Source organism: Rhodococcus oryzae (assembly GCF_005049235.1).
GTDB classification, from domain to species: domain Bacteria; phylum Actinomycetota; class Actinomycetes; order Mycobacteriales; family Mycobacteriaceae; genus Rhodococcus_G; species Rhodococcus_G oryzae.
This window is the reverse complement of sequence record NZ_SUMD01000012.1, coordinates 113,679-157,186: the sequence shown is the minus strand read 5'-3', so window position 1 is coordinate 157,186 and position 43,508 is coordinate 113,679. Positions and strand designations below refer to the sequence as shown.

The 43,508-nt window shown below is 70.0% G+C and carries 45 protein-coding genes (1 of these 45 only partly in view); 32 read left to right on the top strand and 13 right to left on the bottom strand.

From position 1 onward, the window contains the following. Positions 1-213: 213 nt before the first annotated feature. The 4 genes from FCG67_RS21755 to glgX all read right to left on the bottom strand — a co-directional run bounded on the left by FCG67_RS21755 (position 214) and on the right by glgX (position 6,054). Positions 214-645, bottom strand: coding sequence for a mycothiol transferase (locus tag FCG67_RS21755; protein WP_136911709.1), 432 nt, complete (start codon positions 643-645; stop codon positions 214-216). A gap of 78 nt (positions 646-723) precedes the next feature. Next, on the bottom strand, positions 724-1,533 hold the full coding sequence (locus FCG67_RS21750) for a mycofactocin-coupled SDR family oxidoreductase (RefSeq protein WP_097214346.1): 810 nt from the start codon (positions 1,531-1,533) through the stop codon (positions 724-726). Positions 1,534-1,636: 103 nt separating this feature from the next. After that, the gene (treY, locus tag FCG67_RS21745; RefSeq protein WP_136911722.1) at positions 1,637-3,946 is read right to left on the bottom strand and encodes a malto-oligosyltrehalose synthase; all 2,310 of its coding nucleotides are present in this window, start codon (positions 3,944-3,946) and stop codon (positions 1,637-1,639) included. Positions 3,947-3,948: 2 nt separating this feature from the next. Continuing rightward, positions 3,949-6,054: a glycogen debranching protein GlgX gene (gene glgX / locus FCG67_RS21740; RefSeq protein ID WP_136911708.1), complete on the bottom strand. Its 2,106-nt coding sequence runs from the start codon at positions 6,052-6,054 to the stop codon at positions 3,949-3,951. A gap of 218 nt (positions 6,055-6,272) precedes the next feature. On the opposite strand from glgX, the gene FCG67_RS21735 reads away from it, so the two are divergent. The 5 genes from FCG67_RS21735 to bioD all read left to right on the top strand — a co-directional run bounded on the left by FCG67_RS21735 (position 6,273) and on the right by bioD (position 12,076). Next, positions 6,273-7,460: a PucR family transcriptional regulator gene (locus FCG67_RS21735; protein ID WP_246045211.1), complete on the top strand. Its 1,188-nt coding sequence runs from the start codon at positions 6,273-6,275 to the stop codon at positions 7,458-7,460. A 123-nt stretch (positions 7,461-7,583) separates the two neighbouring features. Continuing rightward, entirely contained in the window at positions 7,584-8,834 is a 1,251-nt protein-coding gene (locus FCG67_RS21730; protein WP_136911706.1) for a cytochrome P450, read from the top strand. Positions 8,835-8,861: 27 nt separating this feature from the next. Next, entirely contained in the window at positions 8,862-10,148 is a 1,287-nt protein-coding gene (locus tag FCG67_RS21725; protein ID WP_136911705.1) for an adenosylmethionine--8-amino-7-oxononanoate transaminase, read from the top strand. Between the two features lie 42 nt (positions 10,149-10,190). Further along, on the top strand, positions 10,191-11,378 hold the full coding sequence (locus FCG67_RS21720; RefSeq protein WP_425467870.1) for an 8-amino-7-oxononanoate synthase: 1,188 nt from the start codon (positions 10,191-10,193) through the stop codon (positions 11,376-11,378). Continuing rightward, the gene (gene bioD, locus FCG67_RS21715; protein ID WP_136911703.1) at positions 11,375-12,076 is read left to right on the top strand and encodes a dethiobiotin synthase; all 702 of its coding nucleotides are present in this window, start codon (positions 11,375-11,377) and stop codon (positions 12,074-12,076) included. Before FCG67_RS21720 ends, bioD begins: the two co-directional genes overlap by 4 nt. Here bioD and FCG67_RS21710 read toward each other — a convergent pair. After that, positions 12,046-13,335 (bottom strand): cytochrome P450, encoded by a 1,290-nt coding sequence (locus FCG67_RS21710; protein ID WP_169310590.1) that lies wholly within the window; start codon positions 13,333-13,335, stop codon positions 12,046-12,048. The two genes, bioD and FCG67_RS21710, sit on opposite strands and share 31 nt — an antisense overlap. 138 nt (positions 13,336-13,473) lie before the next feature. On the opposite strand from FCG67_RS21710, the gene FCG67_RS21705 reads away from it, so the two are divergent. From FCG67_RS21705 to FCG67_RS21685, 5 genes are read left to right on the top strand one after another with little or no spacing between them, the layout of a single operon-like run. Beyond that, the gene (locus FCG67_RS21705; RefSeq protein ID WP_136911702.1) at positions 13,474-13,758 is read left to right on the top strand and encodes a hypothetical protein; all 285 of its coding nucleotides are present in this window, start codon (positions 13,474-13,476) and stop codon (positions 13,756-13,758) included. Then, a complete protein-coding gene (locus FCG67_RS21700; RefSeq protein ID WP_136911701.1) occupies positions 13,755-14,573 on the top strand; it encodes a hypothetical protein in 819 nt (272 codons plus the stop codon). Before FCG67_RS21705 ends, FCG67_RS21700 begins: the two co-directional genes overlap by 4 nt. A 52-nt stretch (positions 14,574-14,625) precedes the next feature. Continuing rightward, positions 14,626-16,578, top strand: a complete 1,953-nt coding sequence (locus FCG67_RS21695) for a fumarate reductase/succinate dehydrogenase flavoprotein subunit (RefSeq protein WP_136911700.1) — start codon at positions 14,626-14,628, stop codon at positions 16,576-16,578. Next, the gene (locus FCG67_RS21690) at positions 16,575-17,330 is read left to right on the top strand and encodes a succinate dehydrogenase/fumarate reductase iron-sulfur subunit (RefSeq protein WP_136911699.1); all 756 of its coding nucleotides are present in this window, start codon (positions 16,575-16,577) and stop codon (positions 17,328-17,330) included. Before FCG67_RS21695 ends, FCG67_RS21690 begins: the two co-directional genes overlap by 4 nt. A 44-nt stretch (positions 17,331-17,374) precedes the next feature. Continuing rightward, positions 17,375-18,331, top strand: coding sequence for an alpha/beta hydrolase (locus FCG67_RS21685; protein ID WP_136911698.1), 957 nt, complete (start codon positions 17,375-17,377; stop codon positions 18,329-18,331). Positions 18,332-18,351: 20 nt separating this feature from the next. Here FCG67_RS21685 and FCG67_RS21680 read toward each other — a convergent pair whose 3' ends face one another. Continuing rightward, on the bottom strand, positions 18,352-19,479 hold the full coding sequence (locus FCG67_RS21680) for a lipase family protein (RefSeq protein ID WP_136911697.1): 1,128 nt from the start codon (positions 19,477-19,479) through the stop codon (positions 18,352-18,354). 160 nt (positions 19,480-19,639) lie between these two features. On the opposite strand from FCG67_RS21680, the gene FCG67_RS21675 reads away from it, so the two are divergent. Beyond that, the gene (locus FCG67_RS21675; RefSeq protein ID WP_136911696.1) at positions 19,640-20,593 is read left to right on the top strand and encodes a DUF808 domain-containing protein; all 954 of its coding nucleotides are present in this window, start codon (positions 19,640-19,642) and stop codon (positions 20,591-20,593) included. 36 nt (positions 20,594-20,629) lie between these two features. On the opposite strand, the gene FCG67_RS21670 is transcribed toward FCG67_RS21675, so the two are convergent. Continuing rightward, positions 20,630-21,217, bottom strand: coding sequence for a TetR/AcrR family transcriptional regulator C-terminal domain-containing protein (locus tag FCG67_RS21670; RefSeq protein WP_136911695.1), 588 nt, complete (start codon positions 21,215-21,217; stop codon positions 20,630-20,632). A 125-nt stretch (positions 21,218-21,342) separates the two neighbouring features. Here FCG67_RS21670 and bioB point away from each other — a divergent pair, with 125 nt between their 5' ends. Genes bioB through FCG67_RS21655 form a run of 3 tightly spaced genes read left to right on the top strand, consistent with a single transcriptional unit; the run spans position 21,343 to position 23,202 of the window. Continuing rightward, on the top strand, positions 21,343-22,356 hold the full coding sequence (gene bioB / locus FCG67_RS21665; RefSeq protein ID WP_097214332.1) for a biotin synthase BioB: 1,014 nt from the start codon (positions 21,343-21,345) through the stop codon (positions 22,354-22,356). A gap of 10 nt (positions 22,357-22,366) precedes the next feature. After that, entirely contained in the window at positions 22,367-22,621 is a 255-nt protein-coding gene (gene bsaP / locus FCG67_RS21660; protein ID WP_077041885.1) for a biotin synthase auxiliary protein BsaP, read from the top strand. A 2-nt stretch (positions 22,622-22,623) separates the two neighbouring features. Beyond that, positions 22,624-23,202 carry a DUF2567 domain-containing protein gene (locus FCG67_RS21655; RefSeq protein WP_246045210.1) on the top strand — a complete coding sequence of 193 codons (579 nt, stop codon included), beginning with the start codon at positions 22,624-22,626 and terminating at the stop codon, positions 23,200-23,202. Here the strand turns inward: FCG67_RS21655 and FCG67_RS21650 are convergent. Continuing rightward, on the bottom strand, positions 23,199-23,888 hold the full coding sequence (locus tag FCG67_RS21650) for an NUDIX hydrolase (RefSeq protein ID WP_136911694.1): 690 nt from the start codon (positions 23,886-23,888) through the stop codon (positions 23,199-23,201). The two genes, FCG67_RS21655 and FCG67_RS21650, sit on opposite strands and share 4 nt — an antisense overlap. Positions 23,889-23,996: 108 nt before the next feature. Here FCG67_RS21650 and nadA point away from each other — a divergent pair, with 108 nt between their 5' ends. From nadA to FCG67_RS21630, 4 genes are all read left to right on the top strand, one after another. Next, positions 23,997-25,028, top strand: coding sequence for a quinolinate synthase NadA (nadA, locus tag FCG67_RS21645; protein ID WP_077041882.1), 1,032 nt, complete (start codon positions 23,997-23,999; stop codon positions 25,026-25,028). Further along, on the top strand, positions 25,028-26,593 hold the full coding sequence (locus tag FCG67_RS21640; protein WP_136911693.1) for an L-aspartate oxidase: 1,566 nt from the start codon (positions 25,028-25,030) through the stop codon (positions 26,591-26,593). The genes nadA and FCG67_RS21640 overlap by 1 nt, the downstream gene beginning before the upstream one ends. 38 nt (positions 26,594-26,631) lie before the next feature. Beyond that, a complete protein-coding gene (gene nadC, locus FCG67_RS21635; RefSeq protein ID WP_136911692.1) occupies positions 26,632-27,495 on the top strand; it encodes a carboxylating nicotinate-nucleotide diphosphorylase in 864 nt (287 codons plus the stop codon). Positions 27,496-27,563: 68 nt separating this feature from the next. Then, the gene (locus tag FCG67_RS21630) at positions 27,564-27,977 is read left to right on the top strand and encodes a VOC family protein (RefSeq protein WP_136911691.1); all 414 of its coding nucleotides are present in this window, start codon (positions 27,564-27,566) and stop codon (positions 27,975-27,977) included. 21 nt (positions 27,978-27,998) lie between these two features. On the opposite strand, the gene rhtB is transcribed toward FCG67_RS21630, so the two are convergent. After that, the gene (rhtB, locus tag FCG67_RS21625) at positions 27,999-28,631 is read right to left on the bottom strand and encodes a homoserine/homoserine lactone efflux protein (protein ID WP_136911690.1); all 633 of its coding nucleotides are present in this window, start codon (positions 28,629-28,631) and stop codon (positions 27,999-28,001) included. Between the two features lie 96 nt (positions 28,632-28,727). On the opposite strand from rhtB, the gene FCG67_RS21620 reads away from it, so the two are divergent. Beyond that, entirely contained in the window at positions 28,728-29,207 is a 480-nt protein-coding gene (locus FCG67_RS21620; RefSeq protein WP_136911689.1) for an SRPBCC family protein, read from the top strand. Positions 29,208-29,216: 9 nt separating this feature from the next. Here the strand turns inward: FCG67_RS21620 and FCG67_RS21615 are convergent, their stop codons facing one another. After that, positions 29,217-30,494, bottom strand: a complete 1,278-nt coding sequence (locus FCG67_RS21615; RefSeq protein ID WP_136911719.1) for a glycoside hydrolase family 1 protein — start codon at positions 30,492-30,494, stop codon at positions 29,217-29,219. Positions 30,495-30,654: 160 nt separating this feature from the next. Here FCG67_RS21615 and FCG67_RS21610 point away from each other — a divergent pair, with 160 nt between their 5' ends. After that, the gene (locus FCG67_RS21610) at positions 30,655-31,491 is read left to right on the top strand and encodes a thioesterase family protein (protein ID WP_246045209.1); all 837 of its coding nucleotides are present in this window, start codon (positions 30,655-30,657) and stop codon (positions 31,489-31,491) included. On the opposite strand, the gene FCG67_RS21605 is transcribed toward FCG67_RS21610, so the two are convergent. Both FCG67_RS21605 and FCG67_RS21600 read right to left on the bottom strand, forming a co-directional pair. Beyond that, positions 31,488-32,249, bottom strand: coding sequence for a slipin family protein (locus tag FCG67_RS21605; RefSeq protein WP_136911688.1), 762 nt, complete (start codon positions 32,247-32,249; stop codon positions 31,488-31,490). The genes FCG67_RS21610 and FCG67_RS21605 overlap by 4 nt on opposite strands. Further along, entirely contained in the window at positions 32,246-32,719 is a 474-nt protein-coding gene (locus FCG67_RS21600; protein ID WP_136911687.1) for an NfeD family protein, read from the bottom strand. Before FCG67_RS21600 ends, FCG67_RS21605 begins: the two co-directional genes overlap by 4 nt. Before the next feature lie 258 nt (positions 32,720-32,977). Here FCG67_RS21600 and FCG67_RS21595 point away from each other — a divergent pair, with 258 nt between their 5' ends. Beyond that, positions 32,978-34,012: an alpha/beta hydrolase gene (locus tag FCG67_RS21595; RefSeq protein ID WP_136911686.1), complete on the top strand. Its 1,035-nt coding sequence runs from the start codon at positions 32,978-32,980 to the stop codon at positions 34,010-34,012. A 3-nt stretch (positions 34,013-34,015) separates the two neighbouring features. After that, a complete protein-coding gene (gene lnt, locus FCG67_RS21590) occupies positions 34,016-35,488 on the top strand; it encodes an apolipoprotein N-acyltransferase (RefSeq protein ID WP_136911685.1) in 1,473 nt (490 codons plus the stop codon). On the opposite strand, the gene FCG67_RS21585 is transcribed toward lnt, so the two are convergent. Further along, entirely contained in the window at positions 35,473-36,156 is a 684-nt protein-coding gene (locus FCG67_RS21585) for a hypothetical protein (protein ID WP_136911684.1), read from the bottom strand. The two genes, lnt and FCG67_RS21585, sit on opposite strands and share 16 nt — an antisense overlap. A 157-nt stretch (positions 36,157-36,313) precedes the next feature. Between FCG67_RS21585 and hisD the strand changes: the two genes are divergently transcribed. The 10 genes from hisD to hisF all read left to right on the top strand — a co-directional run. After that, a complete protein-coding gene (hisD, locus tag FCG67_RS21580; RefSeq protein WP_136911683.1) occupies positions 36,314-37,675 on the top strand; it encodes a histidinol dehydrogenase in 1,362 nt (453 codons plus the stop codon). After that, positions 37,672-38,823: a histidinol-phosphate transaminase gene (locus FCG67_RS21575; RefSeq protein WP_136911682.1), complete on the top strand. Its 1,152-nt coding sequence runs from the start codon at positions 37,672-37,674 to the stop codon at positions 38,821-38,823. Before hisD ends, FCG67_RS21575 begins: the two co-directional genes overlap by 4 nt. Next, positions 38,820-39,434, top strand: a complete 615-nt coding sequence (gene hisB, locus FCG67_RS21570; protein WP_072751568.1) for an imidazoleglycerol-phosphate dehydratase HisB — start codon at positions 38,820-38,822, stop codon at positions 39,432-39,434. Before FCG67_RS21575 ends, hisB begins: the two co-directional genes overlap by 4 nt. After that, positions 39,435-39,587 carry a hypothetical protein gene (locus FCG67_RS25100; RefSeq protein WP_169310586.1) on the top strand — a complete coding sequence of 51 codons (153 nt, stop codon included), beginning with the start codon at positions 39,435-39,437 and terminating at the stop codon, positions 39,585-39,587. A gap of 71 nt (positions 39,588-39,658) precedes the next feature. Then, positions 39,659-40,759, top strand: coding sequence for an MFS transporter (locus tag FCG67_RS21565; RefSeq protein ID WP_246045208.1), 1,101 nt, complete (start codon positions 39,659-39,661; stop codon positions 40,757-40,759). Beyond that, a complete protein-coding gene (hisH, locus tag FCG67_RS21560) occupies positions 40,756-41,385 on the top strand; it encodes an imidazole glycerol phosphate synthase subunit HisH (RefSeq protein ID WP_136911680.1) in 630 nt (209 codons plus the stop codon). The genes FCG67_RS21565 and hisH overlap by 4 nt, the downstream gene beginning before the upstream one ends. 23 nt (positions 41,386-41,408) lie before the next feature. Further along, positions 41,409-41,660: a hypothetical protein gene (locus FCG67_RS21555; RefSeq protein WP_097214348.1), complete on the top strand. Its 252-nt coding sequence runs from the start codon at positions 41,409-41,411 to the stop codon at positions 41,658-41,660. A gap of 19 nt (positions 41,661-41,679) precedes the next feature. Further along, entirely contained in the window at positions 41,680-42,414 is a 735-nt protein-coding gene (priA, locus tag FCG67_RS21550) for a bifunctional 1-(5-phosphoribosyl)-5-((5-phosphoribosylamino)methylideneamino)imidazole-4-carboxamide isomerase/phosphoribosylanthranilate isomerase PriA (RefSeq protein WP_097214319.1), read from the top strand. Between the two features lie 8 nt (positions 42,415-42,422). Then, complete coding sequence (locus tag FCG67_RS21545) at positions 42,423-43,277, top strand: inositol monophosphatase family protein (RefSeq protein ID WP_136911679.1); 855 nt, start codon at positions 42,423-42,425, stop codon at positions 43,275-43,277. Then, on the top strand, positions 43,274-43,508 hold the start of the coding sequence (gene hisF, locus FCG67_RS21540; protein ID WP_136911678.1) for an imidazole glycerol phosphate synthase subunit HisF. Its footprint extends 539 nt past the window's final position; 235 of the gene's 774 nt are visible here — the first part of the coding sequence; its start codon is at positions 43,274-43,276; its stop codon lies off the right edge, out of view. The genes FCG67_RS21545 and hisF overlap by 4 nt, the downstream gene beginning before the upstream one ends.

Below are 43,508 nucleotides of genomic sequence, written 5' to 3'. Positions count from 1 at the left end.
CACGACTCCCAGAACCGGCCCGCCGCCAACACCTTCCGCGCCGCCAACCGATTCTCCGCCCGACACGACCAGGCAACCTCGTCGAGAGCAGCGACGTCGGCCAGCAACGAGGCGACCTCCGCCTCGATACCGGACCTCACCCCGCCGACGCCACCGTTCTCGAACATACATTCGATCGTATTCCGGGGGTCCGACACAAGACAGGCGTTCGGCTCAGCGGAATGTGTCGGCGGCGGCCTGGACTCGCTCGAAGTGGGCGCGACGGAGTTCGGCGGTTCCGTGGGGCAGGTTGTCGTTGTCCTCGGTCATGCCTGCGGCGCCGTCGATCGTCTCCCGGACGATGTCGGCATGCCCGGCGTGCCGGGCAGTTTCGATGTTCATGTGCACCAGGATCTGGTGCAGGGTGACGTGCGGTTCGGGCCATCCTGGCACGGAGCCCGGCGAGTCCAGGTCGAGCGCCTCGAAGGTCTGCCCGGCATGCTCCCAGGATCGTCGGTAGAGGCCGTCCACGATGAAGCCCGTCGATTCATCGGGCGTGGCCCATAGGTCGGCATTCTCTCGGGCACCGGGTAGGTCCCACGGCAGCTCGATCGGGGCCGGGCGGCCGAGAACGTAACCGAAATAGCCGAATTCGCAGGCAGGCAGCCTATCGCTGGATCACGTCGCAAATGACGAACCGCCGACCGGGATCACCCGGTCGGCGGTTCGTCGGAGTGGCTCGGGTCAGCGTGCGGCGTTGCCCAGGTCGATAGGCATGTTGATGCCGGTGATGTGGTGCGCCTCGTCGGAGCAGAGGAAGGCGACGACGTTCGCCACGTCCTCGGGCTGGCTGAATCCGTCGGGCAGCGACGGGATGAAGGCGGGGGCGAGCGTCTCGGCGAAGCGCTCCATGAGCGGGAGCACGTCGGACATGACCATGCCGGTGGCGACACCGTAGGGGTGCACGCTGTTGACGCGGATCCTGTGCATGCCCAGCTCGTTGGCCATGGTCCGGGTCAGTCCGGCGATGCCGGCCTTGCTGGCGACGTAGTGGCCGAAGAACGGCGCGCCCTTGAGGCTCGAGACCGAGCTGGTGACGACGATGGACCCGCCTTCGCCCTGCTCGATCAGCTTCGGGATGGCGGCCTTGCAGGTGAAGAAGACGCCGGTCAGGTTGACGTCGATGGTCTCCTGCCACTGCTCCGGGGTGATCTCCCAGGACAGTGCCGCCGAACAGATGCCGGCATTGGCGACCACGTAGTCCAGGCGGCCGAAGGCCTCGACCCCGGCATCGAGCGCGGCGGTGACGGCGGCGAAGTCACGCACGTCGGCCTTGGTGGCGACGATCTTGCGGCCCTGCTCCTCGACCAGGCGGACGGTCTCTGCGAGGTCCTCCTCGGTGGCGCCCGCGTAGGGCGTCGAGTCGAAGTCGATGCACGCGTCGAGCGCGATGATGTCGGCGCCGCCCTGCGCGAACTTGACCGCCTCCGCCCGGCCCTGACCGCGCGCTGCGCCGGTGATGAATGCGACCTTGCCCTCGAACCGATTCGCCATTGCTGTGAGCCTCCCGCGTGCGGTGTGAACGTGTTACAGATCACGTTAGGCGAAATTCTGTCATCGTGTGCCGAATCGTCCCGGTCAGTGGACGGAGCGCTGGTCAGCCGCGGGCGAGCAGTGTGACCGGCAGTTGGTCGAGCAGCTCTTCGAGGGGAACCGTGCCGGTGAACACGTGCCCGTTCAGCCGGTCGGTCCAGGTGCCGGGCGGCAGCGCAACTGAGGTTCCGCGCCACCCCCGCTGGGACAGCGCGAGGCTGTGCCGGGTGGCCATCGCGATCACGTCCTCGCCGCGAAGGAACCCGACCAGATGGGCGGACGCCGCACCGTCGGCGGTCACCGGTGCGTAGGCGCCACCGACGAAGCTCGACGGGCGTTCGCGCCGCAGGCGCAGCGCCGCCCGGGTCACCGTCAGTTTCGCGACAGCATCGACGGCCGACACCGGACGCAGGTCGGCCGCCAGCCGCCGCCGCACGCCGAAGTCCACCGGCCGCCTGTTGTCCGGGTCGACCAGCGAGTCCTCCCACAATTCGGTGCCCTGATACACGTCCGGGATGCCCGGCCCGGCCAACTGCAGCAGCTTCTGCCCGAGGGAGTCGACCCGACCGTGGGGCGCGAGGGTTCGGACCAGATCCGACATCGACGCCGCAACCGGGCCGTCGATCACCTCGTCGATCCACGCGTGCACCCGCGACTCGAAGGCCGCGTCCACGCGCTCCCATGACGTCCGGATGCCGGATTCCCGCACGGCCTTCGTCGCGTACGCGTGCAGTCGCTCACGCACCGTCTCGTCCGGGCCACCGACGACCGGCCACACCCCGAACATCGACTGCCACAGGAACAGCCCGGTGGCGGGGTCCGGGCTCGGCGCGAGTTCCTCCCAGGCGCGCACCGAACGGGACCACAGTCCCGCCGCCTGCGACAGCACGCCGATCCGGGCCCGCACGTCCTCGCCGCGCTTGGTGTCGTGGGTGGAGAGGGTCGTCATCGCGGCCGGCCAGTCCCGCGCCCGCCGGGCCTGCGCGAGGTGGAACTGCGCGACCGTCACCCCGAACTTGCCCGGGTCGCCGCCCACCTCCTGCAGCGAGATCAACCGCGCGGTCCGGTAGAACAGGCGATCCTCGACGGCCTTGGCCATCGCCGCGCCGCACACCTGCTGCAGCCGCGCCGCCGCCTCGCCCTCCGCCCGAACCGCTGCGGACAGCGCCGACAACGCCCCGGCGAGCTCCGGATGCTCCTCGGACACAACGCCGATCGCATCGCCGAGCGCGCCGGACGTCGGGCCGTAGTCGGTGCGGTAGAAGGGGACCAGCGCGAGGGTCTCCACCACAGTCGAGGTCAGGGCCTCCGGGCCGATGTCGGTGCCGGAGTCGCGCCGCACCGCGCCGACCACGCGGCGGACCTCCGGGGCCAGGGCGCCGCGCAGCACCGCGCGCTTGAGTTCGTGCTCGGACCGCCGCAGCGATTCGGCGTCGCCGCGGTCGCCGGTGCACTGCAGGTGCAGGTCCGTCAGCTCCCGTTCGCCCGACTGGTCGAGGAACACCTCGGTCAGCTCGCCGAGCGCGTCGTAGCCGGTGGTGCCGTCCACCGGGAGCGCGAGGTCGAGGGGTTCGCCTGGGGCCAGGATCTTCTCGATCACCAGCCACCGGTCCGCACCGAGCAGCTCCCGCAGCCGGCGCAGGTAGCCGGCCGGGTCCGTGAGCCCGTCGGGGTGATCGATCCGGACCCCGTCGACGAGTCCGTCCGACACCCAGGTCCGGAGCTCGCGGTGGCTCGCCTCGAACACCGCCGGGTCCTCCTGGCGTAACGCGGCCAGCTCGTTGACGGTGAAGAACCGCCGGTAGCCGACACGGCCGCTGCGCCAGTCGACCAGCTCGTACGCCTGCCGCGAGTGCACCGTCGCCGCGTCGGCGCCATCGGTTCCCGGCGCGATCGGGAAGCGGTGGTCGTAATAGGCGAGCATCGGCTCCGGGCCGGTGCGGTCGACCGTGAGTGGTTCGTCGTCGCCGAGCACCGGCACCGCGAATCGTCCCTGTGCCCAGTCGATGTCGAAGAACGACGCGTACGCGGAGCGGGCTCCGTGCGTCTGCACGTCCCTCCACCAGCGGTTCTGCCTCGGGTCGGCCACCCCGACGTGGTTGGGCACCAGGTCCACGACCAGCCCCATGCCCCGGCCGCGCAGCTCGGACGCCAACGCCACCAGGGATTTCCGGCCCCCGAGCGCGGGTGACACCGACGTCGGGTCGATCACGTCGTAGCCGTGGGTCGACCCCGCGGCCGCGGTCAGGACGGGGGACAGGTACAGGTGGGAGACGCCGAGATCGTCGAGGTAGTCCGCCAACCGCCTGGCGTCGTCGAGGGTGAACGCGTCCCCGCGCAGCTGCAGCCGGTAGGTCCCGGTGATCGCGGGCACGGTCACGGAACCGAGCGCAGCACGACCACCGATCGCGGCGCCACCTTCGTCGTCCCGCCGCCGCCGACCACCGCGTCCACGAGCCCGGTGCCGGTGGCGGTGTCGAGCGCGACCGCCCAGTGCGCGCCGCCGCCGTCGTCGGGGACGGTGAACTCGAGCGCCTCGTCATGGGCGTTGAAACACAACAGGAACGAGTCGTCGACCACGCGCCTGCCGCGTTGATCGGGCTCCTGGATGCCCTCGCCGTCGAGGTACACCGCGAGCGAGCGGCCGAAGCCGCTACCCCAGTCCTCCGCGGTCATCTCCTCGCCCGCCGGTGTCAGCCAGGCGATGTCGCGGATCTGCTCGCCGGACCGGATCGGGCCGCCCTCGAGGAACCGCCTGCGGCGGAATACCGGATGCGCGGCCCGCAGCGCGATCACGTTGCGGGTGAACTCGACCAGGTCCGCGTTCGTCTCGGCCAGTGACCAGTCCATCCAGGCGAGCGGTGAATCCTGGCAGTACACATTGTTGTTGCCGCGTTGGGTCCGGCCCATCTCGTCGCCGTGCGCGAGCATCGGGGTGCCCTGGCTGAGCATCAGGGTGGCCAGCAGGTTGCGCTGCTGGCGGGCCCGCAACGAGAGGATCTCGGGGTCGTCTGTCGGGCCCTCCACCCCGCAGTTCCAGGATCGGTTGTGGCTCTCGCCGTCCTTGTTGTCCTCGCCGTTCGCCTGGTTGTGCTTCTCGTTGTAGGACACCAGGTCCGCGAGGGTGAAGCCGTCGTGCGCGGTGACGAAGTTGATGCTGGCACTCGGCCTGCGCCCGGTGGCCTCGTACAGGTCCGACGAGCCGGTCAGCCGGGAGGCGAACTCGCCGAGGGTCGACGGTTCGCCCCGCCAGTAGTCGCGGACGGTGTCGCGGTACTTGCCGTTCCACTCGGTCCACAGTCCAGGGAAGTTGCCCACCTGGTAGCCGCCCTCTCCGACGTCCCATGGCTCGGCGATCAGCTTGACCTGACTGACGATCGGGTCCTGCTGCACCAGGTCGAAGAACGCGGACAGCCGGTCCACGTCGTGCAGTTCCCGGGCGAGGGTGGACGCCAGGTCGAAGCGGAATCCGTCCACGTGCATCTCGGTCACCCAGTACCGCAGCGAATCCATGATCAGCTGCAGGGTGTGCGGGTGCCGGGCGTTGAGGCTGTTCCCGGTGCCCGTGTAGTCCATGTAGTGCGCGAGGTCGCCCTCGACCAGCCGGTAGTACGCGGCGTTGTCGATGCCGCGGAAGTTGATCGTCGGGCCCAGGTGGTTGCCCTCGGCGGTGTGGTTGTAGACCACGTCCAGGATCACCTCGATGCCCGCCTCGTGGAACGCCCGCACCATCGCCTTGAACTCGGTGACCGCACCGCCCGCCTTGGTGGATGCGGCGTAGTCGGCGTGCGGGGCCAGGAATCCGAAGGTGTTGTAGCCCCAGTAGTTACGCAGTCCGAGGTCGATCAGGGTCTGGTCGTGCATGAACTGGTGCACGGGCATCAACTCGATCGCGGTGACCCCGAGGCCGCGCAGGTGGTCGATGATCGCGGGATGCGCGAGGCCTGCGTAGGTGCCCCGGAGCTCCTCCGGCACAGCGGGATGGGTGGCCGTCATCCCCTTGACGTGCGCCTCGTAGATCAGCGTGTCGTGATACGGCCGACGGGGCGCACGATCGGACGCCCAGTCGAAGAACGGGTTGATCACCACGGTGGTCATGGTGTGTCCCAGCGAGTCCGAGCCGAACGTGTGGACCGCGGGATCGGCATCGAATCCGCCGTCGAACGCCTTGCCGTACGGGTCCAGCAGCAACTTGCTCGGGTCGCAGCGCTGCCCGGCGTCGGGATCGTGCGGGCCGTGGACGCGAAAGCCGTAGCGCTGTCCGGGTGCGATCGCGGGCAGGTAGGCGTGCCAGACGAAGCCGTCGACCTCCTCGAGCGGAACCCGGGTCTCGGTGCCATCCTTGCCGATCAGGCAGAGTTCGACCGCGTCGGCAACCTCGGAGAACAGCGAGAAGTTGGTCCCCGCGCCGTCGTAGGTCGCGCCGAGCGGATAGGCGCTGCCCGGCCACACCGCGATGGCCGGGCTCTCCGTGTGTGCCATGACTCGACCCTAGCCCGCGTCGGGGGAGCCCTCCTGTCGACGTCGCGGTCCCGCGGCAACGGGCCGCCCTCGATCGATATGTGCGATTCGCACAATTCATCCGTGCCTGTTTGGACATTCATGCCATACGACGTCGGGGGATTGTGCGATCTGCACACAATGTGCTCATGGGGTCGACTATCAGTCCGGGGTCCGCAGCGCGATGGATGCGGGAGTACGTGAGCTCGACATTCAGTCGCGCCGATTTCGAGGGGTTCATCGACCGGCTCGATTCGTCGATCTGCGCGGACGTTCCCGAGCTCGCGGCGGATGCGGAGCTGCAGCGCGACCTCAAGGTCGCGATCCGGAGCCAGTTCCGGGTATTCCTCGGCGCGGAGATCCCGGTCGACGGAGCCCGCGCGACGCTGATCGTCTCCGGTGAGTGCCACGCGCTCGCTCGGACCATCGCCCGCCGTGGCCTCGAACTCCGGGTGCTGTCCCAGTTCGACCACGCTTGCCATCGCGCCGTGCTCGGGTTCGCCACCGAGTTCGTCGCCCAGCAGGATCTGCCGAGCGACTTCGCGGTGGCGCTGATGACGATGATGTGGGAGCAGACCAGTGAGTTGATGAACACGATGCTCGAGGAGCTCAACACGACGTACACCCGCGAGCGGGAGAGCCTGCTGCGAGGTGCGTTCTCGCAGCGCATCGGCACCGTCCGGGAGATCCTGGACGGCACCACCGTCGACATCGCTCAGGCGTCCGCTCGGATGGCGTACCCGCTGCACCGGTCGCATTCCGCCCTGATCGTGTGGGCGGAGGACGCCGCGCCTGGATTCGACCCCGTCGCCGACCTGGAGCCGACCGTCCTGCGGCTGGCAAGGGCGGTGTCCGTCACCGACCTGCTCTGCGTGCCGTCCGGCGCCAGGGGGCTGTGGGCCTGGATGGTCGGCGGGGATCTGCTCGGTACCGATCCGCAGCATTCTGCGCTGGTCCCGGCGGGAGTCCGGATCGCGATCGGTGGCCCTGGCTCCGGGATCGACGGGTTCCGGAGCAGTCACCGCGAGGCGCAGGCCGCCCGGTCGATCGCCGAGAACGGTAGGCAACGCCGCACGTTCACCCGCTACCGCGACGTCGAGGTCGTGTCCCTGGTGTCGCAGGATCCTGCTGCCCGGTCCGCCCTCGTCGAACGTGAGCTGCGGGGCATGTTGGGCGACGACGCCGCCTCCGAACGCCTGCGTGACACCGTCCGCGCCGTCCTGTCCTGCTGGGGGAACCACGAGGCCGCGGCGCGGCGGCTGGGCGTGCACAAGAACACCGTTCGATATCGGATCCAGCGGGTCGAAGAGGTCCTCGGCCGGGACCTGGCGACGAACCGTCTGCCGCTGGAGCTGGCGCTGGAGTGCTTCGACACCTTCGGCCGGTGATCGCGGCCCCGGTGTGTGGGTCACACAAATCACGGTGACGGGCTTGGCGAAATCTGCCAAGCACTAGCCCTTTTCGCCGTGTGACGCTCGTCATGACACTCACCCGAGGACGAGGAGATTGCAGTGCGCACACCGAATATCCCGGACGGTTTCGACCTCACCGATCCCGCCGTGTACGAAGCCCGGCTGCCCGCCGAGGAGTTCGCGGACCTCCGCAGGACCGCGCCGGTCTGGTGGAGCCCCCAGTCGCCGGACAAGGGCGGCTTCGGTGACGGCGGGTACTGGGCCGTCACCAAGCACGCCGATGTCAAGGAGGTCTCGCGCAACGGCGCCGTCTTCTCCACCTGGCAGAACTCGGCGATCCCCAGGTTCGCCGATGACACCCCGCGCGAGACGATCGACATGCTGCGGAACCTGCTTCTCAACAAGGATGCGCCCGAGCACACCAAGCTCAGGAAGCTGATCTCCCGGGCGTTCACCCCGCGGTCGATCGCGGACCTGCGCCCGGCGTTGCAGGCGCGCGCGGAATCGATAGTGAAGCAGGCGGCGGCGGGCGGCACGGGAGACTTCGTGACGCAGGTGGCCGCCGAACTCCCACTGCAGGCAATCGCCGAGCTGATCGGCGTGCCGCAGGATGATCGCGGGAAGATCTTCGACTGGTCGAATCAGATGATGGGATACGACGATCCGGAGTTCGCGGCGGCGTCGGTCACCGCCACGACGGAGCTGTTGGGGTACTCGTACCTGATGGCGGAGCAGCGCAAGCAGTGTCCGGCGGGCGACCTGCTGACGACCCTCGTCGAGGCGGATGTGGATGGCGAGGCGCTCACCTCGGAGGAGTTCGGGTTCTTCGTGCTGATCCTGGCCGTCGCGGGGAACGAGACCACCCGCAATGCGATCACGCACGGGATCATGGCGTTCCTCGATCATCCGGACCAGTGGGAGTTGTACAAGCGGGAGCGGCCGGCGACCGCCGTCGACGAGATCATCCGTTGGGCGACACCGGTGACTGCGTTCCAGCGGACCGCACTCAGTGACACCCAGCTCGGCTGCCAGGAGATCGCGGCGGGGGACCGGGTGGTGATGTTCTACGCGTCGGCGAACTTCGATGAGGACGTCTTCGAGAACCCGATGGAATTCGACATCACCAGGGCCGAGAATCCGCACCTGAGCTTCGGCGGCACCGGCGCCCACTATTGCGTCGGCGCGAATCTGGCCCGCATGGAGGTGGGGCTCATGTTCGACGCGATCGCAGACCACATGCCGGACCTGAGCAGGATCGGCGATCCGCGTCGGCTGCGGTCCGGGTGGATCAACGGGATCAAGGAGCTCCAGGTCGACTACCGGGGTGGCTGCCCGGTCCAGCACGGGTAGCTCGCGGCGGCTCGCTAGGGTCCTGGTGTGTCCCGACCCCCGCTGACCGCAGATCAGATCTCCCGCATCGACGCCGAGCACCTCTGGCATCCGTACGGCGCGTTTCCGGCGTCCACCAGCGCGTTGGTGGTCGACAGTGCGAGCGGGGTCCGGCTGACGCTGGCCGACGGCACGGAACTGATCGACGGGATGAGCTCGTGGTGGTCGGCCGTGCACGGATACCGCCACCCGGTGCTCGACGCCGCCGCGACCGCCCAGCTCGGGCGGATGAGCCATGTCATGTTCGGCGGGCTCACCCACGAGCCTGCGGCCCGGCTGGCGGAGCTGCTCGTCGAGATCACCCCGGCGGGGCTGGACAAGGTGTTCCTGGCCGACTCGGGGTCGGTGTCCGTCGAGGTCGCCGTGAAGATGTGCCTGCAGTATCAGCGGGCGATCGGTCGGCCCGCGAAGAATCGGCTGCTGACCTGGCGCGGCGGCTACCACGGCGACACCTTCGCGCCGATGAGCGTGTGCGACCCCGATGGCGGCATGCACTCGCTGTGGACGGACGTGCTGACCCGGCAGGTGTTCGCACCGATCCCGCCGAGCGAGTTCGACCCGGCCTATGTCGCCGAGTTCGAGCGGATCCTGAACGAGCACCGGGACGAGCTGGCCGCGATCATCGTCGAACCCGTCGTGCAGGGCGCGGGCGGCATGCGTTTCCACGATCCGCGGTACCTCAGCGAGTTGCGTCGCCTCGCGGACGAACACGAGTTGCTCCTGGTGTTCGACGAGATCGCCACCGGCTTCGGCCGCACCGGGGCTCTGTTCGCGGCCGATCACGCCGGTGTCGCCCCCGACATCATGTGCGTGGGCAAGGCGTTGACCGGGGGATACATGACCCTCGCCGCCACGCTGTGCAGCACCGCGGTCGCGGCGACGATCAGCGCGGGGGAGGCAGGTGGGCTGATGCACGGCCCGACGTTCATGGGGAACCCGCTCGCCTGCGCGGTCGCCGTGGCGGCGGTCGAGCTGCTGCTCTCACGGGACTGGTGCGGTGAGGTGGCAGCGTTGGGCGCCGGGCTGGCGGCCGGGCTGGCACCTGCCCGGGACTTGCCAGGGGTGGCAGACGTGCGGGTACTCGGCGGGATCGGCGTGATCGAGATGGAGCGGCCGGTGGACATGCGGCTCACCACCGACGCGGCGGTGGCAGCGGGCGTGTGGCTGCGGCCGTTCGGAAAGCTGATCTACGCGATGCCGCCGTACATCTGTACCCCCGAGGAGGTCGCGGCGATCGCGGCGGGGATGGTGGCGGCGGCGCGGGCGACTGCCTGATGACTTGAACGCCGTTCAAGTGAGCGCGTATGGTGCGTCATCGTGGGTAACGATGACGCACTGAGCTGGCTGGACGACGTGGCGCAGCGGCGCCGCGACGCCGGGCTGCGGCGTGAGCTGCGGCCGCGCACGCCTGCCCCGGCGACAATCGACCTGGCCTCCAACGACTACCTCGGTCTGGTCCGGCACCCGGAGGTGATCGACGGCGCGATGGCGGCGCTGCGCCGCTGGGGCGCGGGCGCGACCGGATCGCGCCTGGTCACCGGGACCACCACCGAACACGAACTGCTCGAGCGGGAGCTGGCCGAGTTCGTCGGCGCCGAGTCAGGGCTGGTGTTCTCCTCGGGGTACGCGGCGAACCTAGGCGTGGTCACCGCGCTGTCCGGCAAGGGCTCTCTGATCGTCTCCGACGCGGGCAGCCACGCCTCGCTCGTCGACGCCTGTCGGCTGTCGAGGGCGCGGGTGCAGGTCAGCCCGCGCGGTGACGTGGACGCTGTCCGCGACGCGCTCGCGACCAGGACCGAGGAGCGCGCCCTGGTACTCACCGACTCGGTGTTCAGCGCCGACGGCGACCTGGCGCCGGTGCGCGCACTGCACCGGGTCTGCCGCGAATACGGTGCGGTGCTGTTGGTGGACGAGGCCCACGCGATTGGGGTGCGGGGCGACGGCGGGCGCGGGCTCGTGCACGAGGTCGGGTTGGCGGGGGAGCCGGATCTGGTGATCACCGCGACGCTGTCGAAGTCCCTGGCCAGCCAGGGCGGCGTGGTGCTCGGCGACGCCCGGATCCGCGCGCACCTGATCGACGCCGCCCGCGCCTTCATCTTCGACACCGGGCTCGCGCCCGCCGCGGTCGGTGCCGCGCGGGCCGCGCTCGGGGTGCTGCGCCGGGAGCCCGAACGGGCGACCGCGGTGCTCGACAGGGCCCGCGACCTGGCCCGGATCGCGGCGGCGGTGCCGCCCGTCGGCACGGCGGCGGTGCCGCCCGTCGGCACGGCCGTGGGCGAACCCGAGTCCGCGGTGGTCTCCGTGGTGCTCGGTGACGCTCAGCGGGCCTTCGACGCCGCCCAGGCCTGCCGCGAACGCGGACTGCACGTCGGCTGCTTTCGCCCGCCGTCGGTGCCGGAGGGCACCTCCCGGCTGCGCCTGACCGCGCGAGCGACCATCACGCCCGACGAGCTCGCCACCATCGAGACCGTTCTCACCGAGATCCTCGCCGGGGCGCCCGCGTGAGCGTGCTGCTCATCAGCGGTACCTCGACGGACGTCGGCAAGACCGTGGTGACCGCCGCGCTCGCCTCGGTCGCGCTGTCCGCCGGTCGCACGGTGGCCGTGTGCAAGCCGGCGCAGACCGGCGTCGGCGTCGGCGAGCCGGGGGATCTGGCCGAGGTGCAGCGGCTTTCGGGCGTGGACGAGGTGCTGGAGCTGGCCCGGTACCCGGAGCCGCTCGCCCCCGACACCGCCGCTCGCCGGGCGGGGATGCCCCAGCTGGAGTGTGCCGAGGTGGTGGCCGCGGCCCGTGCGCTCGACGCCACCCACGACCTGACCCTCGTCGAGGGCGCGGGCGGGCTGCTGGTTCGTCTCGGGGCGGACGGGTTCACGCTCGTCGACGTGGCGCGGGAGCTCGGTGCCCCGGTCCTCGTGGTCGCCGCGGCGGGACTCGGCACCCTGAACCACAGCGCCCTGACGGTGCGCGCGCTCGAATCCGCCGGGGTGCCCTGCGTGGGTCTGGTCATCGGGTCCTGGCCGTCGGAGCCGGATCTCGCCGCGCGGTGCAACCTCGAGGAACTCGCCGACCTGACCGGAGTGCCGCTGCTCGGGTTGGTCCCGGCCGGCTCGGCCGTGCTCGCGCGTGAGGCGTTCGCGGCCGCGGCGCCCGGGTGGTTCGGTCCGGCGGTCGCTCAGTGCTTGACGGGGCAGCCGCTTCCGTAGTCGACGTCGAACCGCTTGATCCCGTTGAGCCAGCCGGAGCGCAGGTGTTGCGGGTCGCCGAGGCGGGAGATGTCCGGTATCCGGTCGGCCAGTGCGTTGAAGATCAGGTCGATCTCGAGCAGGGCGAGGTTCGAGCCGAGGCAGAAATGTGCACCCGAGCCGCCGAAGCCCAGGTGCGGGTTGGGATCCCGGGTGATGTCGAACCTCGTCGGATTGTCGAACACGTCCTCGTCGAAGTTCCCGGAGGCGTAGAACATCGCGACCCGGTCGCCCTTGCGGATCTGCTGCCCGCCGAGCACCGTGTCGGCGGTCGCGGTCCGCTGGAACGCGGTCACCGGCGTCGCCCAGCGGACGATCTCGTCGGCGGTCGTTGCCGGCCGCTCGCGCTTGAACAACTCCCACTGGTCCGGGTTCTCCAGGAACGCGATCATCCCGTGGGTGATGGCGTTGCGGGTGGTCTCGTTGCCCGCCACCGTCAGCAGGATCACGAAGAACCCGAACTCCTCGGGGGTGAGCTCGTCGCCGTCGATATCGGCCTGGATCAGGGTCGTCACGATGTCTTCGGCCGGGCACTGACGGCGGGCGTCGGCCAATTGGTAGGCGTACCCGAGGATCTCCGCGGAGGCGGTCAGCGGGTCCGTGTCGTAGTCGGGGTCGTCGCCGCCGGTCATCTCGTTGGACCAGTCGAAGAGTTTGCGGCGGTCCTCCTGCGGCACGCCGATCAGTTCGGCGATGGCCTGCAATGGAAGCTCGCAGGCGACCTGCGAGACGAAGTCGCCGCTGCCCGCCGTCGCGGCGGACGCGACGATCTTCTCGGCGCGTTCCGCGAGGGTCGCGCGCAGGTTCGAGATCGCCCGTGGCGTGAACCCGCGGGCGACGAGTTTGCGCAGCGTGGTGTGCTCCGGTGCGTCCTTGTTCAGCATGATGAGCCGCTGCATCTCGACGTTCTCCGGCGTGATGTCGTCCTCGACCCGGACCATTGCGGTCTTCTCCCAGCTCGAAAAGAGCTCGGAGTTCCGCGAGATCTCCCGGATGTCGGCGTGCTTGGTCACCACCCAATAGCCCTCGTCGCGGTAGCCGCCGACGTCGGGCGGCTGCGGGTTCCACCACACAGGGCAGTGCGCACGGAGCGCGGCCAGCTGCGCGTGCGGCACGCCCGTCACGTACAGATCGGGATCGGTGAAATCGAATCCCGCGGGCAGGTCGAGTCCGGGGATCTGAGCCTGCGGAGCGGCTCGACGACCACGCTGCGACACCATGCGAACACCCTTCTGTCGGTCCGGCACGGCGCCCGATTCCGGAGCGGTTCCGACGAATTGCGCAGTCGGATGCGGGGTCGTGGCCATGCGCTTACCGTAGTGTGATAGCAATCACATCATCGGGTCTCGGAGGTTCGAATGTCCAACACCGAAATGATGGAGCTGCAGCGCACGATCGGGCACTTGCGGCAGTGCGTCGGTTCGCTCCGCACGGTCTACGGCGACGCGGCGGCCGTCCGCAGGCTGGCCAACGACGTGGAGCGTCTGGAGCTCGACGCGGGTGACCTCGACGAGTCGCCTCCCCGGATGGCGCACGGCGGGCAGCACGAGCGGGTGCCCGTGCCGGACACCCCATATGACCAGACGCTCTGGCTGGGCGCTGACGACGAGGGCGTAGGCGGTCATCCCCACGAGCGCCGGTGAGCGCGCCGGCCAAGGTGTCCGGTGGCGTCACCGGACCCTCGCGTGCGCGGATCTCCGCGCGCACCCTACGGACCGACCGATGGTGGCTGACCCCACTTCTGACGACGCTGGGGCTGGCCACCTTTGTCGTGTACGCGAGCATCCGGTCCTGGGTCCGCACCGCCTACTGGGTCGACCAATACCACTACCTGACCCCGTTCTACTCGCCGTGCCTGAGCGACTCGTGCGTGCCGGGGTCCAGCCATTTCGGTACGCCCATCGGAGAGCTGCCGATGTGGATACCACTCGGCTTCCTGGTGCTGCCGTTCCTGCTCGGCTTCCGGATCACCTGCTACTACTACCGCAAGGCCTACTACCGCTCGGTCTGGTTGGCGCCCGCCGCGTGTGCGGTCGCCGAGCCGCACGCGCGGTACACCGGCGAGACGCGGCTGCCGCTGATCCTGCAGAACTCGCACCGCTACTTCTTCTATGCGGCGCTGATCGTCTCGCTGATCAACACCTACGACGCGATCGCGGCCTTCCACGGCGAGAGCGGTGGGTTCGGCTTCGGCCTCGGGAACGTCATCCTGCTGGTGAACGTGATCCTGCTGTGGGCGTACACGCTGTCCTGCCACTCGTGCAGGCACATCACCGGTGGCCGGCTCAAGCACTTCTCGGCGCACCCGGTCCGGTATCGGCTCTGGACCCTGGTCGGCAGGCTCAACACCCGGCACATGCAGCTCGCCTGGACGACGCTCGCGACGCTGATGATCACGGACTTCTACATCATGCTCGTCGCCAGCGGCACCATCTCGGACCTGCGTTTCATTGATTGAGCTCAAGCACTGATCGATCCCAGCTCCAACCGAGATCAAAGGGGGACCGCCCGTGGCCGAGGTCGAACGGCACACCTACGACGTCGTCGTGATCGGCGCGGGAGGCGCGGGACTGCGCGCGGTCATCGAGGCCCGCGAACGCGGTCATTCGGTCGCGGTGGTCTGCAAATCGTTGTTCGGCAAGGCGCACACGGTGATGGCGGAGGGCGGCTGCGCGGCGGCCATGGGCAATGCCAACTCGAAGGACTCCTGGCAGGCGCACTACCGGGACACCATGCGCGGCGGCAAGTTCCTCAACAACTGGCGGATGGCCGAGCTGCACGCGCGCGAGGCGCCCGACCGGGTGTGGGAGCTGGAAAGCTATGGCGCGCTGTTCGATCGGACCGAGGACGGCCGGATCAGCCAGCGCAATTTCGGCGGCCACACCTATCCGCGGCTGGCGCACGTGGGGGATCGCACCGGCCTGGAGATCATCCGCACCATGCAGCAGAAGATCGTCGCCCTGCAGCAGGAGGACTTCGCCGAGACCGGCGACTACGAGGCCCGGATCAAGGTGTTCGCCGAATGCACCATCACCGAGCTCCTGCGAGAGGACGGCCGGATCGCGGGCGCGTTCGGCTACTGGCGCGAATCCGGGCGGTTCATCCTGTTCGACGCGCCCGCGATCGTGATGGCGACCGGTGGGATCGGCAAGTCCTTCAAGGTCACCTCGAACTCGTGGGAGTACACCGGCGACGGACACGCCCTGGCCCTGCGGGCGGGAGCGAACCTGATCAACATGGAGTTCGTGCAGTTCCACCCGACGGGGATGGTGTGGCCGCCGAGCGTGAAGGGGATCCTCGTGACCGAGGGCGTCCGCGGCGACGGTGGGGTGCTCAAGAACTCCGAGGGCGAGCGGTTCATGTTCTCCTACATCCCGCCGGTGTTCAAAGGCCAGTACGCCGAGACCGAGCAGGAGGCGGACGGCTGGCTCACCGATCCGGACAACAACCGCCGCACGCCCGACCTGCTGCCGCGCGACGAGGTGGCCAGGGCGATCAACTCGGAGGTCAAGGCCGGGCGGTCGACGCCGCACGGGGGCGTCTACCTCGACATCGCCTCCCGGATGCCCGCCGACGAGATCGTGCGTCGGCTGCCGTCCATGCACCACCAGTTCAAGGAGCTCGCCGACGTCGACATCACCAAGGAGCCGATGGAGGTCGGGCCGACCTGTCACTACGTGATGGGCGGCATCGAGGTGGACCCCGACAGCGGATCGTCCAGCCTCCCCGGCCTGTTCGCGGCGGGGGAGTGCTCGGGCGGCATGCACGGGTCGAACCGGCTCGGCGGGAACTCGCTGTCGGACCTGTTGGTCTTCGGTCGTCGTGCCGGCCTCGGGGCGTCGGACTACCTGGAGTCGCTCGAGCGCAGACCGGTGATCGACGAGGCCGACGTGACCGCGGCAGCGGCGATGGCGCTGGCACCGTTCGATCCGCCGGCTGAGGGCGAGGCTGCGGAGAACCCGTACACACTGCACACCGAGCTCCAGCAGACGATGAACGATCTCGTCGGCATCATCCGGACGGACGGCGAGATTCGGGAGGCGCTGGCGAAGCTGGAGGAGATCAGGCGGCGGATCCCCGGCGTCACTGTGGAGGGGCACCGGCAGTTCAACCCCGGCTGGCACCTCGCGGTGGACCTACGGAACATGCTGCTGGTCAGCGAGTGCGTCGCGAAGGCGGCCTTGATGCGGACCGAGAGCCGGGGCGGGCACACCAGGGACGACCACCCGGCGATGGACCCGGGGTGGCGAGGCACGTTGCTGGTGTGCAGCGTGGTCGGCGGCGCCGACACCGCGGCGGACACCGTGGTGCCCGATGTCACGGTCGCGCCCGAACCCCAGCAGCCGATGCGCGCGGACCTGTTGGCGCTCTTCGATCTCGGTGAACTGGCCAAGTACTACACCGACGCCGAACTCGCCGATCACCCGGACTCGGCCGGAATAGGAAGCGAGGGCCCGTCATGACTTACGACGCGAGCTTCAAGGTGTGGCGCGGGGACGTGGACGGCGGTGACCTGCAGGACTATTCGATACCGGTCAACGAGGGTGAGGTGGTCCTCGACATCATCCACCGCTTGCAGGCCACCCAGGCGCCGGATCTGGCTGTTCGCTGGAACTGCAAGGCGGGCAAGTGTGGATCGTGCTCGGCCGAGGTCAACGGCAGGCCGCGGCTGTTGTGCATGACCCGGATGTCCACGTTCACCGAGGACGAGGTCATCACCGTCACCCCGATGCGGACCTTCCCGGTGATCCGGGACCTGGTGACCGACGTGTCTTTCAACTACCAGAAGGCCAGGGAGATCCCGTCTTTCACGCCACCTCCGGGGCTGAAGCCGGGGGAGTACCGGATGAAGCAGGTGGATGTGGAGCGATCGCAGGAGTTCCGCAAATGCATCGAGTGCTTCCTGTGTCAGAACACCTGTCACGTGGTGCGCGACCACGAGGAGAACAAGCAAGCCTTCGCGGGACCGCGTTTCCTGATGCGGGTCGCCGAGCTGGAGATGCACCCGCTCGACGTCGCCGACCGGCGCGACGCCGCGCAGGACGAACAGGGACTGGGCCTGTGCAACATCACCAAGTGCTGCACCGAGGTGTGCCCGGAGAACATCCGCATCACAGACAACGCGTTGATCCCGATGAAGGAACGCGTCGTCGACCGGCGCTATGACCCGATCGTCTGGCTGGGCAACAAACTGTTCCGGCGCGGCGACAGCTGAACCCGGTCGGCGGACACCATGTTCGACGAGGGAAGGAAGCTCCGATGTCCAACGAGCCGGTTCTCGAGCGCGACGCCAAGGAGTTTGCGGACGCGACGGCGGCGCCGCCGTTCATCTACGAGCTGCCCGTGGCAGACGGCCGCACGAAATTCGACGAGGTGCAGGCCGGTGACACGGTCGCCCCGCCGGTCGAGATCGAGGACCGGGTGATCCCTGGCGGACCGTCGGGGGAGGTGCCGGTCCGCATCGTTCGGCCGAAGGGTGCGAGCGGGACGCTGCCCGTCATCCAGTACAACCACGGTGCGGGATGGGTCTTCGGCAACACGCACATCTATGACCGGCTCATCCGTGAGCTGGCGGTGGGCGCGAATGCGGCCCTGGTGTTCCCGAGCTACAGCCTCTCGCCCGAGGCGAAGTATCCGACGGCCATCGAGGAGATCTACGGCACCGCGAGTTGGATCGCGGAGCATGGCGCCGAAGCGGGTCTCGACGCGACCCGCTTCGCGGTGGCGGGTGACAGCGTGGGCGGCAACATGACCATCGCTCTCACCCTGATGGCGAAGGAGCGCGGCGGGCCCGACTTCCGCCAGCAGGTGCTCTTCTATCCGGTGACCGACGCAGGCCAGGACACGGAGTCGTACCGCCAGTTCGCGGACGGCTATTTCCTCACCGCGGGCGCGATGGCCTGGTTCTGGGACCAGTACACGGCCGATCCGGGCCAGCGCGCGGAGGTGCTGGCCTCGCCGCTGCGCGCCACCGAGGAGATGGTCGCGGGCCTGCCGCCTGCGTTGGTCATCAACGGGGAGGCCGACGTCCTGCGCGACGAGGGCGAGGCCTACGCCAACAAGCTGCGCGCCGCGGGCGTGGCGGTGACCGCGGTCCGGTTCCAGGGCATGATCCACGACTTCGTCATGCTCAACGCGCTGGCCGACACGCACGCCGCCCGCGCCGCGATGCTGCTCGCGACGACCACGCTGCACCGGGCGCTGCACGGGGACTGAGGGTCCCGGCGCGCGTGGGCTCATGGCGCTCGGAAGGCTTCGCGGACGAAGTCCGTCGCGTCGGGTAGCGACAACCGCATCGTCCCGAGGTGTCCGGCCGGGTAGGCCCGGAAGGTGAACCGTTCTCCATTGCCGGTCAGGTCCGCGACCAGTTTCAGGGTCAGCGGCGCCGGCACCACCTCGTCCAGCATGCCCTGCCCGATGAAGAACGGGCGGTCGTATCCGCGGGTCGGGATCTCCAGCATCTCGCGCAGCGCGGACAGGATCACCGGGTCGTCGAGTTGCCGGGAGAGCAACTCGCCGATCGAGATCCCTGCGAACGCCTCCGCCGCCTCGGGGTAGCAGAGCGATTCGGCCCGGTCCAGCACCTCGCGGCCGAGCGGGCTGAGGTAGCCGTCGACGTCGATATCGGGGCGCGTGGCCCGCAGCCCGGCCAGCATGTACGAGATGAACACCGTGGTGCCGGTCAGCGGGAGCTCCGGAAAGGCCGGGCCGCCGAGCGGGGCGAGGTTCTCGATGTTCGACGGCACTCCGAGGCCGACGGCACCCCGGTAGTCGAGCTCAGGGGCGTACGAGGTGGCAAGCGAGGCGGCGACCATCGCGGCCTGGCCGCCCTGAGACTGACCGAGCGCCACCCACTTCCGGGAGAGGGACGGGGCGATCTCGCGGGCGGCGCGGACCATGTCGATGAGGCTGTACGCCTCCGACCTGCCGTCGAGATACGGGTGGATCCCGGGGGTGCCCAGGCCCACGTAGTCGGTCGCGACCACGGCGTACCCCTGCGTGAGCCAGCGCGTCAGGTAGCCGCCGCCGAGGATTCCGGTGGCCGTCGGCGCGCAGTGATCTGCGAGCCCGATCGCGCCGTGCCCCCAGGACACCACCGGCCAGCCGCCCGGCGGGGCCTGGCCCTGCGGGATGAAGACCGCGCCGGTGCTCAGCGCCAGACTGCCGCCAGGGCCGGTGGACCGGTAGGTCACCAGGTGGGCGTCCGCCGCATCGGGGATCCAATACTCACGCACGAGTGGTCCCGACGAGACGACGGTGCCGGGCGGGCCGCTCGCGGGTTCCGCAAGGGCCGGGACGGCGGGGAGGGTGGCGACGACAAGGGCCGTCGCCAGCACGGTGGTCGCTGCGAGTCGCGCGAACATACACACAATTGTGAACCGAAGGCGTGGGTCTGAACCGGGTTTCGGGGGCGCAGGCCTGCGAATGCGGAATCGACACCATGGATTCGGTACCGTTCGGTGTCGACCCGCGTGCGCATGGGGTTCGACCTGTTCTGCACATCCGAACTGTGGGAGGTTCCCCGTGGCTGGTGGTCTCGTCGCCCTGTTGGACGACGTCGCAGCGATCGCGAAAGTGGCCGCGGCGTCCCTCGACGACATCGGGGCGGCGGCCGGCAAGGCCAGCATCAAGGCAGCGGGCGTGGTCGTCGACGATGCCGCCGTCACACCACGCTATGTGCACGGGTTCTCGCCGCAGCGGGAGCTGCCGATCATCCGCAAGATCGCCATGGGGTCGATCCGCAACAAGCTTCTGATCATCCTGCCGGTTGCGATGATCCTGAGCCAGTTCCTGCCGCAGGCCCTGCCCTATCTGCTGATCGCCGGTGGTCTGTTCCTCTGCTACGAGGGCGCCGAGAAGGTCTACGAGGCATTCGGCGGCGGCCACCATGACGACGCGGCCGCACCCGCGGCTGCGATCGGTCCCGACCACGAGAAGACGATGGTCAGCGGCGCCATCCGCACCGACCTGATCCTGTCCGCCGAGATCATGGTGATCTCCCTGTCGTCGGTCGAGGACGAACCGTTCCTCACCAGGCTGCTGGTGCTCATCGTCGTCGCGTTCCTCATCACCGCCCTGGTGTACGGCGTGGTCGCGCTGATCGTGAAGATGGACGACGTGGGCCTCTCGCTCGCCCGACGCGAATCGTCCTTCAGTCGGCGGATCGGCCGGGGGCTCGTGGCCGCGATGCCGAAGGTGATGTCGGTGCTCACCGTCGTCGGGATCGCCGCGATGCTGTGGGTCGGCGGACACATCCTGCTCGTCAACGTCGGCGAGGCCGGATTCCACTGGCCGGCCGATCGCCTGCACGACGTCGAACACTGGTTCGCCGGTCTCGTGCAGGGCGGCGTCAGCGGATTTCTGTCCTGGAGCGCGGGGACAGTGGTGTCCGCATTGGTCGGGCTCGCCGTGGGCGCGATCGTCGTACTGATCGTGCACCTGATCCCGAAGCGGCAGAAGGCGGCCTCGGCGCACTGACGCGTCCGGGCCCGAGGCCGAGCGAATGGCCCCGTATCAGCGCCCGGCGTGCTCGCTCAGCCTGCTGCGCACTCCGTCCACGAACAGTTCCAGGCCGTACTCGAAGCGTGCCGTCCCGCTGGTGCTGTCGTAGAGGGGCGACGCGTCCTCGGCGAGAGCGCCGTGGCTGTCCATCTGCATGCGGGACTGCTCGTCCATCGTCTGGCCGAGGATGTAGTAGAGCAACGCGTCGGCTGCGAGTTCGGATTCGTGGTCGGGCAGGCCCGCGTCCCCGCAGGTGCTCGCCAGCGTCGCGTGCGCGCCGTTCGTGGCGAGTCGCGCGGCGTAGGAGGCGGCAGCGAGCTCGGCGCCGTCGCGGTGCGCGAGCAGCGCGTCGCGCATCCGGTGCGCAACCGTGCGCAGCCGGGCATCCCAGTCCTTGACCTCGATAGGCGCCGAGACGCCCGCGAGCATCTCGTCGGTGATCGCCGCGAGCAGGGTCTGCTTGTTGGGGAAGTGCCAGTACAGCGCTCCCGGCTGTACGCCGAGCGAGGTGGCCAGCCTGCGCATCGTGAGGTCCCCGAGGCCGTACTCGTCGAGGATGGCGATCGCGCCACCGAGGACGTCACCGCGTCGCAGCTGCACTGTTCGTCATCCCCTGAGTTGTCGTGTGGCGTTTGACACCATTCCACCACGACCCTAACCTGAACGCCGTTCAACTTGCACGGTGTTCAAGTTGCGGCACCGTGTCCAGCCCCCGAGGAGTTGCAGTGACCCAGGCCCCAGCCCGCACAGACATTCTCGCCGTCGCCAGGGAACAGGTCCTCGAGCGCGGTGAGGGACTGACCCAGGAGCAGACGCTCGCCGTGCTGCAGCTGCCGGACGAGAGCCTCGAGGATCTGCTCGGCCTCGCCCACGACGTGCGGATGAAGTGGTGCGGACCAGAGGTCGAGGTCGAGGGGATCATCAGCCTCAAGACCGGCGGCTGCCCCGAGGACTGCCATTTCTGCTCGCAGTCCGGACTGTTCGCCTCCCCGGTTCGCGCCGCGTGGCTCGACATCCCGAGCCTGGTCGAGGCCGCCAAGCAGACCGCCAAGTCCGGCGCCACCGAGTTCTGCATCGTGGCCGCCGTCCGCGGACCGGACGAGAAGCTGCTCGCGCAGGTCGCGGCCGGCATCGAGGCCATCCGCAACGAGGTCGACATCCAGATCGCGTGCTCGCTCGGCATGCTCACCCAGGAGCAGGTCGACCAGCTCGCCGCGATGGGTGTGCACCGCTACAACCACAACCTCGAGACCTCCAAGTCGCACTTCCCGAACGTGGTCACCACCCACACCTGGGAGGAGCGCTGGGGCACCCTGAAGATGGTCCGCGAGGCCGGCATGGAGGTCTGCTGCGGCGGCATCCTCGGCATGGGTGAGACGCTGGAGCAGCGCGCGGAGTTCGCGGCCAACCTGGCCGAGCTCGACCCCGACGAGGTGCCGCTGAACTTCCTGAATCCGCGCCCGGGCACCCCCTTCGGTGACCTCGAGGTGCTGCCCGCAAGCGACGCGCTGCGTGCCGTCGCCGCCTTCCGGCTGGCGTTGCCGCGCACCATCCTGCGGTTCGCGGGCGGCCGGGAGATCACCCTCGGCGACCTGGGCGCCAAGCAGGGCATCCTGGGCGGAATCAACGCCGTCATCGTCGGCAACTACCTGACCACGCTGGGCCGCCCCGCGGAACAGGACCTCGACCTGCTCGGCGAGCTGCAGATGCCGATCAAGGTTCTCAACGACACCATCTAGGGTTGGATACGTGACGTTCCCTCAAGAGCTGAGCAATGCCGCGCCCGTCGACGAGATCGTCGAGCGCTACAACCCGTTCACCGGTCGGCGGGTGGTGCCGGGCTTCGACGACACCATTCCGGCCGCCGCTCAGCTCGGCCTGGAGCCGCCGCGCTTCTGCGAGGACTGCGGCAGGCGGATGATCGTGCAGATCAGCCCCGACGGGTGGTGGGCCAAGTGCTCCCGGCACGGCGTCCTGGACTCCAGCTACCTGGGCCAGCGCTGACCGTGGCCGTCGACAGGTCGGAGATCCGTGCCGCCGCGCGCATCGTGGTGGCGGTGGTCGCGGCCAGTGCGCTCGCCGGGATCGGGTGGGGGCTGCTCGTGCCCGCACAGCATTTCCTGGTGGTCTCCGGCGGTCGCGCGGCGTCGCTGACATCCGAGAGCGGCCACCAGTTCGATGCGGTCGCGTTGTTCCTGTGCGCCGGCCTGACCGTGGGCGTGCTGAGCGCGTCGGCGGCCTGGCTGTGGCGTTCGGTGCGCGGTCCCGTCGTGCTGATCGGCCTGCTGATCGGATCGGCCGTCGGCGCCGCAACCACCGCGGTGGTCGGCCTCGGGGTCGCGGGGCTCCGGTTCCCTGATCTGCCCGACGCCGTCACCGGGCAGATCGTCCCGGTCTCGCCTGGGCTGGGCACCGCGATGGTGCTCATCCTGCAGCCGCTGGTGGCGGCCTTCGTGTACCTGGTGCTCGCCTCGATGAGCCCGCGCGACGACCTCGGTGTCGCCCCGGCTCCCGACGAGAGTGCACCTGCCGGCGACCTTCCAGGGCCGATGCCCCAGCAGGTGCACAGTCGGTTGGAGGCCTAGCTCGGCGGTCGCAGGGCGGCGAACTCGTCGGTGACGCGCAGCCGCGACTCGGCGAACCGATAGAGCGCGGGCGGACGACCGCCCGCCTTGCCCGACGGCGCGGTAGTGCCGGTGGGTGTGAGCACCCCGCGTCGGCCGAGCACCCGCTGCAGGTTGGTGGCGTCCACCTGATACCCGAGTGCGGCGCAATAGATCTCGCGCAGCGTCGACATCGCGAACTCGGCGGGGGCCAGGGCGAAGGCGATATTGGTGTACGACAGCTTCGCCGCCAACCGCGCCCTGGCGTGTTCGACCACCACGCCGTGGTCGAACGACATCTCGGGCAGTGCGGAGACCGGGTGCCAGGCGGTGTCCGGGGGCAGGTGCGGATCGGAGGGCAGGGGGATCAGCCCGAGGAAGGTCGACGCGATCCGCCGGTCGCCGGGGACCCGGGCGGGATCACTGAACACCGAGAGCTGCTCCAGATGCGCCACCTCGCGCACGTCGACCTTCTCGGCGAGCAGACGCCGTGCCGAGGTGATCAGGTCCTCGTGATCGCAGAGCTGTCCGCCGGGCAGCGACCAGGTGCTCTTCTGTGGGTCCAGCGCTCGCTGCCACAGCAGGACCGCCAGTTCGGGGCGGCCGTCGAAGTCACGAACCTGGAAGACCGCGGTGAGCACTTCGTGGACGGTGCTACGATGGGGCATGTTTTCGATCCTAAGTCGAAAACCCCGAAAATCGAAACCCGCACGTGTGGGGAATCGGATGGCAGATCCGGCGCAGACCGACCGGATCCACGGTGAAGGAGCAAGGCCATGACATCGACGTTGTGGGCAGGTGCGGGTTCGATCACGGACGCACCCGGCGGTTACACAGGTGTGGAGGCCACTCCGGAGTGGGCGGCCGAGGTCCGGCGGCTCGCCAAGGAGCGCGGCGCGACGCTGCTGGCGCACAACTACCAGCTGCCCGCCATCCAGGACGTGGCCGACCATGTCGGCGACTCGCTGGCGCTGTCCCGGATCGCCGCCGAGGCGCCGGAGGACACCATCGTGTTCTGCGGCGTGCACTTCATGGCCGAGACCGCGAAGATCCTCAGCCCGAGCAAGACCGTGCTGATCCCCGACGAGCGCGCAGGCTGCTCGCTGGCCGACTCGATCACCGCGGACGACCTGCGGGCGTGGAAGGCCGACTACCCCGACGCGGTGGTGGTGTCGTACGTGAACACCACGGCCGAGGTGAAGGGCCTGACCGACATCTGCTGCACCTCGTCCAACGCGGTCGACGTGGTGAACTCGATCGACCCCGACCGCGAGGTGCTGTTCCTGCCGGACCAGTTCCTCGGCGCGCACGTCAAGCGGGTCACCGGCCGGACGAACATGCAGATCTGGGCGGGCGAGTGCCACGTGCACGCCGGCATCAACGGTGACGAGCTCACCGCACAGGCCAAGTCGCACCCCGACGCCGAGCTGTACGTGCACCCGGAGTGCGGCTGCGCCACCTCCGCGCTGTACCTCGCGGGCGAGGGCTTCGTGCCCGAGGACAAGGTCAAGATCCTGTCGACGGGCGGCATGCTGGACGCGGCCCGCGCGAGCAAGGCGAAGCAGGTGCTGGTCGCGACCGAGGTCGGCATGCTGCACCAGCTGCGCAAGGCCGCGCCCGAGATCGACTTCCAGGCCGTCAACGACCGTGCCTCGTGCCCGTACATGAAGATGATCACCCCGGCCGCGCTGCTGCGCTGCCTGATCGAAGGCAAGGACGAGGTGCACGTCGACCTGGCCACCGCCGAGCGGGCCCGCAAGTCCGTGCAGCGGATGATCGAGATCGGCAACCCGGGCGGCGGCGAGTAATGACGCCTGCCGGCCGGGCGAGCTGGGAGGCGAACGCCGACCTCGTGGTCGTCGGCGGCGGGGTCGCGGGCCTGACAGCGGCCCGCGCCGCCTCGCTGCGGGGCCTGAAGGTGCTCACGGTGAGCAAGGGCGGACCGACCGACACCGCCACGCAGTACGCGCAGGGCGGCATCGCTGTCGTCGGTGATCTGCGGACCGACTCCGTCGACTCCCACGTGGCGGACACCTGTGCGGCGGGCGCCGGGCTGTGCGACGAGGATGCCGTGCGCTCGATCGTCGCGGGCGGCGCCGACGCCGTCGCCGCGCTCACCGACCTCGGGGCGGTCTTCGACCGGGGCCGCGACGGCGCGGTCTCCCGCACCCGCGAGGGCGGGCACAGCACCCGGCGGATCATCCACGCGGGCGGCGATGCCACCGGCGCCGAGGTGCAGCGGGCGCTGAACGCCGCGGGCCTGCCCGTGCTGTTCGGGGCCGCGGCCGCGCGGGTCGTCACCGACGAGCGCGGTGTGGTGGGTCTGCTGGTGCTCTCCGACCAGGGACTCGGTGTGATCCACACGCCGTCGGTGCTGCTGGCCACCGGCGGGCTCGGGCAGCTGTACTCGTGCAGTACCAACCCTCCCAGCGCGACCGCCGACGGCATCGCGCTGGCGCTGGAGGCCGGTGCGGCCGTCGCGGACGTCGAGTTCGTGCAGTTCCACCCGACCGTGCTGTTCACTCCCGGTGGCATCGGCCGACGGCCCCTGATCAGCGAGGCCGTGCGCGGCGAGGGCGCGATCCTGGTGGACGGCAACGGCGACTCGGTGACGGACGGGGTGCACCCGATGGGTGACCTGGCGCCGCGTGATGTGGTCTCGCGCGCCATCGCGGACCGGATCCGCCGCCTCGGCACCGACCACGTGTACCTCGACGCGCGCGGGCTCGCCGGGTTCGCGGAGCGGTTCCCGACGGTGACCGCGTCCTGCCTGGCCGCGGGGATCGACCCAGCGCACCAACTCATCCCGGTGGCCCCGGCGGCGCACTACGCGTGCGGCGGCGTGGTGACAGACGTGCACGGGCGCACCGAGGTGCCCGGGCTCTACGCGGCGGGCGAGGTCGCCCGCACCGGCCTGCACGGCGCCAATCGGCTGGCCTCCAACAGCCTGCTCGAGGGCCTCGTGGTCGGGGAGCGGGCCGGCATCGCGGCCGCCGATCGGGCCGGACTGCCGGTCGAGGTCGGCTCCGCGGAACTGCGGTCGCGGCCGCGCGTCGCCAGGGATCGGGTGCAGGCGCTGATGACCGCGCACGCCTCCGTGGTCCGGGACGGGGCCGGATTGTCTACGGCGGCACACGAACTCGCAGGGTCGGCGGAGCTCGTCCCGGCCGACGCGACGGGTCTCGAGGACGCGGCGCTCACCGTGACGGCCGCCGCCCTGGTGCTGGCGGCCCGCGCGCGGACCGAGAGCAGGGGCTGCCACACCCGCAGCGACTTCCCCGAGGCGTCGGAGTCGTTGCGCCACGGCATCGAGATGCGGCTGGGGTCGGACGGCGAACTCGAGCTGCCCGAACTCGTGACGGCCCCGAACTAGAGACAGACGACCCTTGTGACGACTTCGACAGGAGCACGATGACCACGCTGGCCGACGGCCTGGACCGCGACGAGATCTTCACCCTGGTGCGGGTGGCACTGGGCGAGGACCTGCGGTACGGCCCCGACATCACCTCGGTGGCGACGGTGCCCGAGGGCGCGGTGGCCAAGGCCTCCGTGGTCTCCAGGGCGGCGGGCACGGTGGCCGGGATCGACGTGGGCCTGCTGGTGCTCGACGAGGTGGTCGGCGCGGGCAACTACGAGGTGCTCGGGCGCGTCGAGGACGGCGCCGTCGTGCGGCCGGGGGAGTCGGTGCTGAGCGTGCTGGCCCCGACGAGGGACCTGCTCACTGCGGAGCGCACCATGCTCAACCTGATGTGCCACCTGTCCGGGATCGCGACCGCCACCGCGGCCTGGGTGGAGGAGGTGCGGGGCACCGACTGCCGGATCCGCGACAGCCGCAAGACCCTGCCCGGGCTGCGGGCGTTGCAGAAGTACGCGGTCCGGATGGGCGGCGGGGTCAACCACCGGATGGGCCTCGGGGACGCGGCGCTGATCAAGGACAACCACGTCGCGGCGGCAGGCTCGGTGGTCGCCGCGCTCAACGCGGTGCGGTCGGTGGCCCCGGACATCGAGTGCGAGGTCGAGGTCGACAGCCTGGCCCAGCTCGACCAGGTGCTCGCGGAGGGTGTCGAGCTGGTGCTGCTCGACAACTTCGCGCTCTGGGAGACGCAGACCGCGGTCCAGCGGCGTAATGCGGTGGCGCCACAGACCAAGCTCGAGTCCTCCGGAGGGCTCACCCTCGACGTCGCGGCCGACTACGCCCGGACCGGGGTGGACTATCTCGCGGTCGGTGCGCTGACGCACTCGGTGACCGTGCTGGATCTCGGCCTGGACATGTAGCCGTTTCCTGTCGTCCCGTCGCGCTAGTCTGCAAGAGACCGAACGTGCGACGGATGAAGGAGAACCAGATGAGCTCTCGTCTCAACCCGTACATCAGCTTCGCCGACAACGCGAGGCAGGCCCTGGAGTTCTACCAGGGTGTGTTCGGCGGCACCCTGAACCTGAGCACCTTCGGTGAGTTCGGCGCACCGGATGCCCCCGAGGCCAACCTGATCATGCACGGCATGCTGGAGACCCCCGGCGGATACACGCTGATGGGAGCCGATACGCCGCCCGGGATGGAGCACAAGCCCGGGGAGAACATCGCGGTGAGCCTGAGCGGCGACGACGGCGACGAGCTGCGCGGCTACTGGGCGAAACTGTCCGACGGAGGCACCGTGTCGGTCCCGCTGGAGAAGCAGATGTGGGGCGATGAGTTCGGCATGTGTACCGACAAGTTCGGCATCGGCTGGATGGTCAACATCGGAGCTCCGCAGGCCTGACGGCCTGGCACCGTATCGCGGCTAGGCCGTCGCGCCGCGCCGCACCAGCGACAGGAACGCCGCTGCCGCGAAGAACAGGCCGGAGAACACCCGGCCGGTGACCCGCTGCTGTTTCGGTGACCGCATCATCCGCAGCACTCGCGCGGCCAGCCCGGTGTAGCCGGTCATCACCATGACGTCGACGGCGATCATCGTCGCGGCGATGATCGCGTATTGCGGGACCAGGGGTGCCGCCGGGTCCAGGAACTGCGGCAGGACGGCCAGCATGAAGACGACCGCCTTCGGGTTGCTGGCGTTGACCAGGAACCCGCGCGCCACCAGGGCGGTCGCGGAGTGGCGGCGGGTATCGGTCTCCGCGGACACCTCGGTCGGTGCGGCCCGCCACTGCCGGACCCCGAGGTAGACCAGATAGGCGACGCCGAACCACTTGATGACGGTGAACGCCAGCGCCGAGCTGGCGAGGAGCGCGCCGACCCCGGCCGCGACGATGACCACCTGCAGCAACAGGCCGATCTGCAGGCCCAGGATGTTCCAGTAGCCGCGCCGCAGGCCGTGGCTGAGGCCGGTGGACATCGACGCGATCGCGCCTGCGCCGGGGGACAGGCTGATCACCCACGCGGCACCGAAGAACGCGAACCACACCTGCCAGGCCATGAGAACCCCACCTTCACCTACGAGGAGCGGGCGACACGCGACGCGCGTGCCCGCGGTTGGAGCATAGGTCGGGGCCGCCACGCGTATCTTGTGGCCATGCCCGCACTCTCAGTCGAGCCCGTAGACCTGGGACCCCGCAAGGTGGCCCGCCGCGTCCTGGTCAATGCCCCCGTGAGCGAACTGTTCGGCCTGCTCGCCGACCCGAGACGCCATCACGAGTTGGACGGATCGGGGACCGTGCAGGCCTCCGTCTCGGGGCCGGCCCGACTCGACCGGGGTGACAAGTTCTCGATGTCGATGCGAATGTACGGCTTGCCCTACCGCATCACCAGCACCGTCACCGCGTACGAGGACGGCAGGCTGATCGAGTGGCGGCACCCGTTCGGGCACCGGTGGCGCTGGGAGTTCGCCGAGGTCTTCTCGGCCGACGCGCCGGTGCCGCAGACACAGGTCACCGAGGTCTTCGACTACACCGGCTCGAAGCTGGCAAAGTCCTTCGAGCTCATCGGGTTTCCCCAGAAGAACGCGAAGGGGATCTCGGCGACGCTCGAGGGCCTCCAGCGGCGATACGCCTGACGGCCGCGGCTAGGAGCCGGTCGGGCTCAGGCAGCTCTGCGGTGGGCTGACCAGCGAACAGAACGCGGGCGCCATCACCGGCCGATAGTCCACAGGCACGCCGCCGGCGGCGATCAGGTCCCGGTACGCGGCCACGCCGTCGGTCGGCCTGCGGGTCAGTGTCGGGTCGGTCAACGTATCGACGGTGTAGAGGCCGAACCGCGGTCGGTAGGTGCCCCACTCGTAGTTGTCGGTGATCGACCAGTAGTTGTAGCCGATCACGTCGGCGCCGTCGGCCCGCGCCCGGCCGAGCCAGTAGATGTGATCGCGCAGGTGATCCGAGCGGGTGTACCCGTCGGGCCTCGGCGCGCCGTTGTCGGTCGGCATCCCGTTCTCCACCACGTAGATCGGCAGCTCCGGGTACTTGCGCGCGTAGTACATCGCGGCGTGATAGATCCCGTCCGGCTGCGGCCGGATGTCGTAGAAGGCGTCGGTCACGGCGGCCGCCGCGGTCAGGTTGTCGAGCGAGACGCCGTAGTAGTAATCGAGGCCGAGGAAGTCCAGCTTGTCGCGGACCCGGTCGGCGAAGACCGAGTCCACCGCGCCCATCGCGGCAGGGATGTAGGAGACGTTGCTGGAGACGCGGGCGTCGGGATCGAGACGGTGGATGGTGTCGTAGATGCTGCGGTGCGCGCCGACCATCCGGTCCAGCATCAGCGGGGCTGCGGGCAGCGAGATGCCGCCGAAGGTCAGCTCCTTCTGTACGAACACCGTCGGCTCGTTGAAGGTGATCCAGTCGGCCCCGGCGCCGGCGTAGCGCAGGGCCACCCGCTCGGCGTTGGTCAGCCAGCGGGCCGGGGTGTCCGGGTCGGCCCAGCCGCCGCGGTCGGCGATCCAGCCCGGGTAGACCCAGTGGTCGAGGGTGATCATCGGCTTCATGCCGTGCCCGCGGATCTCCTCGATCACCTCGTCGTAATAGGCGAACTCGGCCTCGTCCCAGCCGTCCGGGGTGGGTTGCACCCGGGCCCATTCGACGGAGAAGCGGAACACGTCGACGCCGAGGGCCGCCGCGCGGGCGATGTCCTCCCGGTAGCGGTGCCGGAAGTCGGGCCCGGAACCGTAAGGGTCGTGGGTCTTGCCCGACGACACGTAGCGCGACCAGTTGCTGTCCGGAGGCGAGCCCTCGGACTGGAAGCCGGAGGTGGCAACGCCCCATTCGAAATCAGCGCCCAGTCCGGTCGGGGCGGCCTGGGCGGGTGATCCGGCGACCAACGGAGCCGCCGCCACAGCGAGGACGAGGGCGAGGATCCGGGCGATTCGGGTCACGCGTCGCACGGTAGGGCAGCGGGGTCCGCTCGCGTGGCCGTTTCGTCGATGAATTACGTTCGAGGTGTCAACGATTTTGCGTCATTCCGGGCCCTGTGGAACGCATGATGGGGAGCCGGACCCCGACCCGAGAGGTGCCCTCGTGAACTCTCCGCTTGCCTTCTTCGACACGACCCCGGACGGATACGTGGCGTTGCCCTTCGCGGTCAGCCGGTGGTCACCGGACATGGTCAGTGGTGTGGCGCTGTGCGGACTTCTCGCCCGCGCGCTCGAAAACGGCCACAGCGGTGACGGATTCGTGCCCACCCGGCTGACGGTCGACCTGTTCCGTCCGGCGCGGACCCGGCCACTGACCACCGCGACCACGGCGGTACGCGAGGGCAAGCGCATCCGGGTCGCCGACGCGGAGCTGCTCCAGGACGGGGAGTCCGTCGCGCGCGCGTCCGCGGTCTTCCTGCGCCCGTCGGAGCAGCCGCCCGGCGAGGTCTGGACCCGCGATCGCCGCCCGTCACCGCCGCCGGCCTCGATCGCCCCGCCGACCGATGCGCTCACCCCGCCGTACTTCGGCAGCGATTCTCACCCCGAGGGGTGGTCCACCTCGATGTTCGAGCATCAGGGCGTCAGCCGTAAACGCATGTGGGCCAGGCATCTTCCGGTGGTGGCAGGGGAGGAGCCGTCGCAGTTCGAGCGCGCCGCGATGGCGGGCGAGCCGACCAGCCTGATGACCAACTGGGGCAGCGAAGGTGTCGGCTTCATCAACGTCGACCTGACCCTCGTGCTGGCCAGGCTGCCCGAGGGACCCGACGTCGGGATCGAGGCGGACGACCACATCAGCTCCGACGGTCTGGCCGTTGGCACCGCGACGATGTTCGACCGGGGCGGCCCGATCGGCACCTGCGTGGTCAGCGCGCTCTCCAACGCGCGGCGGCAGGTGGACTTCGCAGGCCAGGGCGAATTCGAGATACCCGCGACGAACTAGCTCTTCCTGTCCTCACCGAGGAACGGCCGGACCAGGTCGAGCGGCAGGGGGAAGATCATCGTCGAGTTGTGCTCGCCGCCGATCTCCCGCAGCGTCTGCAGGTAGCGCAGCTGCAGGGTCGTCGGATTGCGGCTGATGATGTCTGCCGCGAGCGCGAGCTTCTCCGCCGCCTGGAACTCGCCCTCGGCGTTGATGATCTTGGCCCGCCGTTCGCGCTCCGCCTCGGCCTGCCGCGCGATCGCCCGCTGCATGTTCTCGGGGATCTCCACGTCCTTGATCTCGACCGTGGTGACCTTGACGCCCCACGGTTCGGTCTGCAGGTCGATCACCTTCTGCAGGTCCTCGTTCAGCCGTTCCCGCTCGGCGAGCAGGGAGTCGAGCTCGGCCTTGCCCAGGATCGAGCGCAGCGTCGTCTGGGCGATCTGCAGCGTCGCGAGCAGGAAGTCCTCCACCTCGACGATCGCCCTGTCGGCGTCGATCACCCGGAAGTACGCGACGGCGGTGACCCTCGCGGGCACGTTGTCGCGGGTGATCACCTCCTGGACCGGGATCTTGAGCGTCACCGTGCGCAGGCTGACGCGCACCATCCGGTCGACCGCCGGGACCAGCAGGACCAGCCCGGGACCCTTGGATTCGAGGACCCGGCCCAGCCGGAAGACCACGCCGCGCTCGTACTCGCGCAGGATCCGGACCGAGGTGCCGGGGAGAACCAACAGCAGCAGGACGACGATGACGAGAAGGGCGAAGACGACGGTCACGGCGACCACTCCCACGGTTCGCGGCGGCGCACGGACAGCGTGAGGCCGCGGATCCGCTCGACCACGACGGACTCGCCCTCCGACGGTTCCGGATCCTGCTCGTACCCGAACTCCACCTTGGCGCGCCAGAGCCCGCCCGCCGTCTCCACCTGGCCGTGCGATCCGGTCCAGTTCCGGACAACGGCATTCGTGCCGATCAGGGACTCGGGCCCGCTGTGCACGGGCAGGCGCCTCGCGACCAGCGCCTTGCGGCCGGCCAGCGCCATCACGCCGAGCCCGACCACCGCGACGCCCACCGTCACCGGGACCGCGATCACCGACCCGGCGCCATCGGCGGCGAACAGCATCCACACGCCCGCGGCGGACAGGAGCGCGCCGGCGGCCCCGAGGATCCCCGCGGTCGGGGTGTGGGCCTCGACCACGATCAGCAGGATGCCCACCACCAGTGCCAGCAGGCCCAACGCGATCATTTCCACTCCCACGATCAACGCTCGTAGGGGGCCCGGCCGCTCGCATAGCCACTTCGCGGCCGAACCCTCGACTCCACGGTAATCCCGTGCACGCGCCGCGGCCACCGGCCGTGTGACCCGCCCGGCGGCCCCGCGTTGACCTGCTGACCTGCGGTCGGGATTGTTACGTCCTCGTAAATGTGTTCTGGATCACGTACCATGATTCAACTGCCTTTGAACTTTCGGCAGTGGTTGTTAGGCGCAATGCCGGGAGCTCACATGACTGCGAACACATCGCCGTCGGGGCGGTCCGTCCGCCGGGCACGATCGACGCGATCCCCACGGATCGCAGTCGCCGCGGAGCCGCGTTTCATTGCCGGTGCCAGCCTCCGGTCCAGGATCCTGGCCGAGTCGATCCGGCTCACCGTCAAGCCCGCCCTCGAGGTGTGGGCCCGCTGGCCGAGCGCGCTGTGGCCCGCGGGAGCATTGGACCTCGCGGCCAGGATCGTTCCGCCGGGCCGGGGAGTGGGCAGGCGCCGGATTCGCCTCGAGCACTGTGACGCCGAATGGCTCCAGGCCCGCGACGCGATGCGCGACGCGGTGGTGCTGTACCTGCACGGCGGCGGCTTCCTCACGTGTGGGCTGAACACACACCGAAATCTGGTCTCACGGATCTCCGGCGCGGCAGGGGCGCCGGTGCTCGCCGTCGACTACCGGATGCTGCCCAAGCATTCGATCGACGCGGCCATCGCGGACGGCGTCGCAGGGTATCGGTGGCTGTTGGAGCAGGGTTTCGAGGGCAAGCGGATCGTCATCGCAGGCGACTCGGCCGGTGGCTATCTGACCTTCGCGACGGCGATCGCGATCGCCGAACTGGGCCTGCCCACGCCAGCCGGACTCGTCGCACTGTCTCCGCTCACCGACATCGATCCCGCGACCAAGCTGGCGCACCCGGGCGCCGATGGCTGCCCGTTGATCCCGCGCTCGGTCCTGCTCGCATTGGCGGACGTCGCGGCCGCGAGGGCGGGCGCGAACTCGAGAACCTCCCCGGTGAACGGGGTGCTGGCGGGGTTGCCGCCGGTGCTGATCCACGTCGGCTCGACCGAGATCCTCTACCCCGACGCGGAGCTGATGGCGCAGCGCCTCGGGGCAGCGGGGGTCGAGGTGACCCTGGAGGTCTGGGATCGTCAGGTCCACGTCTTCCAGGCGGCCGCCGGTCTGATCCCGGAGGCGGAGCGGGCGATCGCCAGGGTGGGCGAGTTCATCCGCACCTGCACACCGGCCGCCGAGGCGCCCGCCCTCACCGCCGTCTGAGCGGTGCGCTCGCGCTGGCCGGCCCGCGGCGCCGTCCTGATCGCCGGGGCACTGCCGCTGGTCGCATTCCCCGCGCCTGGTCTCGATCTCCTGGCCTGGGTGGCGCTGGTGCCGGTCCTGCTCCTGCTGCGCGCGGCCGGCACCCCGCGGGAGGCGGCGCTGCGTGGGTGGCTCGCGGGTGTCGGGTTCCTGGCCGGGACGCAGTACTGGCTGGCGCCGAACCTGGTCTACTTCTTCCCGTTTGCGATCGGCCTGCTCGCGCTGCTGTGGACCGGGTGGGGGATTCTGGCGCGGGCCCTGCTGCGCGGCGCCGAGACACCGGCGCGGGCGGCCCTGGCCGTGGTCGGAGTGCCTGCCGGCTGGGTGCTGATCGAGACCGTGCGGTCCTGGCACTGGCTCGGCGGGCCGTGGTCGCTGTTCGGGTCGACGCAGTGGCGTCGGCCGAGCGTGCTGGCGCTCGCGTCGGTCGGTGGGGTCTGGTTGGTGGGCTTCGCCGTGGTCGCGGCCAACGTCGGGCTCGCGATCCTGCTCGTCGGCCGCGGCACGCCGCGGTACGTCGGCGCGGCCGCCTGCCTCGTGGCGGTCGCCGCCGGTCCGCTCTGGTCCGCGACACGACCCGAGCTGCCCGATGCCGCGGCCGTGCCGGTGGCGCTCGTGCAACCGGGGATGGGGCACGACGACCTGCTGATCCGCCAGGAAGAGCTGACCCGCGGACTCGGCCGCCCGGTGCATCTCGTGGTGTGGGGCGAGAGCAGCGTCGGCGAGGACCTCACCGCCAGACCCGACCTGCTCGACCGGCTCACCGCGCTGTCGGGCTCCGTCGGGGCCGAGCTACTGGTGAACGTCGATGCGCGGGTCCCTGGCAGCGGAGCCATCGCGAAGACGTCGACCCTGATCGGCCCGGACGGGATCGAGGCCGAGTACCGGAAGACCCGGCTGGTGCCGTTCGGCGAGTACGTGCCGTTCCGCGACCAGCTCGGGTGGCTCACCCGGGTCACCGCCGCGGCGGGCCAGAACCGTGAGGCAGGCGAGAAGTTGGTGGTGATGGACGTCGAGGGTCTGGCCATCGGGCCGCTGATCTCGTTCGAGCAGACCTTCCCGGACCTGGCCCGCGCACAGGCGAGGAACGGCGCCGCGCTGCTGGTCTACCAGTCGTCGACCGCGACCTTCCAGGGCAGCTGGGCGCCCGCACAGCTCGCGAGCTTCGGCGCGCTGCGGGCCGCCGAGACGGGACGCCCGGTGGCCGCGGCCGCGCTCACCGGCGTCTCCGCTGCCTTCGGCGCCCGGGGCAACTTGCTCGCGTGGATGCCCGCCGCCGAGAGCGGCGCGCTGATCGTCGACGTGCCGATGGCGGGGGAGGACACCGTGTTCGACCGCCTCGGCAACTGGGTGCCCGCATCGTGCGCGCTCATGGTCGCGCTGCTGGCTCTCGGTGCGTTCGCCAGACGGAGATCGTCGCGTCAACCCTCGAAGTAGGCCTCGCCGACGACGAACATCCCTCGCTGCGGGATCCAGAAGTCGCCGAGGTGTGCCTGTTCGCGGAGCGGCCCTGGTGGTCCGAGATCGACTCCGTCGATGGTCGCCCGGCTTTCGTCGAGGGTCCACAGCATCCGGGGGTTCGCCCGGAATCGCTGGCCGTTGGCGGAGTTGCCGGTCAGCCGGACCTGGCCGACCCCGAGTGCGGGTCCGGCCACGCGCCCCATCAGCGAGAGGACGGCATCGCTTCGCCACAGCGCCGCGGGCATCAGCCGGCCGAGGCCCGTCATCGCGGTCGTCGCCGCCGACTTTCCCAGCTCGAGATCCCACACGAGCCTGTCGTCCACCGTGACCGTGAAGGCGGCCGGACCGGTCCACCTCACCGAGATGTCCGCGGTCCGCGCGTCCTCGGTGGCGGAGCCGAAATACCGAGCGCAGCTGACCTCGGGCCGAACGCTGCTGTAGATCGTCCACTCGCCCGCGGGGTCCCGATGCCACACCGAGTCGTAGCCGTCGCCGACGGAGCTGGCAGGGAAATGCCGCAGCGCCAGGCAGTGTCCGCTGGCGAACGGCGCCCCCATCACCCCGTAGCCCGCGAATCGTTCCTGGCCGTCATCCGGGGGCAATGCCGTGTTCTGTTCTGCGATCGATCGCGCGTCGTGAGTCATGGTCGGTCCTCTCCACGAACCGCCTTGTCAGCGTACGCGCAGCGGTGTCCGAGCGCGGCAGGCGACGAACGAAACCCGCGGTCGCGGCGGCCAGCGGAAAATGGCGTGGACCTATCCTGGATAATCAGTACAAACCCATTCCTCTGAAGGGACCCTCATGCCTGCCCGCACCGAGCTCGCCCGCGTGGATCTGCGCGGTCGAACACCCACCACGGCCGAACTCCGGGCCGCGCTGCCCCGAGGTGGAGTGGATGTGGACGCGGTGCTGCATCAGGTGCGTCCGATGGTCGAGGCGGTCCGCGACCGGGGCGCCGAGGCGGCGCTCGAGTTCGGCGAGAAGTTCGACGGGGTCCGGCCTGACCGGGTCCGGGTGCCGCGCGCCGAGCTGACCAAGGCGCTGGCCGAGCTCGATCTGGCGGTGCGCGCCGCCCTCGAGGTCGCGATCGAGCGGACCCGGCTCGTGCACGCCGACCAGCGGCGCACCGACACCACCACGCAGGTGGTGCCCGGCGGCACGGTGACCGAGCGCTGGGTGCCGGTGGACCGGGTCGGGCTCTACGTGCCCGGCGGCAACGCGGTCTACCCGTCGTCCGTCGTGATGAACGTCGTCCCGGCGCAGGCCGCGGGCGTCGAGTCGCTCGTCGTGGCGTCTCCGCCGCAGGCCGCCTTCGGTGGCCTGCCGCACCCGACGATCCTCGCGGCGGCCGAGCTGCTCGGCGTCGACGAGGTGTGGGCGGTCGGCGGAGGCCAGGCCGTCGCGCTGCTCGCATACGGCGGCACCGACGTGACACGGGACGGCACCGCCGTCGGCGATGATGCCGAACTCGCACCGGTCGATCTGATCACCGGGCCCGGCAACATTTATGTCACCGCGGCCAAGCGGCTGTGCCGAGGGCTGGTCGGGATCGACGCCGAGGCCGGACCGACCGAGATCGCGATCCTCGCGGATCACACCGCCGACCCAGTGCACGTCGCCGCCGACCTCATCAGCCAGGCCGAGCACGACGTGATGGCCGCAAGCGTGCTCGTCACCACCAGCGTGGAACTCGCGGACGCGGTGGACGACGCACTCACCGCCCAGCTCGAGCTCACCAAGCACAGCGAGCGGGTCGCGACGGCGCTGGCGGGCAGCCAGTCCGGGACGGTGCTGGTCTCCTCCGTCGAGGACGGCCTGCGCGTGGTCAACGCGTACGCCGCCGAGCACCTCGAGATCCAGACCGAGGACGCCTCGGCGGTGGCCGCCCGGGTCCGTTCCGCGGGTGCGATCTTCGTCGGCCCGTGGTCGCCGGTCAGCCTCGGTGACTACTGCGCGGGCTCGAACCACGTGCTGCCGACCGCCGGCTGCGCGAGGCACTCGTCGGGGTTGAGCGTGCAGACCTTCCTGCGCGGCATCCACGTCGTCGACTACTCGGAAGCGGCCCTGAAGGACGTCTCCGGGCACGTGATCGCCCTCGCGAACGCCGAGGACCTGCCCGCGCACGGCGAGGCCGTGCGGCTGCGCTTCGAGGCACTTCGGTGAGCGGCGGTCCGGTACCCGGTTCGGCGGCGAGCATCGACGAGCTACCCATCCGGGAGAACCTGCGCGGCAAGTCTCCTTACGGCGCACCGCAGCTGACGGTGCCCGTGCAGCTGAACACCAACGAGAACCCACACCCGCCGACCCGTGCGCTGATCGACGATGTCGCGGAGTCGGTCCGGGAGGCGGCCGCCGAGCTGCACCGGTACCCGGACCGCGACGCGGTGGCGTTGCGGACCGACCTGGCCGCGTACCTGACCAGGCAGACCGGTGTCGCGGTCACCGTCGACAACGTGTGGGCGGCCAACGGCTCCAACGAGATCCTGCAGCAGTTGCTGCAGGCCTTCGGCGGGCCAGGGCGCAGCGCGATGGGCTTCGTGCCGTCGTACTCGATGCACCCGATCATCTCGGACGGCACCGAGACCAAATGGCTGCCGGTGTTCCGGCGGTCGGACTTCTCGCTGGACGTGGACAGCGCTGTGTCGGCGATCGCGCAGCACCGGCCCGACGTCATGTTCGTCACGAGCCCGAACAACCCCACCGGGCACAGCGTTCCGCTGTCCGACCTGCGTCGCATCCTGACCGCGGCGCCGGGCATCGTCATCGTGGACGAGGCGTACGGCGAGTTCTCCTCGGGCCCGAGCGCGATCACGCTGATCGACGAGTTCCCGACCAAGCTGGTCGTGAGCCGCACGATGAGCAAGGCCTTCGCCTTCGCGGGCGGTCGGCTGGGCTACCTGGCGGCGGCGCCCGCCGTGGTGGAAGCGCTTCTGCTGGTGCGTCTTCCGTATCACCTCTCGGTGATCACCCAGGCCGCGGCCAGGGCGGCGCTGCGGCACGCGGACGAGACCCTGGCCAGCGTGGCGGAGCTCGCCGCGCAGCGCGACCGGGTGTCCGCTGAGCTCACGGCGATGGGCTTCCGGGTGATCGAGTCGGACGCGAACTTCCTGCTGTTCGGTCAGTTCTCCAATGCTGCCGCCACCTGGCGGCGCTACCTCGACGAGGGCGTGCTGATCCGCGATGTGGGGATCGAGGGCTATCTGCGTGCGACCATTGGGCTGGCCGCGGAGAACGACGAGCTGTTGCGGGTGAGCAAGAAGCTCGTCGCAACGGAGCTTGTCACAACGGAGATCACTGAGGAGACACGATGACCGGGCGGATCGCGAAGGTCGAGCGCACCACCAAGGAATCTTCCATCGCCGTCGAGCTGAACCTCGACGGCACCGGGATCGTCGACATCTCCACCGGCGTGCCGTTCTTCGACCACATGCTGACCGCGCTCGGCAGCCACGCCAGCTTCGACCTGACGGTCAAGGCCGAGGGCGACATCGAGATCGAGGCCCACCACACCGTCGAGGACACCTCGATCGTGCTGGGCCAAGCGCTCGGTCAGGCACTGGGGGACAAGCGCGGCATCCGCCGGTTCGGCGACGCGTTCATCCCGATGGACGAGACCCTCGCGCACGCGTCCGTTGACGTCTCCGGCCGCCCGTACTGCGTGCATACCGGCGAGCCGGAGCACATGCTGCACGCCGTCATCGGCGGCTACCCGGGCGTTCCCTACGCCACGGTGATCAACCGGCACGTGTTCGAGTCGATCGCCTCGAACGCGCGGATCGCGCTGCACGTTCGGGTGCTCTACGGCCGCGACCAGCACCACATCACCGAGGCCGAGTTCAAGGCCGTCGCCCGTGCGCTGCGCGAGGCCGTCGAGCCCGACCCGCGGGTGTCCGGGGTGCCGTCGACCAAGGGCGCGCTGTAGATGAGTGACGCGCTGATCTACGTCCTGTTCATCGCGGCCGGATTCGCGATCGGCGGCGCGTACTCGATGTGGACCGTCAACAAGTTCGCCTCCGGCGTGCTGCTCGCACTGGCGATCATCGCGGCCGCGGGCGGGGTCCTGCGGCTGATCTGATGGGCGCGGTCTCCGGGGCGACGGCACCCGGCGGCCTCTGGCGTACCCGAGGGCTGCCGGTGGCGTTCCTCATGGCAGCGACCACCTTCGGCGGGTGGTCGTTGCTGCTGCCGGTGGTCCCGTTCGCGATCAAGCAGGCGGGTGGCTCGGACGCGCTCGCGGGCGCGAGCACCGCTATCTTCATGGCGACCACCGTCGCCACCCAACTCTGCACGCCGACCCTGCTGCGGAGCTGGGGGTACCGATGGGTGCTCGCCGTCGGCTGCCTGCTGCTCGGTCTGCCCTCGCTCGCCTTTCTGCTGTCCACCGAAGCCGTTCCCGCGCTGATCATCTCGGCGGTGCGCGGAATCGGCTTCGGCCTGGTGACGGTGGCGGGCAGCGCGCTGATCGGGGAGTTGGCGCCCAAGGAGATCCTCGGCCGGGCGACCGGAGCCCAGGGCATCGCCATCTCGCTGGCCCAGATGGTCGCGCTGCCACTGGGTCTGGCGCTGTTCGGCCGCGGCCAGTCCTCGCTGGTGTTCGTGCTCGCGGCGTTGGTGCCGTTGCTGTCCATCGCCTCGATCGCCGCGCTGCCGTCGATCACACGGCCAGTGGGGGCCGGCCCGCGGGGACGGCTGCCGCTTCGCCTGCTGCTGGTGCCCTGCCTGGCGATGGTCGTGGTGGCCTCGGCGTACGGCGGGGTCACCAGCCTGCTCCCGATCGCGGTCGAGGACCGGGCGGCGATCGCGGGCGTGGCACTCGCGGTGGTCAGCGGGGCGATCCTGGTCGGGCGGTACGGCGCGGGCGCACTGGCCGACCGGTTCGGCCACGGCCGTTCGATGGTGCCTGCGCTGGCCTGCGCGACGCTCGGTGCCGGGCTGTTCGCGGCAGGCGTGATCGGCGACGGCCAGGTCGGATTCCTGATGGCGGGCGCGGTGGCGTTCGGGCTCGGGTTCGGGGCCTGCCAGAACGAGGCCCTGGTCTCGCTGTTCACCGGTGCCGGGCCGGCCAGGCTCGGTGCGGCGAGTGCCGCCTGGAACGTCAGCTACGACGCCGGGACGGGGATCGGTGCGCTCACGCTCGGAGTCGTCGCCGGTTTCGCCGGCTACACCTGGGTGTTCGCGATCGCGGCTGCGGCCATCGCGCTGGTGATTCCGGTGGCGTGGGTCCGGGCCGATAGAGTTGCGCCATGACCTCCGTCGCCCTCCTCGACTACGGCTCCGGCAACCTGCATTCGGCCCAACGAGCCCTCGCCCGCGTCGGTGCGGACGTCGAGGTGACCTCGGACCCCGCCGTCGCCCTGGCCGCGGACGGACTGGTGGTCCCCGGCGTCGGTGCCTTCGCGGCCTGTATGGAGGGCCTGCGCGCCGTCCGCGGCGAGCGCATCATCGGCCAGCGGCTCGCGGGCGGCAGGCCGGTCCTCGGCATCTGCGTCGGCATGCAGATCATGTTCGAGCGCGGCGTCGAGCACGGCGTGGAGGCCGACGGTTGCGGCGAGTGGCCGGGCACCGTCGAGATGCTGCAGGCCGAGGTGCTCCCGCACATGGGCTGGAACACCCTGCAGGCCCCGGCGGACAGCGTGCTGTTCGACGGCATCGACGCCGACACCCGCTTCTACTTCGTGCACTCCTACGCCGTGCAGAAGTGGGAGCTCGCCGACTCCGACCTGATCGCGCCCGCGAAGTTGACCTGGGCCGACCACGGCGGGCCGTTCCTGGCCGCTGTGGAGAACGGACCGCTCTCGGCCACCCAGTTCCACCCGGAGAAGTCCGGTGACGCCGGTGCCGCGCTGCTGGAGAACTGGGTCCGCAGCCTGTGACCGGGCAGCGGCGCGGCCTGTCGATGGGGCGCCTCGCCCTGTTCTCGCTCGGCTCCGCCGCCGCCGTCCTCGCGCTCGCGACCGTCCTGCTGGCGGTGCTGAAGCCGGGACCGGTGGTGGGATTGGTCATCGTCCTCGCCGGGGTCGCGGGTGCGATCGCGGCGATGGGCCTCGTCTCCACCCGGATGACCCGGCGCGCGCTCGACGACTCCGCGGACGACGAACAGAGCGCGGGCGAACAGGGCGGCGACCCGGGAACCGGCTCGCCGCGATGACGGACTAGGGTAGGCGCACGTGAGCCTGGTCCTTTTGCCTGCTGTAGATGTTGCCAACGGTGAAGCTGTTCGCCTCGTTCAGGGAGAGGCAGGCAGCGAGACAAGCTACGGATCCCCCCGGGATGCCGCCCTCGCGTGGCAGAACGACGGTGCCGAGTGGGTGCACCTGGTCGACCTGGATGCCGCCTTCGGCCGCGGGTCGAACCGCGACATGATCGCCGGGGTGGTCGGCGAACTCGACGTGAAGGTCGAATTGTCCGGCGGCATCCGCGACGACGAATCGCTGCGGGCCGCGCTGGCCACCGGCTGCGCGCGCGTCAACCTCGGCACCGCCGCCATCGAGAACCCCGAGTGGTGTGCCCGCGCCATCGGTGAGTACGGCGACCGGATCGCGGTCGGCCTCGATGTGCGCAACGTCGACGGCCGCTACCAGCTGCGTGGACGCGGCTGGGTCACCGAGGGCGGCGACCTGTTCGAGACCCTCGAGCGTCTCGACCGGGACGGCTGCTCGCGCTACGTCGTCACCGACGTCGGCAAGGACGGCACCCTCACCGGCCCCAACCTGGAGCTGCTCAGCCAGGTCTGCGGCGCCACCAAGGCGCCGGTCGTGGCCTCCGGCGGCGTCTCCAGCATCGAGGACCTCGTCGCGATCGCCGGCCTCGTCGACCTGGGCGTCGAGGGCTCCATCGTCGGAAAGGCGTTGTACGCCGGGCGGTTCACGCTTCCCGAGGCGCTCGCCGCGGTCTCGCGATAGCGCCGGACATGAGCCTGCCCCGCGATCCACACGAGCTGCTCTCCATCGCGAGCGGCCTGCTGGACGCGGCGCAGGAGCGCTTTCTCGAGGGCGTCGGCGCGCCGAGCGCGGTGAGCAAGGGCGCCCGTGACTTCGCCACGGAGCTCGACCTCGAGCTGGAACGACGGCTCAGCGCGGAATTGACCGAGCTGACCGGAATCGGCGTGCACGGTGAGGAATTCGGCGGACCGGACCTGACCGAGGGGCCGGTGTGGGTGCTGGACCCGATCGACGGCACCCTGAACTACTCGTCCGGCCTGCCGACCGCGGGGATGTTGCTGGCGCTGCTCGATGACGGGGTCCCGGTGCTCGGGCTGACCTGGCTGCCGGCGATGGGCCGGCGCTATGCGGCGGTTGTCGACGGCCCAGTGCTCTGCAACGGGGAGGCGCTGCCGCCGCTGGCGAGTGCGTCGCTGTCCGATTCGCTGGTCGGGTTCGGCGCGTTCAACGTCGACGGCAGGGGACCGATCCCCGGGCCGTACCGGGTGCGGGCGCTCGGCGAACTGAGCCGGGTGAGCAGGCGGCTGCGGATGCACGGCAGCACCGGCGCCGACCTGGCCTTCACCGCCGGTGGCGCGCTCGGCGCGTCGGTGGTGTTCGGCCACAACCCCTGGGACAACGCGCCTGGCGTCGCCCTGGTGCGAGCGGCGGGCGGTGTGGTCACCGACCTGGCGGGCGCGCCCTGGCACATCGGGTCGACGTCGGTGCTCGCCGCGGCGCCGGGGGTGCACGAAGAGGTATTGAATATTCTTGTGGCTCTGGGCGATCCGGGTGACTACCTGGACCGGGACCCGGGGCTACCGGCAGGAAGGCTGACGCAATGACGGTGGCGGTTCGGGTCATCCCGTGTCTGGACGTGGACGCGGGCCGCGTCGTGAAGGGCGTGAACTTCGAGAACCTGCGCGACGCGGGCGATCCCGTCGAGTTGGCGGCGCTGTACGACGCGCAGGGCGCCGACGAGCTGACCTTCCTCGACGTCACCGCGTCCACCTCGGACCGCGGGACCATGATCGACGTGGTGACCCGCACGGCCGAGCAGGTATTCATCCCGCTCA

Coding starts and splice junctions, on each gene's coding strand:
- FCG67_RS21750 (WP_097214346.1), bottom strand. CDS start 1,533: ATGGCGAATCGGTTCGAGGGCAAGGTCGCATTCATCACCGGCGCAGCG.
- glgX (WP_136911708.1), bottom strand. CDS start 6,054: ATGGCACACACGGAGAGCCCGGCCATCGCGGTGTGGCCGGGCAGCGCC.
- FCG67_RS21710 (WP_169310590.1), bottom strand. CDS start 13,335: ATGGTGTCGCAGCGTGGTCGTCGAGCCGCTCCGCAGGCTCAGATCCCC.
- FCG67_RS21705 (WP_136911702.1), top strand. CDS start 13,474: ATGTCCAACACCGAAATGATGGAGCTGCAGCGCACGATCGGGCACTTG.
- FCG67_RS21690 (WP_136911699.1), top strand. CDS start 16,575: ATGACTTACGACGCGAGCTTCAAGGTGTGGCGCGGGGACGTGGACGGC.
- FCG67_RS21685 (WP_136911698.1), top strand. CDS start 17,375: ATGTCCAACGAGCCGGTTCTCGAGCGCGACGCCAAGGAGTTTGCGGAC.
- FCG67_RS21680 (WP_136911697.1), bottom strand. CDS start 19,479: ATGTTCGCGCGACTCGCAGCGACCACCGTGCTGGCGACGGCCCTTGTC.
- FCG67_RS21650 (WP_136911694.1), bottom strand. CDS start 23,888: ATGCCCCATCGTAGCACCGTCCACGAAGTGCTCACCGCGGTCTTCCAG.
- nadA (WP_077041882.1), top strand. CDS start 23,997: ATGACATCGACGTTGTGGGCAGGTGCGGGTTCGATCACGGACGCACCC.
- FCG67_RS21640 (WP_136911693.1), top strand. CDS start 25,028: ATGACGCCTGCCGGCCGGGCGAGCTGGGAGGCGAACGCCGACCTCGTG.
- nadC (WP_136911692.1), top strand. CDS start 26,632: ATGACCACGCTGGCCGACGGCCTGGACCGCGACGAGATCTTCACCCTG.
- FCG67_RS21630 (WP_136911691.1), top strand. CDS start 27,564: ATGAGCTCTCGTCTCAACCCGTACATCAGCTTCGCCGACAACGCGAGG.
- rhtB (WP_136911690.1), bottom strand. CDS start 28,631: ATGGCCTGGCAGGTGTGGTTCGCGTTCTTCGGTGCCGCGTGGGTGATC.
- FCG67_RS21620 (WP_136911689.1), top strand. CDS start 28,728: ATGCCCGCACTCTCAGTCGAGCCCGTAGACCTGGGACCCCGCAAGGTG.
- FCG67_RS21600 (WP_136911687.1), bottom strand. CDS start 32,719: ATGATCGCGTTGGGCCTGCTGGCACTGGTGGTGGGCATCCTGCTGATC.
- FCG67_RS21595 (WP_136911686.1), top strand. CDS start 32,978: ATGACTGCGAACACATCGCCGTCGGGGCGGTCCGTCCGCCGGGCACGA.
- FCG67_RS21585 (WP_136911684.1), bottom strand. CDS start 36,156: ATGACTCACGACGCGCGATCGATCGCAGAACAGAACACGGCATTGCCC.
- hisD (WP_136911683.1), top strand. CDS start 36,314: ATGCCTGCCCGCACCGAGCTCGCCCGCGTGGATCTGCGCGGTCGAACA.
- hisB (WP_072751568.1), top strand. CDS start 38,820: ATGACCGGGCGGATCGCGAAGGTCGAGCGCACCACCAAGGAATCTTCC.
- FCG67_RS25100 (WP_169310586.1), top strand. CDS start 39,435: ATGAGTGACGCGCTGATCTACGTCCTGTTCATCGCGGCCGGATTCGCG.
- FCG67_RS21565 (WP_246045208.1), top strand. CDS start 39,659: ATGGCAGCGACCACCTTCGGCGGGTGGTCGTTGCTGCTGCCGGTGGTC.
- hisH (WP_136911680.1), top strand. CDS start 40,756: ATGACCTCCGTCGCCCTCCTCGACTACGGCTCCGGCAACCTGCATTCG.
- FCG67_RS21555 (WP_097214348.1), top strand. CDS start 41,409: ATGGGGCGCCTCGCCCTGTTCTCGCTCGGCTCCGCCGCCGCCGTCCTC.
- FCG67_RS21545 (WP_136911679.1), top strand. CDS start 42,423: ATGAGCCTGCCCCGCGATCCACACGAGCTGCTCTCCATCGCGAGCGGC.